Below are 54,793 nucleotides of genomic sequence, written 5' to 3'. Positions count from 1 at the left end.
ACGCCGACGCCATGCTTCTTGATGGCGTTGGCCGAATCGATGGTCACCTGGTCGTTGGTGGCGTCGCGGTGTTCAACGCTGAGGTCGTAATATTCAAGCTTGAGGTCGAGATAGGGGTGGATCAGCTTGTCCTTGATGAACTGCCAGATGATGCGGGTCATCTCGTCGCCGTCGAGTTCGACGACTGGGTTCGCCACCTTGATCTTCGCCATGGAAAGAATGCCTCATTGTTGGGGATCGGAACGGCCTTGCCCGCATGGCTTCGGCCGGGGATGCGGCCCGTATATCAAAGCATTTTTGGCCGCGCAAACGGCGATCCGCATGGCCTGGCTCGACTACGGCCATCCGCCTCTCTTTGTGAAAGCTTCATTTTCGCGGCCGGATATGGCAGGGGACGCTGAAATGCCGCAAACAGCAGTTCATTGACATCATGCAAGCCAGCAACGACATCCCTCCTGCCGCAGGCCCGGCGATCATCCTCGTCGAGCCACAGCTCGGCGAGAATATCGGCATGGTCGCGCGCGCCATGGCGAACTTTGGCCTTGCCGAACTGCGCCTCGTCAATCCGCGCGACGGCTGGCCAAGCGAGAAGGCGCGCGCTGCCGCGAGCCGCGCCGACCATGTCATCGATGCCGTTACGGTCTTTGACGATCTGGCCTCGGCGGTTGCCGACCTGAACTTCGTCTTCGCCACCACGGCGCGCGCACGCGATAATTTCAAGCCGGTGCGCGGACCGGTCGAGGCGGGCAGGGCGCTGAGAGCGCGCCAGCAAGCCGGGCAGCGCACCGGCATCCTGTTCGGCCGCGAGCGGTTCGGACTCTACAATGACGAGGTCGGCCTCGCCGACGAGATCGTCACCTTCCCGGTCGATCCCGCCTTCTCTTCGCTCAACATCGCCCAGGCGGCCTTGCTGATGTCCTATGAATGGATGAAGTCGGGTTTGGAAGATGAGACGAAAACCAATTTTTCCAGCCCTGACATGATGCCGGCGACCAAGGAACAGTTGCACGGCCTGTTCGCGTATCTGGAAGGCGCGCTCGAAGCGCGCGGCTATTTCCGCCCGGCGCCGAAGAAGCCGAAGATGATCGACAATCTGCGCGCGGTGCTGACGCGCGCCGGCTTCGCCGAGCCGGAGCTCAAGGTGCTGCGCGGCATAATATCATCGCTGGACAGATTCTCACCGGCCATGCCGCGCGGCGACGGATCGCCGGGCGACGATCCGAGACGGCTTCCGGCAGCCGCAGCACGCGCCGCCAAGGCGAAAGACAACGACTAGGTTTAGCCTGGAGTAACCGAATGTTATTTGGTGGGGTCCATCATTTCAGAATGATGGACTATCGGATGTGCGACCATCTTCCTGCCGTGGTCCCAGCCTTCTCTCTGAGTCCCGGCCCTTTCTCGCAATCCCACTCTTTTCTCGTAGTCCAAGTCCTTTCTCCTAAACAATGACAATGACCGATCCCTCAAGCGCCCGCCCGATCCTGATGTTCGATTCCGGCCTCGGCGGCCTGACGGTGTTGCGCGAAGCGCGCGTGCTGATGCCCGACCGTCGCTTCGTCTATGTCGCCGACGACGCGGCTTTCCCTTATGGCGCTTGGGAGGAACCGGCACTGAGGGCGCATATATTGGAGCTGTTCGGCAAGCTGCTCGACCGTTTTTCGCCGGCCATTTCGGTCATCGCCTGCAACACCGCCTCGACGCTGGTCATTGATGCGCTGCGCGAAAGATTTCCCGGCCATCCTTTCGTCGGCACGGTGCCGGCGATCAAGCCAGCGGCTGAACGCACGCGCTCCGGGCTTGTTTCGGTGCTGGCGACGCCCGGCACCGTCAAGCGTCAGTATACGCGCGACCTGATCAGCAAATGGGCCCAGAAATGCCATGTCCGCCTGGTTGGCAGCGACAGCCTGGCGGGACTGGCCGAGGTCTATATGCGTGAGGGCTTTGTTGACGAAGAGGCCGTGCGCACCGAGATTGCCCCGTGCTTCGTCGAACACGACCAGCTCAGGACCGACATTGTCGTGCTTGCCTGCACCCATTATCCCTTTCTGGCCAACCGCATGCGCAAGACGGCACCTTGGCCGGTCGATTGGCTCGATCCTGCCGAAGCGATCGCGCGACGGGCGCTCTCGCTGCTCGTTGACACCGAGGGCAAGAATCGCGGCGAGGCGCTGCCGGAAGGCGCCGATCTTGCTGTCTTCACCTCAAAGAGAGTTGATTTTCCAACTCGCCGCCTGATGCAGGGATTTGGGCTGGCGATTTCCTGATATTTAGGAACATCATCCCGACCGATACGTTTTCTCCTATTGGCAACAGGAGAAACGATCATGCCAGCCACATCAAAGGCCCAGCAGAAAGCCGCCGGCGCGGCATTGTCCGCCAAGCGTGGCGAGACCAAGAAGAGCGAGCTCAAAGGCGCTTCGAAGGGAATGTATAAATCCATGAGCGAAAATCAGCTCGAGGAGTTCGCCGAGACCAAGCGCAAAGGCCTGCCGGAGAAGAAATCGAAACACTAGCCGCTCGTCCGGACCAGGCAGGGAGGTCGGTTCCCGTTCCATGGTTTGATAGCCGCGGCACTTGGGCCGCATCCCCCTGCCATCACCGACGCCAGCCGCAAGCTTGACACCGGTTAAATCTCCGTTTAATCAGCCCACCAACACCGGGCCGCAACGCCCGGTGGTTTCTTTATGTGCGCAAGACGTTTGGGAAGCTCTCTATTTTCCCGGGGTCTTGTAAATGACGTGTCCCGTGGGTTTTCCGCCGCGTTGCGTGGGAAAACCCTGTCAGGTCTCGAAAACGGGGGCCAGAGGAGGGCGCGTTTCCTTCACCCGGACCATGAGGTTCCGGGTGTATTGTTTTGAAAGGGAATGCGATGAGCAAGCGCGAATCCGCGAAATACAAGATCGACCGCCGTCTCGGCGAAAACATCTGGGGTCGCCCGAAGTCACCGGTCAACAAGCGCGAATACGGTCCCGGCCAGCACGGCCAGCGCCGCAAGGGCAAGCTTTCCGATTTCGGCCTGCAGCTGCGTGCCAAGCAGAAGCTGAAGGGTCACTACGGCGACGTTTCGGAAAAGCAGTTCCGCAAGGTCTATGAAGAGGCGGACCGCCGCAAGGGCGACACCTCGGAGAACCTGATCGGCCTGCTCGAATCGCGTCTCGACGCGGTCGTCTACCGCGCCAAGTTCGTGCCGACGATTTTTGCCGCCCGCCAGTTCGTCAATCACGGCCACATCAATGTCAACGGCAAGCGCGTCAACATCGGCTCGTACCGCTGCAAGCCGGGCGACGTCATCGAAGTCCGTGAAAAGTCGAAGCAGCTGGTGATCGTTCTGGAATCGGTAGGCTTGGCCGAGCGCGACGTGCCTGACTACATCGAGGTCGATCACAATAAGATGACCGCGACCTTTGGGCGTATCCCCGGCCTTTCGGATGTTCCCTTCGCCGTGCAGATGGAACCGAACCTGGTCGTCGAATTCTATTCGCGCTGATCGATTTCTTCGTCTGCGACAGCATCGAAGGCCGCCCTCGAGGCGGCCTTTTCTTTTGGGCATCCGAAAATCGATTTCGATTTTCGGGCCGATGCGCTAATCCGGGCAGCAACAAGGACCTTTGGGGCCGACGCGCCATGAACATGCTGCCAGAAACACTCGAACCGATCGCCGATGCCGCAGGCGGCTTTCATCCGCTGTTTGCCGATGTGCCGTCCTCCGTCGAGTTCAACAAGCTGCGCAAGCGGCTGCTGCGTCTCGCCCGTCAGGCGATCGACGATTTTTCGATGGTGAGGCCTGGCGATCGTTGGCTGGTTGCCTTGTCGGGCGGCAAGGACTCCTACGGCCTGCTCGCTTTGCTGCTCGACCTCAAATGGCGCGGGCTGCTGCCGGTCGAGCTGTTGGCCTGCAATCTAGACCAGGGCCAGCCCAATTTCCCCAAACACATATTACCCGACTATCTCAACAAATACGCCATCCCGCACCGCATCGAATATCAGGACACTTATTCGGTGGTCACCGACAAGCTGCCCCAGGGCAGCACCTACTGTTCGCTGTGCTCGCGGCTCAGGCGCGGCCATCTCTACCGCATCGCGCGGGAGGAAGGTTGCTCGGCGCTGGTGCTCGGCCACCATCGCGAGGACATTCTCGAAACCTTCTTCATGAACCTGTTCCATGGCGGGCGGCTTGCCGCCATGCCGCCAAAACTGCTCAACGACGACGGCGACGTCATGGTGCTAAGGCCGCTTGCCTATTGTGCCGAGGCCGATCTCGAAAAATTCGCCGGCGCCATGAAATTCCCGATCATCCCGTGCGATCTGTGCGGCAGCCAGGATGGCTTGCAGCGCAATGCGATGAAGGCGATGCTCGACGACCTGGAAAAGCGCATGCCCGGCCGCAAGGACACGATGATCCACGCCATGACCAATGTGCGGCCCTCGCATCTGCTCGACAGAAAGCTGTTCGATTTCGCCGCTCTCAACGAGACCCTCACCACAAGGCAAGCCGATGACATTTGACGACACCGCGATCGACTGGCTTGCCAACCTTCTGTCCGACGCTGCCATAGCCGAGATCATGCCGCGCTTTCGCCGGCTGGATGAGGGCGAGGTCCGCCAGAAAACCTCGGCAGCCGACCTGGTGACGGAGGCCGACGTGAACGCCGAGCGGCTCATCACCGTCAGGCTGCGTGAGCGCTACCCCCAGGCGATGATCGTGGGCGAAGAGGCCTGTTCCGACGATCCGGCGCTGCTCCAGGGCCTCGGCGAAGCCGATCTCGCCTTCGTCATCGATCCGGTCGACGGCACCTTCAACTTCGCCTCCGGCGTGCCGCTATTCGGCGTCATGCTCGGTGTCGTGGTGAGGGGCGAGACAGTAGCCGGCATCATTCACGATCCCGTCGGCAAGGACTGGCTGATCGGTGCCAAGGGTGCTGGCAGCCACATACGGCATGCGCATGGCAGCATAGAGAAGGTGCATGTCGTCAAGCCTGTGCCGATCTCGGCAATGACCGGTGCGGTCTCCTGGCAGTATCTACCCGAGCCGGAACGATCCCGGCTAGCGCGTAACCAGACGAAGTGCCTGTCGCAGTTCGGCTATCGCTGTGCGGCTCACGAATACCGCCTGCTTGCGAGCGGTCACGCCCACTTCGTCGTCTACAACAAGCTGATGCCGTGGGATCATCTGGCCGGTGTGCTGATCCATGCCGAGGCCGGTGGTTATGCGGCGCGTTTCGACGGCAGCGCCTATCTGCCTTCGCATGTCGGAGGTGGCCTTCTTGTCGCGCCGGACGAGGAAAGCTGGCGCGAACTGCGCCGCGAGCTCTGGGCGGAGTAGGCTTGCCGGGGATCAATCTGGTTGAATTCATCCCGCCTAAACCGGCGGGTTCTGCGGCCGGAAGAATTTGCCGCGTTCGGCGATCAGCACCATCACCAACGCGCCAAGCGACACGCTGCAGAATCCGGCGGCCAAGGGCGTCACCGTGCCGTTGAAGGCTTGACCGATCAGCGTGCCGAGCAGGCCGCCGAGGAAGGTCTGCATGAAACCCAGAATGGACGATGCGGTGCCAGCCAGTTGGCCGAGCGGCTCCATGGCGAGTGCGTTGAAATTCGCGCCAAGTGCGCCGAACGGGACCATCGCGCAAGCAAAGAAGGCGATGAAAAGCCAGAGCGGCATCTTCATTTGGATGGAAACAACCAGCCAGGCGAGGCTGATGGCCAGAAACAAGAGCAGTGCGCTCTGCGACAGACGGCGCATGCCGATGCGGCCGACAAGGCGCGAATTCAGATAGTTCGAAAAGGCGAGCACGCCGGCTATCCCTGCGAAAATCACCGGGAACATCTCGCCGACGCCAAAGACGCCGACGTAGATCTGCTGGGCCGAATTGATGAAGCCGAACATCGCGCCGAACGCAAAGGTGCTGGCGAAGGCGTAGCAAAGTGCCATGCGATTGGTCAACACGATGCGGAAGCCGCCAATGATGGATTCGGCAGTTAGCGGCCTGCGGTGTTCGGGATGCAGCGTTTCGGGTAGCCGCAGCAGTGCCCACGCCGACACGATCAGCGCCCCTGCCGCCATGGTGATGAAGATCACGTGCCAGGTCGCGAACAGCATGATGAATTGGCCGATGCCGGGCGCCACCACCGGAATTGCCATGAACACCATGAAGATCAGCGACATGACTTCGGCCATCCGCCGGCCGTCGAACGTGTCGCGCACGATCGAGACGGCGATGACGCGTGTGGCCGCGGCGCCGATACCTTGCACAACCCTGCACAGGATAAGAGTAGCGAATGTCGGCGCGATTGCCGCCGCAGCCGCTGCCGCGACATAGATCACCAGTCCGACGACGAGTGGAGCACGGCGTCCAAATCGGTCCGAGATCGGCCCGAAGAAGAGCTGTCCGCCGCCAAAGCCCAGAATGTAGGCCGCAATCACGTATTGGCGATGGTTTTCATTCTCCACGCCCAGCGAGGCGCCGATTTGCTGCAGCGCCGGGAGCATGATGTCGATGGCCAGCGAGTTGAGCGCCATCAATGCCGCGCACAGCGCGATGAATTCCCAGCGCGGAATAGGCAAGGTGCTTGCCTGTTGCGGCGCTTGTGCATGCTGATCCACGGCAAAGTCCGATCTTCAAACGAAAAAGCGCCGGTGCGCCGGCGCCTTCATTCGTCTTGTGCCCCGACACCGGGGGGTAATTAGTCTGCCGAGATGGGGGCTGGCCCGGCGTTTAGCGCAAGTTTCCGAAAGTCGGGAATCGACTTTCGGAAGGATCATGCACAACAGAATTCAGGCTGCGCCTTTGACGCTCACGCCCTTTTCGACGAGGAACGTCTGCAGTTCGCCTGCCTGGAACATCTCGCGGATGATGTCGCAGCCGCCAACGAACTCACCCTTGACGTAGAGTTGAGGGATGGTCGGCCAGTTGGAGTATTCCTTGATACCTTGCCGCAGCTCGGCCGAGGTCAGCACGTCCACGCCCTTGTAGTCGGCGCCGATGTAGTCGAGGATCTGCACGACCTGACCGGAAAAACCGCATTGCGGGAAACCGGGCGTGCCCTTCATGAAGAGAACGACTTCGTTGCCCTTCACCTCGCTGTCGATGTAGTCGTTAATACCGCTCATAGAGAATCCTTTCATGCCCGCGGGAGTCAGGCTCGAAACATACCCTTCAAATAAACCCATAGGTTGCCTGAAACAAGACGTTTGCCGCATCGTCACGCAAATGGCGCAAAGGATGGCCTGATATTGGGCCAAGAGCATCGGGCAGCTATTTTCCCAAGGAAGCGATGAGAAGGCGATATAGCGCGGCGTTCCTGATTGGTGTTCTGCTCATTGTGCTTGCCTCTATCTGGTGGCGCAGGCCATCGGAACACCCGCCTGTCGTTATCGGCTACGAGCTGCCCGGGCCATGCCGCGATCTTAGCTTTGAGACAGTTCCATACATCGTCTGCGAGATCGATCTTCGCGCCTATGACACCGGCGTCTTGCACGCCGGCGACGACGGCAAAGCCTTCGGCTCGCTGGAAAAGTTCGACAAGGCGATGTCGGGCGAGGGCAGGCCGGTGCTGCTCGCCATGAACGCTGGCATGTATCATGAGGACCTGACGCCGGTCGGCCTTCTTATTGAGGATGGCCAGGAGAAGGCGCCGCTCAACCTCGCTGACGGCGAAGGCAATTTCTTCTTGAAGCCGAATGGCGTGTTCCTGGTCCGCAACGACGGCAAGGCGGCGATCATGGAAACGAACGCCTATGCCGCCGCGAAGCCGGATGTGGCGTTCGCCACGCAATCCGGACCGATGCTGGTAATCGACGGCCGGCCTCATCCTCGCTTCGAGGCGAACGGCACGTCGCGTTACATTCGTAACGGCGTTGGCGTGCGTGACGAAAACACGATCGTGCTGGCGATCTCACGCTCGCAAGTCAGTCTCGGCAGCTTTGCACGCATGTTCCGTGATGCGCTGCATTGTCCCAACGCGCTTTTCTTCGACGGAGTGGTTTCGGCGCTGTCGAATGGCGAGAGGATGATCGTCGGTGGAAACTACCCGGCAGGGCCGATCATTGCCGTCTCGGCGAAAAGGTGACGAGGGCGGAACTCAGTCCGGCACGCTGGTCTGCAACGCGAGCGCGTGTAGCACGCCGCCCATATTGCCCTTCAGCGCGTTATAGACCATCTGATGCTGCTGGACGCGGCTTTTTCCGCGAAAGCTTTCGGCCACCACCTCGGCCGCATAGTGGTCGCCGTCGCCGGCCAGGTCGCGGATTGTCACCTTGGCGTCCGGAATGCCTTCCTTGATCAGCCGTTCGATGTCGTGCGCGTCCATTGCCATAGGTGCTACCTTATTCCCGTTCCCATGAAGCGAGGAAACCAGGATTCGTGGGCTGCGGTCAATTCGCTGACCGGTATCGCACGCGCCTCGCCGAGTTTCAATTCGCCGCCGCCCGTCGAGCCGATCCACGGCGCAAAGATGCCGAGCTTGCTTTGCTGTTCGCGAATAGTATCCCATTCGTCACTCTGCGGATCGACCGACAGCGTCAAGAGATAGCGGCCCTGATCCTCGCCGAACCAGACCGGGATCGGATCGGTCCCGACCAGGCCGGGGACGGTCGCGCCGATGCCGGATGCCATCGCCATCTCGGCCAGCGCGACAGCGATGCCGCCGTCGGAAACATCATGCGCTGATGTAACGACGCCGGAGGCGATCAGGGCGCGCACATGGTCGCCGACGCGCTTTTCATGGTCGAGATCGACCGGCGGCGGCGGGCCGTCGGTGCGGCCGTGAATGTCGCGCATATAGGCCGACTGGGCGAGATGTGTTCCCCACTTGGACGGCGCGCCGACCAGCAGGATCATCTGGCCCTCGGCGGCAAAGCCGATCCGCGTCATCTTCGACCAGTCGTCGATCAGTCCGACGCCGCCGATGGTCGGGGTCGGCAAGATGCCTTGCCCGTTGGTTTCGTTGTAGAGCGAGACATTGCCGGAGACGATCGGAAAGCCGAGCGTACGGCAGGCTTCGCCGATCCCTTTCACGGCGCCAACCAACTGGCCCATGATCTCTGGCCGTTCCGGATTGCCGAAATTGAGGTTGTCGGTGGCCGCGAGCGGCAGTGCGCCGGTGGCGGTGAGGTTGCGCCAGCATTCAGCCACCGCCTGCTTGCCGCCCTCATAGGGGTCGGCCTCGCAATAGCGCGGCGTCACGTCGGAAGAGAAGGCGAGCGCCTTGGTCGGATGGCCTTCGACGCGCACCACGCCGGCATCGCCGCCCGGAAGCTGCAGCGAATTGCCCTGGATCAGCGTGTCGTACTGTTCCCATACCCAGCGGCGCGAGGAAAGGTCGGGTCCGCCAAGCAGTTTCAGCAGTGCCTCGGCGACATCCGCCTGTGGTGCGTCGCCAGCCGCCAGCGGCGCCGGCTTCTTCGGCTCGACCCACGGGCGGTCATATTCCGGCGCCTTGTCGCCAAGATCCTTGATCGGCAGATCGGCGACCTCATCGCCCTGGTGCAGCACGCGAAAGCGCAGATCGTCGGTGGTCTTGCCGACAATGGCGAAATCGAGGCCCCATTTGTGGAAGATCGCCTCGGCTTCCTTTTCTTTTTCGGGGCGCAGCACCATCAGCATGCGCTCCTGGCTCTCCGACAGCATCATCTCATAGGCGCTCATGCGCTCCTCGCGCACCGGCACCTTGTCGAGGTCGAGCTCTATACCGAGATCGCCCTTGGCGCCCATCTCGACCGCGGAACAGGTGAGACCGGCCGCGCCCATGTCCTGGATGGCGATGACCGCGCCTGACGCCATCAGTTCGAGGCAGGCTTCGAGCAGGCATTTTTCGGTGAACGGGTCGCCGACCTGAACGGTGGGCCGTTTCTCGTCGATCTTGTCGTCGAACTCGGCCGAGGCCATGGTCGCGCCGCCGACACCGTCGCGACCGGTCTTGGCGCCGAGATAGACGACCGGCAGGCCGACGCCCTTGGCTTCCGACAGGAAGATCGCATCGGTCTTGGCGAGCCCCGCCGCGAACGCATTGACCAGGATGTTGCCATTGTAGCGCGCGTCGAAATTGACCTCACCGCCGACCGTCGGCACACCGAAGGAATTGCCGTAGCCGCCAACGCCGGAAACGACGCCGGCAACGAGGTGTTTGGTCTTGGGATGGTCCGGCGCACCGAACCGCAGGGCGTTCATCGCCGCGATCGGCCGTGCGCCCATGGTGAAGACATCGCGCAGGATGCCGCCGACCCCGGTCGCAGCTCCCTGATAGGGTTCGATATAGGAGGGGTGATTATGGCTCTCCATCTTGAAGACGACGCAGTCGCCGTCGCCGATGTCGACCACGCCGGCATTCTCGCCCGGACCCTGGATGACCCGCGGACCTGATGTCGGCAGTGTGCGCAGCCACTTCTTCGAGGATTTATAGGAGCAGTGTTCGTTCCACATCGCCGAGAAGATACCGAGTTCGGTATAGCTCGGTTCACGCCCGACCAGGTCGAGGATGCGCTGATATTCGTCGGGCTTCAGCCCGTGCGCGGCGATGAGGTCCGGAGTGATCGGCACGGAATTGGAAATGGTCATGGGCGGCAATTTGTGTCCTGGGGATCGAGTCCCGTCTTATCGCAAGCTTTGCCGCCGATACACCCATCAAGCGACGAAAAACGATGGAAAGCCACAAGGCAGCAAGTAGCGAAAGATCGCCACTCGACCCGCCGGTTTCAAGTCGGTTCAGGAGAAACTGTCGTAGCCGGCACGGCCTTCGTCCAGAAGCCGCCTGATTACCGCCAGACCATGCGCTAAGTCCTCTCGCCGTTCCGGCTGTGACACGCCAAAGCGGACGCCATGGAAAACCTGTTCGGAGCGCCCTGCCTTGAACTCGTCCTCATCGTCGATCAGTACGCCATGCTCGAGGCAGGCTTGCTTGAAGGTGCCGGAAAGCCATGGATCGGGCAAAGTGAGCCAAACGAAGGGCACGGTATCCAACGCCTTGATATCGAAGCCGTCGAGTGTCTCGCGCACGATCGCTATGCGCGCGCTGATTTCGGCAATGCTGCGTTTGCGCATCTCGCTGGCCTGGCCGGACAACACCAGCCTGCTGCCTACCTCTGCCAGCAGGAAGGGGAGGCCACCGGTCATCATCTTGTGGGCGACCCTGATGCGGTGGCGATAGGCCGGCGGGCAGGCTAGCCAGCCGCTACGAACACCCGCGGCGACCGATTTCGACAGGCCGCCGGCAACGATTGTCCGTTCCGGCGCATATTCGGCGAGCAACGGTGTTGGGTCGTCTGTCATACCACCATAGAGATCATCCTCAATCAGGACGACATTGTATTGACGGGCGACGCGCGCGATGGCCTCGCGGCGCGTTGCCGACAGCGTCACCAGCGTCGGGTTCTTGGCCGTCGGCATCAGAAACATTATTTTCGGATGTTTTTGCGCGCAGACGCGCTCGAAATCCTCGGGATCGATGCCTCCGTCGTCCGCCGCCACCAGTGCGGTCCGGCGCCCGATCAGGCCGGCGCTGCGGGAAATCTGCGAGTAGGTGAGGTGCTCGAAGACGACATAGTCGCCGGGAGTGGTGAGCCCTGCAATTGCTGCCATCACCGCGGCATGGGTGCCGAGCGTCGGAACGATGGTATCCGGGGCCGGGCGATAGGAATTGCGCGACAGCCAGCTTCTGCCGGCCTCAAACCAGCGGTCCGGGAAATCGCGCGTGTAGCTTGAAATCTCGTGCGGATAGTCCTGCGTTGTGCGCGAAAGCACATCGGCGACAATGGCGCCCTGGCCAGTGTCGGGCGCGGCCGTGCTGTCGAGGCGCAGTTTGTCGCGAGGCGCATCGAAGTAGTAGCGCGTGCCTTGCTCGACGGGTTCCAGGAAATCCGGCTTCGCGACATCCGGGCGCTGCGTCAGGACATAGGTTCCGCGCCCGACTTCGCCGCTGACCAGTCCACGCTCGCGCAACAATTGGTAGGCCCGGCCGACTGTGCCGACCGTCGTGCCGATATCATATGCCAGATCGCGCTGCGGCGGCAGTTTTGTCCCTGCATCGATCACGCCCTGATCGATGTCCGTTTCAATGGAATCCGCCAGCCGCTGATAGAGCGGGCCGGTGCCTGTGGTGAGATCTGGAAGCCAACTTGTCATGGTGACAATTTTCTATATTGCGCCGGAATATGAGTCAATACATATCAGTATTCGGCGATAAAGGGTACAATCACGGATATTGGCGGAAAGACAATGGGTACAATCGATACAACTCACTATGCAGAAGCTGAGTTACGGATGGCGCGGCCATTAGGCCGGAGGACCTATGTCAATCGTCTCGTCCGCGTGGCCAGATCGCTTTTCAGGTGGATCGACGCCATGGTCGATCGTCGCCGCAGCCGGCTGATATTGCTGGAGATGACTGACGATCAGCTCAAGGATATCGGCGTCTCGCGCTGCGATGCCCACCGTGAGGGTCTGCGGCCGTTCTGGGACTGAAAGAAACCTCAGGAAGCCCTTTTCGCACCTGGATGGACGCCAGGGCTCCTGATCCGTGAGATGCCGTGGTCGGCAAGCACCGCAATGATGCACAGCACCAGAAAAAGACCGGTGATGCCGAGCGCCGAAACGGCGACGCTGGCCGCGCCGTTCTTGGCGACGTTGAGGAACGGGTAGGGCACTTCGCCCGATATCGGCGCCCGCGCCAATACATAGGCCAAATAAGCGACCGGATAGATCATCCACAAGGAGATGTCGCGCCACCGTGTCGAGCCGTCGGCGCCTGCCACAAGCCACCACAGCACGAACAGCACCGGTGTTACATAGTGCAGCAGGACGTCGCAGAGCAGGAACAGGCCCTGCGGCTGCCAAAGCTGCGCCAGGACCATCGCATAGATGATGAAGACCAGGGTTATGGCAACCGCAACGCCCGCCCGCATCCGCGGCCCGGCAAAGGCCGGAAACCAGGCGTAGCCAGCGGGTGACAGCAGCGAAATATGCACGAGCACCGCGCCGATATTGGTCAGGATGGTGAAGAAGCTGAAGTAGAAGACCAGCGAGCCAACGAAACTGCGGCCCGCTTCCATCGACGCCGGAACGGTGATGCAGATTTGCAGGACAAGCCCGGCCAGACCTATGACCAGACCCGCTATCTGCAGGAAGCGACCCATGGCGCTACGCCGCGGCACCGCAAGCCGGATTGCCAGTCTGCCAGCGGGCAATGTCCGAGCCGATGCGTGCACCGAGCGGCTCGTCCATCAGCGGACCGTAGACGTCGATGCGACGTGAATTGCCTTGTGCCTGCACGACCAGCAACGGCTTTCCGCCATAGTGTTTGACCGGGACCAGCAGGAAGCGCGGCGTGCCGGTGAACGAATTCAGCTCATTGGCCATCTGATAAGGCTTGAAGGCAGCATCCTTGCTGGCGATCCAGCATTTATGGGCGGCGATCGCCACCTGTTCCATTGCAAGCAGCGACGCGCTCTTGCCCGAGGGCGCCGGCGCGCTCTTCGGCTTCGATTGGCAGGAGGCGAGCGCAAGGCCGGCGGCGGCGATGAGAGCGAGGCGGGCGATCGTCTGTCTCAGGCTCATGCGGCGCCTATTTCGAGTTCGCGAAAAAGGATGAATGCTGGGGATATCAAGCGGCAATGCCGAGGGCACTTTCGAACAGCGCCCGGCCGTCGCTACCGCCATGTGCTGCTTCGATCAGGTTCTCGGGATGCGGCATCAGGCCGAGCACATTGCCCTGGCCGTTGATGATGCCGGCAATGTCGTTGATCGAGCCGTTGGGATTGGTGCCTTCGGCATAGCGGAACACGACCTGGCCTTCGCCTTCGAGCCTGCGGAGCGTCTCGGCGTCGGCAAAATAATTGCCGTCGTGATGCGCCACCGGCGAGCGGATGATCTGGCCCGGCTGATAGCGGCGGGTGAACATCGTGTTCGCATTGGCGATCTGCAGCTTGACCTGCCGGCAGACGAATTTCAGCGACGTGTTGCGCATCAAGGCGCCCGGCAAAAGGCCGGCCTCGACCAGGATCTGGAACCCGTTGCAGACGCCGATGACCATGACACCCTTGGCCGCCTTTTCGGCGACCGCCCGCATGACAGGCATACGCGCGGCAATGGCGCCGCAGCGCAGATAGTCGCCGAAGGAAAAGCCGCCGGGGATGGTGATCAGGTCGACATCGGGGATTTCGGTGTCGGTCTGCCAGACCGTGACCGGCGCCTTGCCGGAAATCTTGGTCAGCGCCGCAATCATGTCGCGGTCACGGTTGAGGCCGGGGAGGAGGACGACGGCTGATTTCACCTCAGGCGATCTCCACCGCGTAATTCTCAATCACCGTATTCGCCAGAAGTTTGTCGCACATGGCTTTGAGATCTGCTTCGGCCTTCGCCTTGTTGCTCTCGGCAAGCTCGACGTCGAAGACCTTGCCCTGCCGCACCTGGCCGACGCCGTTAAAGCCCATCCCGGACAGCGCATGTTCGATCGCCTTTCCTTGCGGGTCGAGCACGCCGTTCTTGAGGGTTACGGTAATGCGGGCCTTGATCACGCTGGACATGCTCCTGTTCGAAGTGTTGAGCGGCAAAAATCTCAGTGCGGCTTGCCTTTGACGCCATCGGTCGAGGCGACGAGCACTGGTCCGGCGGGACGCGGCGGTTCGTTCTCGTTCATGATGCCGAGGCGGCGGGCGACTTCCTGATAGGCTTCGACCAATCCCCCCATGTCGCGGCGGAAACGGTCCTTGTCGAGCTTGTCCTGCGTCGCCACGTCCCACAGACGGCAGGAGTCCGGCGAGATCTCATCGGCAACGACGATGCGCATCATGTCGCCCTCGAATAGCCGGCCGCACTCGATCTTGAAGTCGACGAGCTGGATGCCAACACCCATGAACAGACCGGAGAGAAAGTCGTTGACGCGGATGGCCAGAGCCATGACGTCGTCGATCTCCTGCGGGCTCGCCCAGCCGAAAGCGGTGATGTGCTCTTCAGACACCATCGGGTCATCGAGCGCGTCGGCCTTGTAATAGAATTCGATGATCGAGCGCGGCAGGACGGTGCCTTCCTCGATGCCGAGGCGCTTGGCCAGCGAACCGGCGGCGACGTTGCGCACGACAACCTCAAGCGGGATGATCTCGACTTCCTTGATCAGCTGCTCGCGCATGTTGAGCCGGCGGATGAAATGGGTCGGAATGCCCATCCGGTTGAGATGGTTGAAGATGTGCTCGGAAATGCGGTTGTTGAGCACGCCCTTGCCATCGACGATTTCGTGCTTCTTCTTGTTGAAAGCGGTCGCGTCGTCCTTGAAGAACTGGATCAGCGTCCCCGGCTCAGGTCCCTCATAGAGGATCTTGGCCTTGCCTTCATAAATGCGGCGGCGATTTTTCATCTGATTTTTCTCTGGATTTCCGGACAGGCGGCAAGCGACCAGTTCCTGTCCGTCCGCCTAAATTAGTGCGGCAACGGTAGGGGTTCAATGCCGGTGTCTATCCCAATCGCACTGTTTGCTCAATCGGCAAATCCTTTCAATCAACCGCTTTCCGGAATGAAATGCCGCAGCGCAGCAAGTGATGTAGCATATTGACCGGTCCGCAGCCTTTTGGTTTGTGCAGCGGAAACACATATTCACATCAACGAATCGGATTTGATCGGAGGGACGCAATGATCGATATGAAGGACCGCGAAGAGGGCTTCGAGCGCAAATTCGCATTCGATGAGGAACTTCGGTTCAAGGCTTCGGCGCGCCGCAACAAGGCACTCGGCATGTGGGCTGCCGAAAAGCTGGGTAAATCCGGTGCTGATGCCGAAGCCTATGCCAAGCAGGTGGTTGTCGCCGACATCGAGGAAGCCGGCGATCACGACGTTTTCCGCAAGATCCGCAAGGATTTCGACGAAGCCGGGGTCGACCAGTCGGACCATCAGATTCGCCGCACCATGGACGATCTGATGGCGCAGGCGATTGAACAGATCAAGAACACATGATCTCTCTCTGAGCCAGATCGACCTGCCTGGACCAATCGACCGCTCGGCCTATCCGGGCGGTTTTTCTTTGCCTTTGCCGCCGTTTCCGGCTGAAACTGCCCTGACACCCTCTTTCGTATCGTGCGTTCCGAAAACCGGTTCCGGGCCGATGCGAGGCAAGTAGAGAGCAAAGGAAGGCACTTATGTCCCTGAAGTCACGCCTGGCGGCGGATGAAACGTTATGCACCGCATGGTCCGGCGTGCCGGATGCCTTGACGGTGGAAATCCTCGCTAGACAGGGCTTCGATGCCGTTACGCTCGATATGCAGCATGGCGGACATCACGAGGACAGCGTGCTGCGCGGCCTTGGGCCGGTGCTGGCCGCCAACAAACCGGCGCTGGTGCGCATTCCGGTCGGTCGCTTCGACATGGCCAGCCGCGCGCTCGATTTCGGCGCCGAGGCGGTGATTGCGCCGATGGTGAATTCGGTGGCGGACGCCAGGCTGTTTGCCGCGGCCATGAAGTACCCGCCGCTCGGCGAGCGTTCCTGGGGTCCAACCTATGCCTTTCCACGTCATAGCAAGGGGGACTATGCCGACTGGCTGCGCGACAGCAACGATCGCACCATGGCCTTCGCCATGGTCGAGACGCGCGCCGCCCTCGATGCGCTCGACGGCATCCTCGACACGCCCGGTATTGATGGCATCTTCCTCGGCCCATCGGATTTCTCTATTGCCTGGTCGAACGGCGCCACCGTCAACTCGACGCTCGAAAGCATGATGGAAACCGTCGCTTCGATCGCCGAGCGGACACGCAAGGCCGGCAAGCACGCCGCAATCTACGTCGTCGAGCCGGCCATCGCCGGCCGTGTGGTGTCTATGGGCTATCGGCTGCTGGCCATGGGCTCCGAGCACGCGCTGATCGGTCTGGGGGCAAAGACCCTGCTGAAGAGCGTCAAGGACTCGATCGAGTCCTAAAGGTCCGTCAGGAATTTCGCAAAAGTCATCGATCCTTCGGGCCATGGGCCGAAGCCGGAATCGGCATTGAGATGGCCGGCATCGCCGGCATCGATGAACAGCGAGCCCCAAGCTCCGGCAATGTCCTCGGCGACATCGAACGCGCAGAACGGGTCGTTGCGGCTGGCGATCACCACAGAGGGGAATGCCAGCGGCTCGCGCGGGTAGGGACCGAAGGTCATCAGGTGCCTGGGTTTTATCTTGGGATTGGCGACGTCGGGTGGCGCAACGAAGAAGGCTCCGGCCACCGGGCGTTGGAATTGCGGCATGGCCTGAACCGCCGTCGCAACGCCGAGCGAATGCGCGACGATGACGACCGGCCGCTCGGCCTCGTTGACCGCTTTCGCCACGCTCGCCGTCCAGTCTTCGCGCACCGGCTTCGACCATTCTGCCTGCTCGACGCGGCGCGCCGTCGACAATTTCGATTGCCAGCGGCTCTGCCAATGGTCGGGTCCGGAATTGGTGTAACCCGGCACGATGAGAATATCTGCATCCCTGACTTTCATGGCGCGCATGTAGCGAGCGGCACGGTTTCGTGCAACCGCGATAATCGGTGCAATTGCTCACAATTGTGAACACCATGTTCGCATCTTGCCATCTTGTGTGAACGATCGCGATCGATGATCTGTCGGTAGGAAAAGAAACAGCCGTGTAAGGACACCAGGATTTTGGAACTGACACGACGTATAATGGTCGGTGGCGCCGGGCTCCTGGCTTTGGGGATCTCGCCGAAGGCTGCCCAAACGGAGAATTTGATGAGCGAACTGCCTTTTGCCGCCACCACCCCGGTCAGCGTTTCCCGCGTCGGGTTGCGCGCGCGGGATGCGGAAAGCCTCGCTGCCTATTATCGCAACGTCGTCGGCCTGCGGGAACTGAGCCGCGCCGGTGGCACGATCACGCTGGGCGCCGCCAACCGCCCCTTGCTTGACATCGAGGCGGATGCGGCGGCCAAGCCCGATGATCCGCGCACCGCCGGCCTCTTTCATACCGCCTTCCTGCTGCCAAGCCGGGCCGATCTCGGCCGTTGGGTCAATCATGCCATCGCCGACAAGATCGGCATCGAGGGCGCTTCCGACCACCTGGTCAGCGAGGCGCTTTACCTGACCGATCCTGAAGGCAACGGCATCGAGATCTATGCCGACCGCCCGCGTGGAGACTGGAAGTGGAATGGCGACAAGATAGCGATGGCAACCGAACGGCTGAACATCCCCTCTGTCGTTGCCGAAGTGCCAACCGGCGATGCCGGCTGGCAGGGCATGCCGGACAACAGCATCATCGGTCACGTCCATCTGCGCGTCGGCAGGCCGGAAGATGCCGAAGCCTGGTGGCACCAAGAGTTCGGCTTCGACACGGTGGCGAAATATGGCAGCGCGGCGGTGTTCCTGTCGTCAGGCGAATATCACCACCATATCGGGGCCAATGCGTGGCAGAGTGCTGGTGCCGGCCGTCGCGACGCTTCTCGGTCTGGCCTCGCATGGGTCGAAATGCGCTCTGACAATGTGACTGATGCGACGACCCGCGAAGACCCATGGGGAACGGTGATCAGAACCGTTCCCGGCAAGGCGTAAACGCTTTCGAAAGCCGCTTAGAGCCGGGCTTTTTCCAACAGCCGGCCGAGCATGAGCAGGCCCGCCGGCCAAAGGCCGAGGCGGGTCTCGTTTCCCATATGGCCGAGATCGCCGGCATCGGCGAGGTCCGCGCCCCAGGCTGCGGCGAAGGCCGTAGCCTGGTCGAAGCTGACACGCGGATCGGTGCGGCTGGCCACCACCAGGGTCGGAAACGGCAAGGGCTTCAGTGGCATCGGCGCGAAAGGGCGAACCAAGTCGAAGGACGGATCAGGGTCCTCGACATTGGTTGCGGCAACCAGCAACGCGCCTGCAACCTTGTTGAGCTGGCTTTCGCTGGCGCCGGCCGCCCACTTCACCGCCGTCGCCACCGCCAGTGAATGCGCAAGCAGCACCACGCGCCGAGGTGCCGCGGCAATCGCGGTGTCCACCCGGCCAATCCAATCCTCGGGGTTCGGCCTGTCCCATTCGGCCTGCAGCACGCGGCTGGAATTGGGGAATGCCCGGCACCAATGCGACATCCAGTGATCCGGCCCGGAATTACCGCGCCCCGGCAGGGCAAGAAAATCGAATTCTCCGGCGGCCGAAATCATCACGCCTCCCCGAACACGCGCCTGAAAATCGTGTCGACATGCTTGGTGTGATAGCCAAGGTCGAATTTTTCACGGATCTCGGCCTCGGGCAAGGCTGACGTGACCTCCTTGTCAGCCAAAAGTTCATCAAGGAAATCAGCGCCTTGCTCCCACACCTTCATGGCGTTTCGCTGCACCAGCCGGTAGGCGTCCTCACGGCTAACGCCCGCCTGGGTCAGCGCCAGAAGAACACGTTGCGAATGCACGAGGCCGCGGAACTTGTTCATATTCTTTAGCATGTTGTCGGGATAGACGAGCAGTTTGTCGATGACACTGGTCAGCCGCGACAGCGCGAAATCAAGCGTCACGGTCGCGTCCGGCCCAATCATGCGCTCGACCGACGAATGCGAAATGTCGCGCTCGTGCCAGAGCGCCACGTTCTCCATCGCCGGCAGCGCGAACGAACGCACCATGCGCGCAAGCCCGGTGAGATTTTCGGTCAGCACCGGGTTGCGCTTGTGCGGCATCGCCGACGAGCCCTTTTGTCCGGGCGAAAAATACTCTTCCGCCTCCAGCACCTCGGTGCGCTGCAGATGACGGATTTCCGTCGCCAGTCGCTCGATTGACGAGGCGATGACGCCGAGCGTGGCGAAGAACATCGCGTGGCGATCGCGCGGGATCACCTGCGTCGACACCGGCTCCGGCTTCAATCCGAGTTTCTTGGCCACATGCTCTTCGACATAGGGATCGATGTTGGCGAAGGTGCCGACAGCACCTGATATGGCACACGTCGCAATATCCTCACGCGCGTGGACCAGCCGTTCGCGGCAGCGTGAGAATTCGGCATAGGCCTGCGCCAGCTTCACGCCGAAAGTGGTCGGCTCGGCATGGATGCCGTGGCTGCGGCCGATGGTGACGGTGTCCTTGTGTTCGAAGGCGCGGCGCTTGAGCGCCGCCAGCAGGCCATCGATGTCGGCCAGAAGGATATCGCTGGCGCGAGTGAGTTGCACGGCAAAGCAGGTGTCGAGAACGTCCGAGGACGTCATGCCCTGATGGATGAAGCGGGCATCCGGCCCGACGAATTCGCCGAGATGGGTGAGGAAGGCGATGACGTCGTGCTTGGTGACGCGCTCGATCTCGTCGATGGCGTCGACGTCGAACTTCGCGGCCCCGCCTTTTTCCCAGATGGTCTTGGCGGCCTCCTTTGGGATCACGCTGAGCTCGGCCAGTGCGTCGCAAGCGTAAGCCTCGATCTCGAACCAGATGCGGAACCGGGTTTCGGGCGACCAGATGGCAACCATTTCCGGCCGGGAGTAGCGAGGGATCATCGGTCAGTCCTGACTTGCGAGGGCGTTCGCCCGCGTCCTAACAGAGGCAGACGGAATGCTCAACGCTGCTGGCGCGCAAACCAGATGCTGGCGAGAGCGAGCGCGATGAAACCAAGCGGAAAATAAAGCCGGATGCCCAGAACGATGAATTGATAGAACGCCGTTGCCACGGTGTGCACGAACTGGACTGACCAGGCGACGGTCAGCGCGGGTTCATGCCATTGGGCATAGTAGGAACGATAGTGCAGTGCAAACAGCCCGCCGGTGAGGCCGATCGTAGTAGCAAGAAGGCAGACAAAAGCGGCCGCCAAGGCAACTTGCCAATGCCGTCCGAGCGAGACGAGCCGCGCAAGGAACAGGCCAACCGGAAAGGCGAGCGCGCCGCCGGCGGCATAGAGCAACGAGACGAAGCGGATCTTTGCCGGGGTCTCCCAGTCGTCGAACAGCAGATTGAGAAGCGCGCTGGCACCCATTGCCGTGGCCCACAGCAGGGCGCCGCAAACCACGGCGCCTGGCGATGGCAAGGCCTTGCGGATTCGATCCCGAACGCGATTGCGTATGACGGGGAGCAGCGTCACAGCCGGCCGGTCACCGCGATCCAGCGATAGTCGGGCCCCTCGAAGCCGTGCTGGCGCACCGCGATCAGCACGGCATAGGCGCTGAGGCCTTGCAACGAGAATGTCTGCACCGCGCCGATCCGATAGCCGTTCGGGCAGCCTCTGCTTTTGGGGATCGACTTGTCCTCATGCAGAAGCGCAGTCTTGCCGCCGTCTTTCGCCTCGATGCGCAGCAGGCGAAAGCCGTTGATCTCGCCCAGGCTCTGGCAGCTTTCGGTATCGTTCATGCCGATCTCGTCGAGCCGGAATTCGAGCGGATCATCGACCGGCGAAAAGATCGGCCGCGGGTTGACCACCATGCGGAACGGATCGGCCGAAAGTTCGGTCACCGGGTTGAAGCCGGCAGTGATGCCGCGGTTGGCCGCAAGTTCGGCCTGCTTGACAATGGCTTCGCCTTTTTGCCGGGCCTCAAGACGCGCTGCCTCAAGCGTTGCGTTCTCGTCGTCAAGCCGCACTCTGATCGGCGTTCCCTTGAGGAAACTGTCGTCGGCCGTGTTGATGTAATAGCGATTGGCATAGGGAAATCCCGACCCGTCCTGAATGCCATATTCCTCGAAGGCGAAGACGCCGCCATCTCCCGTGAAGCCGAGGATTTCAAGCTCGGCGACATCGCCGGCATTGGCGGCGAACGACATTGCGAACTGGGCAAGTAGGGAAACGGCAAACAGGACAAGGAATCGCATGGTGTTACTCCCGGCAGCCAAGGTCGATTCAATCACTATCACGACGCGGTCAAAACGTCGTGCGACGTGAAACGCAAAGCCGATGCATCCAATCGTGCCCTCATTTGTTATTGTCGGCAGCTTCAAATGGAGAACTCACAATGACCGATGCAGCCAGCATTCGCGAACATATGGAAGTGATCGGCGCCGACGGCGTCCATGTCGGCACCGTCGACAGGGTTGAGGGACAGCGAATCAAGCTGACCAAGCGCGACAGCGGCGAGGGCGCTCACAAGGGTCATCACCATTTCATTCCCCTTAGTCTCGTTGCCGAGATCGAAGGGCAGAAGGTTCGGCTGTCGGCAAATTCGGATGTCGCGGTCACCTTCGAGGAAGAAAAATCCGACCCCACCTGATCAGGGACCAGTCGAGCACGTTGTGGCGATCAGCGCGATGACCAGACCGGAAACAGGTCGCCATCGGCAGGCGTCGCGGCGAAGACGCCGCGGCTGATGGCGCGCGCCATGGTGGCGCCGGCTGCTGCATAGAGATCGATGGCATCGTTAGGCGCAAGTTCGATGCCGCTCTTGCCGGTTGCCAGCGCGAAGACCAGATCCCCGTCGGCCGGCGTGTGCGTCGGCCAAATGGCGCGGACGAAGCCGTCATGCGCAGATATCGCCAGGCGTTTGGCGGCGGACTTGGTGAGAACGGCGTCCGTGGCGATCACGGCGATGGTGGTGTTGCCGCCGACCTCCGTTCGACGCCCGACCTGCCTGTCGCGGAACTTCAGCAGGATTCTCTTAGCGTGCTCCGGCATCGGCGAAGGATAGCCAAGCCCGCCGAACTCGTCGCCGATTTCGAAGGGCGCCGCCCAGAAGTGCCTGCTACGGGCGATCGTCACTGAACCAGTCGGGTTGACGGCGGCCAGCGCGCCGATGGTGACGCCGCTGTCGAGCACCGTCGAGGCCGATCCGAGGCCGCCCTTGAGACCGGAACTCAATGCACCGGTGCCGGCGCCGATCGTGCCCATCGCAAAGTCGATGCCGACTGCCTGGGCCGCCTCATAGCCGAGGTCGCGGTAGGGCGGATAGCGGCCCCAATTCTTGTCGCCACCATTGCGCAGGTCGAACAGGATCGCCGCTGGCACAATCGGTACGCGAAAGCCGCCGACCTCCACGCCGATGCCCTTTTCGCGCAGCGCCGCCTGCACGCCGGAGGCGGCATCGAGGCCGAAGGCCGAGCCGCCCGAAAGCACCACGGCATGGATCGCCTCGATCGAATTGTGCGGCTCGAGCAGGTCGGTCTCGCGGGTGCCGGGCGCGCCGCCAAGGATCTGCACACCGGCCACCGTCGGTTCGTCGCAGACGACGGTGGTCACCCCGGATTTCAGCCTGACATCGGAAGCGTTACCGACACGCAGGCCAGCGACATCGGTGATGAGATTGCGCGGCCCTGTGCGAAACATCATTTGGTCTCCGCCGGCACGAAATGCGCGCCGTTGAAACGGAAGACCCGATAGAGGTTCTCGGTCAAGTCGCCCTTGCCGTCAAAGCGGATCGGCCCGATCGCGGTGCTGAAGTCCTGCGCGGTGAGCGCATCGGCCACGGGCTTGCCGGAGGTTTCCGCCAGGGCCAAGGCCGCCTTGGCGATCTCGACCGCCGCATAGGCTGGCAGCGTGTAGCCTTCCGGCACGATCTCTCGGACGGCAAAGGCGTCCAGCACCTTGGGGGCGGCGATATCGGCCCATTCGGGCGGCGCGATCATCAGTGTGCCCTGGGCATAAGGCACCTCGCCGGGCAGTGTGCGCAGTGTTTCGCCTCCGGCAAAAATGATGCCGGCATCGAGTTGGCCGGCGTCGCGGCCCATGATGGCGACATCGCTGCCGTCGCCGCCGGCGAAGACATGCGTTGCGCCGGCTTTCTTCAGCCGCCCGATCAATCCGATCTGGTTGTCGAGCTGCGGCCGGAATGTGTCGACGAACACCGGTTTCAGCGCTGCCTCTTCGGCTGCCGCCCGAAGCGTCTCGGCGATTTCGCGACCGTAGATCGTGCCGTCGTCGATGATGGCGAACAGTTCGTTCTGCCATTGGCGCGTGAGGATGGAGGCAACGGCGTTGCGCTCGTCGTCGCCACGCGGCCCGAGACGAAAGACTGGCCAGCCGGTCTTGGCGCGCCGGTCGGTCAGGCTTTCGGTACGCACGCCGACGGTGATGACCGGTATGCTGGCGTCCTTCAGGATCGGCAGCGCCGCCTCGATCGCCTCGGTGCAAAGAAAGCCCACGACCACGCTGACCTTCGCCGCGACGAGTTCCCTGGCTGCGGCAGCCCCGCCATCGGCCGTGCAGCCGTCGTCGACCATCTTGAGCTGAGCGCCGTTCGCCTCTGCCGCCAGGCCGGCGCCGGCCTCGATTTGCTTGCCGAGGATCGCCGACGGCCCGGACAATGGTGCTGCAATGCCGATCAGCAGCGTCTCAGCGTTCGCACCACTGGCAAGAAACAGCCAGGCCAGCACCGCTATTGTCGTTGTCCTGGATCGCATGCGGGCGAAGAATTCCTCCGCGCCGGTCGCGTGTTTGCCGGCGCCACTTCCTGCCAAGACCTAAAGGCTGGCTAGCCTCCACGCAACACGCGAAATTCAGGATGCATGTCAGCCACTTCGCTTGTGGCATGCAATATGCCGCCATATATAACGGTTGGGTTCACCTCGCTTCAAACCAATGGAAATCGCCGGTGCTGAAGAAGAACGACATAGGGCCGCAGGCCTATCGCGACGCGATGAGCCATTTTGCCGGCCACGTCCATGTGGTCACCACCGATGGTTCCGCCGGCAGGCGCGGTGCGACTGTTATTGCGGCCTGTTCGGTCTCGGACACGCCGCCGACCATTCTGGTTTGTCTCAATCGCGAAAATCCCAAGAATGAGCGGTTCGTGAAAAACGGCAAGTTCGCGTTGAACACGCTGGCTTCGCATCAGGAGGCGCTGTCGGTCGGCTTTTCCGGCCTCACCGGCCTGCCGGTCGAGGAACGTTTTGCGCTGGGCGAGTGGGATGTGATCTCGACCGGCGCGCCGACGCTGAAGGGCGCGCTTGCCGTGTTCGACTGCGAACTGACCGACACCAAGGATCTGGCCACCCACCGTGTGCTTTTTGGCAAGGTGACAGGCCTGCGCATCGGCGATAATTTGCGGCCGCTGATCTATCACGACCGCGGCTACCACGTTCTGTGACGGGTATGGTTGCACCCACGGAGAAAGAATGACCGAGTTGAAACCGCGCCCCGCGCCGCGGACGATCGACGACACGCTCGAACTCCTGACCGGTGCGGACTATGTAGCGGACCGGTCTTTGGCGACCGTGCTGTTCCTGTCGCTGCGCATGAAGCGGCCGCTGTTCCTCGAGGGCGAGGCCGGCGTCGGCAAGACCGAGATCGCCAAGGTGCTGGCGCAGGCGCTCGGCCGCCGGCTGATCCGCCTGCAATGCTATGAAGGGCTCGATGTCTCGTCCGCCGTCTACGAGTGGAATTACGCCGCTCAGATGATCGAGATCCGCATGGAGGAGGCGGCTGGCAAGGTCGACCGCTCCGACATGGAGCGCAACGTGTTTTCCGAAAAATACCTGATCCGCCGCCCGGTGCTCGACGCGCTGACGGGCAAGGCGGGCGCTGCCCCGGTCTTCCTGATCGACGAACTCGACCGCACCGACGAGGCCTTCGAGGCATTCCTGCTCGAAATCCTGTCGGACTTCCAGGTGACGGTGCCCGAACTCGGCACGATCAAGGCCGAGGAGCCGCCGATCGTCATCATCACCACCAACCGCACCCGCGAGATCCACGACGCGCTGAAGCGGCGCTGCCTCTATCACTGGGTCGATTATCCCAATGCCGAGCGCGAGCTAGAGATTGTGCGCAGGAAGGTGCCGCAGGCCAACAGCCGGCTGTCGGCAGAGGTGGTTTTGTTCATCCAGAAGCTGCGCCAGATCGAGCTGTTCAAGGTACCGGGCGTCGCCGAGACCATCGACTGGGCCGGCGCGCTGACCGAACTCGACAAGGTGGCGCTCGATCCGGAAACCGTTTCCGACACGATCGGCGTGCTGCTGAAATACCAGGACGACATTGCCCGTATCGGGCAGGGCGAAGGCCGGCGCATCCTCAACGAGGTGAAGGCCGAGCTTTCGGCGGCGGAGTAGGGCGATGGCAACGCCGAGTCTCGAACCGAAAGAGGCCATGCCGGACGGGCGGATCGCCGACAACATCGTCTATTTTGCCCGCACCTTGCGCAAGGCAGGCATGCGGGTCGGCCCGGCCTCAGTCAAGGATGCGATCGAGGCGGTGCTGGCCGCCGGCATCGGTTCGCGCGACGATTTCTACTGGACGCTGCACGCCGTGCTGGTGTCACGGCACGAGGATCACCCCACCTTCGACGAGACGTTCCGGCTGTTCTGGAAATCGCACGAGCTGATCGAAAAGATGCTGGCGATGTTTTCGCCGATAGCGCCTGACATCAGGGAAAAACAGAAGCCGCGCGCCGCCGAAAACAGAGTCAGCCAGGCAATGTTCGAGGGCCACCAGAAGAACCAGCCGGCGCAGGAAATCCCCGAGATCGAGGTCGACGCGCGCTTCACATTTTCCGGCAACGAGGTGCTGAGGGGCAAGGATTTTGCCCAGATGAACGCCGCAGAGATGACCGACGCCAAGAAGGCGATCCGCGAGTTGCGGCTGCCCTTCGACATGGTCAGGACACGGCGTTTCAAATCCAATGCGCATGGCCGCCGCATCGATCCGCGCGCCATGATGCGTTCGGCCGCGCGCACTGGCGGCGAATTAATCCTGCCGAAATTCCGGTCACCGCGCGAGGTTCATCCGCCACTGGTCGTGCTTGCCGATATTTCCGGTTCGATGAGCCAGTACACGCGCATCTTTCTGCATTTCCTGCACGCGCTGACCGAAAAGCGCCGGCGCGTGCATGCCTTCGTCTTCGGCACCAGGCTGACAAATCTGACGCGGCAGATGCGTCATCGCGATCCCGACGCGGCACTCGCCGATTGTTCAGCGGCGGTAAAGGACTGGTCGGGCGGCACCCGGATCGGCGATACGCTGGCTGAATTCAACCGGTTGTGGTCGCGGCGCGTGCTGGGGCAGGGCGCTGTCGTTCTCGTGATCACCGACGGGCTGGAGCGCGACGACGTCGCCGGCCTGTCGGAGGAAATGGAGCGCCTGCACAAGTCCTGCCGGCGGCTGATCTGGCTGAACCCGCTGCTGCGCTTCGACGGCTTCGAGCCGCGCGCGCGCGGCGTCAAGGCGATGCTGCCGCATGTCGACGAGTTCCGATCGGTGCACAATCTCGATGCGCTCGCCGATCTCTGCGCGTCGCTGGATAAGAATTCGGCGCGGTCCGTCGATCCACGCAGATGGATTGAGGGTGGCGCGAGAAGCGCTGCATAGCCATATGTTTTCTCCGGGAGAAACAGTGATGGAAAACGGTATTTATCTGGATGAGGCGCGCGATCCGCTGATCATTGCCGAAGGCTGGATGAAGGACGGCAAGGATGTCGCCATTGCCACCGTGGTCGAAACCTGGGGCTCGGCGCCGCGCCCGGTCGGCAGCCATCTTGTCATCGACGCGGAAGGCAATTTCCATGGCTCCGTCTCTGGCGGCTGCGTCGAAGGCGCGGTGGTCACCGAGGCGGTCGACGTTATCGACTCCGGCAAGGCGAAGATGCTGGAGTTCGGCGTCGCGGACGAGACCGCCTGGCAGGTCGGCCTGTCCTGCGGCGGTCGCATCAAGGTCTATGTCGAGCGGTTGGGTTAGGCCGGGCGCGATGGATCCTTATGCGCTGAAGACGCTGAACGCCGAACGCCGCGCCCGCCGCGCGGCGATCCTGGTCACCGATCTCGGCGATGGCCGCGACCGCATCGTGCGCGAGGGCGACCAGGTCGCCGGTGAATTGGGCGCTGCGATCGCCAAGGCGTTTCGCACAGGCAATTCCGGCTCGGTCGAGGCGGAAGGGCGAACCTTCTTCCTAAATGCGTATCTGCCGCAGCCACGCCTGTTGGTGATCGGCGCCGTTCATATCAGCCAGGCGCTGGCGCCGATGGCGAAGATCGCCGGTTATCCCGTCGAGATCGTCGATCCGCGCACGGCCTTCGCCACATCAGACCGCTTTCCCGATGTGGCGCTGCATGCCGAATGGCCGGAGGATGTCCTGAAACGCCAGCCGCTCGACAGCTATACGGCGTTGGCAGCTGTCACCCATGACCCGAAGATTGATGATTTCGCGCTGAAGGCGGCGCTCGACGCCAACTGCTTCTATGTTGGGGCGCTCGGCAGCCGCAAAACCCATGCCAAACGTGTCGAGCGCCTGCTGGCGTTGGGCGCGACCGCCGACCAGATCGCCCGCATCCACGCCCCGATCGGCTTGGACATCGGCGCAGCGAGCCCGGCCGAGATCGCCGTCGCGGTGCTGGCGCAGGCGATCCACGCCTTTCGTTCGCGTGGCCTCGAAGCCAAGGATGCGGTGGCGTGAAATTTGGGCCCGTTCCGATCGACACGGCCGAGGGTGCGGTGCTGGCGCATGCCACCACCGCCGGAGAACGGCGTTTCCGCAAGGCACATCGGTTAAGTGCCGCCGACGTGTCTTTGCTCAGGGCAGCAGGGATTTCGGAGGTCGTCGCGGCCGTTCTTGCTCCCGACGATTTGAGCGAGGACGCTGCCGCTGAAAGGATCGCCGAAAGCATGGTCCATCGCAACATCGAGGCCAAACCCGCTGCGACCGGCCGGGTCAACCTGCACGCCGAGGCGGCCGGCATATTCACCGTCGATGCGGCGATGATCGACGCCATCAACGCCGTCGATCCGACAATCACCATCGCCACCTTGGCGCAGCACGCGCCGGTCGAGAAGGGCCAGATGGTCGCGACGGTGAAGATCATTCCCTTTGCCGTTGCCTCGGTCTTGGTCGATGCCGTGACAAAAATCTGCGCCGGCGGTGAGATCATTGCGGTCAATGCCTATCAGCCGGTGCGTGTCGGCGTCATCCAGACGGTTCTGCCCGGCATCAAGCCGAGCGTGCTCGACAAGACGTTGCGTGTCACCGAGGCCCGTCTGGCGCGCTCCGGCGGGCGGCTGACGGCGGAGCGCCGCACGCCACACGAAGTTGGTCCGGTTGCGGAAGCTGCGGCCTCGCTGGCGCGCGACAACGACATGGTGGTGATCTTCGGCGCTTCGGCGATGAGCGATTTCGGCGACGTCGTCCCGGCGGCGATCGAGAAAGCCGGCGGCACCGTCATCCGCGCCGGCATGCCGGTCGACCCCGGCAATCTGCTGGTGCTCGGCACACTTGGCGGCAAGCGCGTCATCGGTGCGCCTGGCTGCGCCCGCAGCCCCAAGGAGAACGGCTTCGACTGGGTTCTCGACCGGCTGATCGCCGGTCTCGACGTGACGGCGAAGGACATTGCCGGCATGGGTGTTGGCGGTCTGTTGATGGAGATCCCGACGCGGCCGCAGCCGCGCGAGCCACTGCCGGCCAGGGCCGAGTTGAAGGTCGATATCGTGCTGCTGGCCGCCGGCCGCTCCAGCCGCATGGGCGGGCCGAACAAGCTGCTGGCGCTATTCGACGGTAAGCCGCTGGTGCGCCGCACCGCCGAGCGCGCTCTCGGCTCGAAAGCCTCTGCTACAATCGTCGTCACCGGCCATCAGCGTGAGCGGGTGCGGACGGTATTGTCTGGCCTCGACGTGACTTTCGCCGACAATCCGGATTTCACTGAGGGCCTGTCTTCATCGCTGAAGGCCGGCATAGCGCGGGTCAGCGGCGACGCCGCAGGCGCCATGATCGTTCTCGGCGACATGCCCGGCGTCGCGTCAGCCGATCTCGACAGGCTGATCGATACATTCCGCAAGTCCGAGGGCCGATCAGTCGTGCGCGCTTCGCATGAGGGAAAGCGAGGCAACCCAGTGCTGCTGCCGCGCTCGCTGTTTGCGGCGATCGCTCATCTCGAAGGCGATACCGGCGCGCGCCATCTCGTCGAGGCCGAGGGGCTCGATGTCGTCGACGTCGAGATCGGCAAGGCGGCGTCCATCGATGTCGACACCCGCGAGGCGCTCGAAGGCGCCGGCGGCGTGCTGCAGGATTGACAAACCGAAGCCGAAAAACGATGCCTTTTGGCATGGCTTTCCGTTTACCCCTTCTGACCTCGATATTTCTTTTGTTTTCGTGGTTGGCGTATGGCCAAACATTGTCGCTAAAGCCTTTCAAGGACGATCTGTTCGCCTATCCGGCCACGCTCTCGTCCGAGAACAACGGCGCCCACACGGTCATCGACTATCGTGAGCTGCGCGATATCAACGCCCGCGACGAGGTGCCGGAGCGCCGCGCGCACGCACAGTATGTCGACATCAGTGTGCGCAAGATGCAGCAGGATCTGTCGCTTAAGACCGATGCCGGCAGTATCCGCCACGTCGCCGTCGGCCGCACGCAAGGTGCTGCCATCATCGTGCTCTACCTGCACGGGCAGGGCGGCAGCCGCAAGCAGGGCGTCGACGACTTCACCTTCGGTGGCAATTTCAACCGCATCAAGAACCTGATGGCCGGCAATAGCGGCCTCTATCTCTCTCCGGATTTCTCCGATTTCGGCGACACGGGTGCTGCTCAAATCACCGCGCTGATCGGCCATTATGCCGAACAGTCACCGAATGCGAAAATCTTCGTCGCCTGCGGCTCGATGGGCGGCGCGTTGTGCTGGAAGCTAGCCGCCCACAATGACATGGGCGGCCGCATCGATGGGCTGCTGCTGCTCGGTTCGCTGTGGGATGAGAGTTTTTTCTCCAGCCCCGCCTTCAAGCGCCGTGTTCCGGTCTTCTTCGGCCAGGGCAGCAAGGACCCGGTGTTCCCAGTCGAGAAACAGGAAGCCTTCTTCCGTTCGATCCTGGCCAGATCGAAGAGCTATCCGACGCGCTTTGTCCGCTTCGAGACCGGCACGCACGGCACACCGATCCGCATGACCGACTGGCGCGCCACGCTCAACTGGATGCTGTCGAAGGCGCCTTAAGGCGCGGTGTTGTAGTCCACCACCGTCTGCGGGTTGATCTCGCCGTCATAAGAGGCATCGACATCGTATTGCACCAGCGAGAAATTGCCGTGGCGGAACAGATAGGTGCCGGCTGACGATGCGTCGCCGACACCGCGCCACTTGTTGTGAGACGAGATCGTCTTGGTGGCGTCGTCATATTCGGAATTGACCAGCTGGTCGTCGGTCTGGAAGCCGATGACGTTGATCGCCTCGACCTTGCCTTCGCTATTGTTGTTCTCATAGTGAATATCGAGTTCCGGCGAGGCGAACTGCAGCTGCCGGACACCTGAGACGTCGTCGTAGACATAGTAGACGGCACTCTCATTATAGGCAGCCATCGAGCAGAAGAAGCGGAACAGCCGCGTTTCGCGTTCGGGCGCGTCGGCCTCGGCGCCCGCATCCTTGTAACGGAGCGAGTAGGCGTCCGGCTCTCCCAAAGGCTCGCCGCCAGGCATCTCCTTGTCGCATTGTTCGCCATAGGTAGCCGCAAACACCTTCTTGGCCTGCTCCAGCGCCGCATCCTTCTTCGGCGGCGGTGGTCCGTCGCCGCAGCTTTCCGGCACGGCGTTCTCGAAATCGGCCTTGGACGGTTTCAGTGCGCCCTTGTCGATGAAGATCGGGCGGAACGGCGGTTCCTGGATCGAGGCATTGACCTGGCGCAACGTGTAGCAGCCGGAGAAGACATTTTCGCTGCCGTCCTTGGCTGTCGCCCGGATGGCGACGGGAACATTGTAATAGATGCTGCCGGCTGCGCCGTCTTCCGACACGCCGCCTGTTTTGACATCGACCCTTGCGGTGCCGTCATAGCCCTTGACGAACGCATCGAAATCATTAGCCGGCTTGGTGTCGCCGAAATAGTCCCAGGCCCGCGCAAATTCTTGCCGGTTGATGGCGCTGTAGAGCGAGCGGATGACCGCTTCGGCGTCCGACCTGTCGTCGACATAGGGCGCTTCGGCGGCGAGCACTGGTTGGCCTGTCAAGGCAAGGGAGAAAAAAGCGGTCGCTGCGAAAAGGGCGCTTCTCATAGGGAATCTCCACCTGATGGGAAATCCTATCATACCGATTGCGGCGACGTGGTGACGCTTGAAGAATCGCTTGGGGAAGCGCTAGGTCCCGCCGTCGGCGTTCCTGCCGGATAGGAGATTCACGTGACCATATCGATGTACGAAGCGTCTGTGCCGGTGTTTTCGGCTAGGCTGAAGGCGCTATCCAACGCGCTGAGCGTCGCCGAGCAGAATGCGCTCGACCGGAAGATCGATCCGCAGGTGTTTTTGACGTCGCGGCTGGCGCCGGACATGTACGCGCTGACCAGACAGGTGCAGATCGCCACCGACCACGCCAAAGGCGCGCCATCGCGGCTTGCCGGCCGCGAGGTGCCGAAATACGAGGATAACGAGGCGAGCTTTGCCGATCTCCAGGCGCGCATCGCTAAGACCATCGACCTTCTGGCGACATTCTCCGCTGCCGAATTCGATGGCTCCGATGACCGAATGATCGAGCTGAAGCTTGGCCAACGCGAATTCTCGATGGCCGGCATGCAATATCTGCTGCATCTCGCCATGCCCAACTTCTATTTCCACCTGACCACCGCCTACGACATCCTGCGCCACAATGGCGTGCCGCTGAGCAAAGCGATTTTCATGGGATCGCGTTGAAGAATGGCGAGGAGATATCCCGGCTGAGCCGGGATATCCTACGACCTGACTAGCGTAGCGACATTTCGCGGGCGACGCGCGGGAAGTCGGCTGGTTTGATGCCGATGTCGGCACGGTCGGCATTGCTCATCGAATGAAGCAGCGCCAGGGCCGCGCGGTAGCGCAGACGTTCCTGCGGACGCGGTCGGGCGAACATTTCAGTGAGGAAACCCATGATTCAAGCCCCTGGTTGGTCCTCCCCGAGTCGCAATATAGGCAAATCATGACAATTGTGCAGTGCAGCATTTGCATGGCAGCCATGCTGCGCAGGCTTTTTTGATCACAATCGACCGACCGGTGAAACTTCCGGCGCGGGCCGACCGTATAGCTGAACGCCGGCACAGAGCCGGTTTTTCCTCGCCGTTCCTGGCGAAATTCCGGACTGCATGAAAATGCAGTCCGGCTTTTATTAGGTGCCGCCTAGCCGTTGGCTAGATCTCACGGAAAGTCGCCGGCGATTGGCGACGGGCTTGGAGACAGCCCACGCCTTCCTGTATGCTACGGCTTCCTCCCCGCGCAGCCGCGCAAAAAGTTTCCCGCCGGAGAAAGTTCCATGCACAAACGCCGCCTCGGTCGGACCGATCTTCTTGTTTCCCAGATTTGCTTGGGATCGATGACCTGGGGCCAGCAGAACACCGAAACGGACGGCCACGCCCAGATGGATCTGGCCTTTTCGCGCGGCGTCAACTTCATCGACACCGCGGAACTCTACCCGATTCCGCCCAAGGCCGAGACGCAAGGCTGGACCGAGAGGATCATCGGCAGCTGGATGAAAGCGAAGGGCAACCGCGATCAGGTCATCCTCGCCTCGAAAGTGGTTGGCCGCACCGCCAACACGTGGTTTCGCGGCAACCGCCCGTCGAAGCTGGTGCGCGCCGATATTTTCGACGCCGTCGAAAAATCGCTGACCAGGCTCAACACCGATTATCTCGATCTCTATCAGATCCATTGGCCGGAGCGCGCCGTGCCGTGGGGCGCCAATCCGAACCGCGTCGGTGCCGTAGCGCTGCGGGCCGATTCCGTCGGCGCACCGGCCAGCGAGACGCCGATCACCGAGACGCTCGCCGTCTTCGACGAATTGGTGAAGGCGGGAAAAATCCGCCATTTCGGCCTATCGAACGAGAGTTCCTGGGGTGTCATGCGGTTCATCGCCGAAGCCGACAAAGGCGCCGGCCCGCGCCTGGTGTCGCTGCAGAACGCCTATAATTTCGTCAACCGCGGCTTCGAGGTGAATCTTGCCGAGGTCTGCGAGCGCGAACAGGTTTCCCTGCTCGCCTATTCGCCACTGGCGCAAGGCTACCTGACCGGAAAGTACGACCATGGCGCTCGGCCGCAAGGCTCGCGTTCCCAGCTTTTCAACCGCGGCCAGCGCTACGAGACACCCAACGCTGCGGAAGCACAGCTTAAGTACAACGAGCTGGCGCGCTCTTTCGGCATGGAACCGGCATTGTTTGCCAACGCCTATGTCACGAGCCGGCCCTTCGTCACCTCGAGCATCATCGGTGCGACGACCATTTCGCAGCTCGAAATGGCGCTGTCTTCCGCCGATGTCGTCTGGACCGAGGACATGCAGAAGGGCGTCGATGCAATCCACCAGCGTGTCGGTAACCCGTGTCCCTGAGCAGACTTCCGGCGCTGTAAATGTGACTATCAATTACAATAGGGGGAGAAAAAGTGAATTTTCCGATCGATGCCGTGCGTGAAAAATTTCCAGCTCTTTCGCTGACCGACAAGGGCCGTCGCCGTATCTATCTCGACAACCCTGCCGGCACGCAGGTGCCGCAGGCGGTCGCCGACGCGGTGTCACGCTGCCTGCTGACCACAAACGCCAATCTCGGCGGCTTCTTCGAAACCACGATCGCAGCGCAACAGGTTGTCGATGACGCCCATGCGGCGATGGCCGATTTCCTCGGTGCTGCGAGCCCGCAAGAAATCGTCATCGGCGCCAACATGACGACGCTGACCTATCACATGTCGCGCACGCTCGGGCGTGCGATGAAACCCAGCGACGAGATCATCCTCACCCGCATGGACCACGAGGGTAACGTATCGCCGTGGCTGCAACTGGCCGAAGACCTTGGCCTTGTTGTGCGCTGGCTGGCTTTCGACGAGCAGAGCTGGCAGGTCGAGGAAGCGGAGCTTGCTACGCTGCTCACCGACAGGACGCGGCTTGTCGCCTTGAACTACGCCAGCAATCTGACCGGCTCGATCAACCGGGTGAAGGCGCTGACCGGCATTGCCAAGCAGGCCGGCGCGTTGGTCTATGTCGACGCCGTGCAGTTCGCGCCGCACGGCCTGATCGACGTCAGGGATCTCGGCTGTGATTTCCTGATCTGCTCGGCCTATAAATTCTTCGGCCCGCATATGGGAATATTGTGGGGCAGCCTGGATGTCATCGATGCCCTGAAACCGTACAAATGCCGCTGTTCGTCCAATGCTCTGCCGGAGCGGTTCGAACTCGGCACGCCGCAGATCGAGCTGATGGCCGGGCTGACGGCAGCGGTCGACTATTTTGCGGAGCTAGGCGCGGCGGCAGGCGAGGGCGGTTCGCGCCGCGCCAGGATCACCAAGGCGTTCGAAATATCAATCGCTTATGAGAACCCGCTGGCGCAGAGATTGATCGACGGACTGTCTGACATTTCAGGCCTGACCGTCCACGGCATCACCGATCCGGCGCGTGTCGGGGAGCGCGTGCCGACGGTTTCTTTCACCGTCGACGGCATCGTGCCTGAAACGATCGTGCGGCAGATGAATGCGGACAACATCTTCCTGTGGTCGGGCCACAACTATGCCTGGGAGATTGTCCACCAGCTCGGCATTCCTGCCGAGCAGGGCGTCGTGCGCATCGGCATCGCCCATTACAACACGGCGGCCGAAATCGACGAGACGCTGGAGAGTGTGCACCGCGTCATCGCCATGCTGCGACAGCAGCGATCCTGACGCGACATCTGGCGGATATCACCGCTTCCTGCCGCCGCCGAACCCGGTGAGGAATGCGGTGAGATTGTCGCCGAGTTCGTCGCAGAGATAGCCGCCTTCCTGCACGATCACCGTCGGCAGGCCGAGCCCGGCGATGGCCTCGCCGATGCGCGAGAATCCTGGTGTCGTGACCGACAGTCCGCCGAACGGATCGCCCTCGAAGGCGTCGAGGCCGAGCGCCACGACTAGCGCTTCCGGCGCAAAGGCGCGAATGCGTTGGAAACCTACGTCCAATGCTTCGAGAAACGCCGCATCTTCGGATTTGCGCGCCAGCGGCAGATTGAGATTGTAGCCGAGGCCCGGACCCTCGCCGCGTTCGTCGGCATGACCCCAGAAGAACGGGTAAAACCGCACCGGATCGGCATGCAGGGAGACGGTGAGCACGTCCGGCCGCGCATAGAAAATGCCTTGTGTGCCGTTGCCGTGATGCAGGTCGACGTCGAGGATCGCCACCCGCGCTGCACTCTTGCGGAGCGTCTGGGCCGCGACCGCCGAATTGTTGATGAAGCAGAAGCCGCCGGCGACATCGACAAATGCATGGTGGCCGGGCGGGCGGCACAGCGCATAGGCAGCCGGTGCGCCCGCCATCACGGCCTCGGCGGCCTCGACCGCGCTCCAGGCGCTCCACAGCGCGCTCTGCCAGGTCTCGCCAGAGATCGGGCAAGCGGTGTCGGCCATGTGGTAGCCGGCCTGGCCGACCGCCGAGGCCGGATAGGAGCCGTTCCGCGCGATCGGGTGGATGTTGGGGATCACTTCCGCCGAAGCGCCCTCGATGTGCTGCCAACGCGCGAAGATGTGCTCGAGAAAATCGAGATATTCCGGCGTATGCACCGCCGCAACCGGACCGAGCCCGTGATCTCTCGGCCGTTCGATCGTGCAGCCGGCTGCCTTGGCGCCGGCGAGCAGCCGTTCGACGCGTTCCGGTTTTTCCGGATTGGGCTTTTGGGCTCCGCTGGAGAGGAACGCCTTGGGATCGTGGCGCTTCTGTTCTTCGGCATAGAAGGCTTTCATCTTGGATCCTCATCGTCCGGCGCATCGGCGAAGGCAAAGAACGCGTCGCCGACGATTTTCTGCACCTGCTCGTAGCTCGACCAGGCAATGCCCAGCCTTTCGTAAAAGGCCTTGGCGGTCTCATTGTCGGTATCGACGGACAGTCTGAGGTAGACGCCGCCGTCCTTCCGGCATTCTCGCGCGGCTCGGCGCAGCAGACGCTCACCGATCCTGCGGCCGCGAAACCGGTCCTCGACATAGAGGTCCTGCACATAGACGCCGGGCCGCCCCATCCAGGTCGAGAAGATCGGGAAATGCAGGCAGAGGCCGGCGAATTCGCCGCCGACTTCGGCGATCAGCGTCGAAAAGGCAGGGTTTTCGCCAAAGCCATAGGCGCGAAGGTCTTTGGCCGTAGAAGTGATTTCCTCCGGCGCGCCGATATGGGCGCCAAGCCGCAGGATTGCGGCATGGATGGTTTCGACATCCTCGACGGTTCCGGGCCGGATCAGAATGTCTTTGGAGGCTGGATTGGCAATTGTCACGACAAGCGAGGCGGTAAGAGAGGCGGTAAGAGGGAAGTGAAAGCAACCATCTCAGAACGCTACCCTATCGCCCCCCTTGAGCGCCAGCATCTCGCGCGCCTCAGTGGGCGTGGCGACATCCAGCGATAGCCCATCAAGCACGCTGCGGATGCGGTGCACCTGGTCGGCGTTGGATTTTGCCAACTGGCGGCCGTCGTAGAGGCTATCCTCCAGCCCGACGCGGACATTGCCGCCCATCGCTGCCGCAATCGAGATCATCGGCATCTGGTGGCGTCCGGCGGCGAGCACCGAAAACTGGTAGCTGTCACCGAACAGTTTGTCGGCGATGCGCTTCATATGCACCAGATTGTCGGGATCGGCGCCGATACCGCCCAGTATGCCGAACACGAACTGGATGAACAGAGGTCCCGACACCAGCCCCCGGTCGCGAAAATGCGCCAGCGAATAGAGGTGGCCGACATCGTAGCATTCGAATTCGAAGCGTGTGCCGCAGCCCTTTCCAAGTCTTTCGAGCACGGTCTCCATGTCGGCAAAAGTGTTCTTGAAGATCGTGTCGCGTGTCGCTTCCAGAAGCTTCGGCTCCCACTCGTGCTGCCACTCTCTTGGCCGGTCGAGCATCGGGAACAGCGCGAAATTCATCGAGCCCATGTTGAGCGAGCACATTTCGGGCTCGGCCCTGAGCGGGGCTGCCAGTCGCTGGTCGAGCGTCATCAGCGAGGAGCCGCCAGTGGTGATGTTGATCACCGCATCGGTCGCCTGCTTGATACGCGGCAGGAACTGCATGAACACGTCAGGATCGGCCGTCGGCCGCCCATCCCTGGGGTCGCGGGCGTGAAGATGCAGGATCGAGGCACCGGCTTCGGCAGCGGCGATCGCGTCTGCTGCGATCTGGTCCGGCGTTACCGGCAGATGCGGCGACATCGACGGCGTATGCACTGATCCGGTGACAGCGCAGGTGATGATGACTTTTCGCGGCGCCATTTTTCAGCCTTCGACCGGCAGATCGAGCTCGCCGGCCAGAACCTGCAGCGAGTCACCGATGATGGCGACGATCTCGCCGATCTGCTCTCGGGTGACGATCATCGGCGGCGCCACCATGAAGTTGTCGCCGTCGACACCACCCTTGACCTTTCGGCCATAGATGATCAGGCCGCGCTCATAGGCGAGGTCGAGCAGTCGCTGGGTGGCCTTCTTCGCCGGTGCGATCGGCCTCAGCGTATCGGGGTCGGCGACCATCTCGGCACCTAGGAGCAGGCCCTTGCCGCGCACGTCGGCAATGAACGGAAACCGCTTGGCCAATCGCTTCAGCTCATCCATCAAAAGATCGCCCATGTCAGCCGCATTGGCGATCAGGCCGAGGCGGTCCATTTCGCCAAGCACGGCGAGCCCGGCGGCGCAGGCGAGCGGATTGCCGGCATAGGTGTGGCCATGCTGGAAGCCGCCGGAAGCGAGCAGCGGCTGTACCAGCCGCATCGGCGCCGCCAGTGCGCCGAGCGGCGCGTAGCCCGAGCCCAGTCCCTTCGACAGCGCGACGATATCGGGTTTGCAGTTCCAATGGTCGCCGCCGAGGAATTTCCCGGTACGGCCCGCACCACTCATCACTTCGTCATGGATGAGCAGGATGCCGTAGCGGTCGCAGATTTCGCGGATACGCGGGTAGTAGCTGTCCGGCGCCACCAGCGCCGCGGTGGCAGCGCCGCCGATCGGCTCCATGATGAAGGCGAGCACGCTCTCCGGTCCCTCGGCGAGGATCTTCTCCTCCAGCATGTCGGCGTAGCGAATGCCGCGCTGTTCCATCGAGAGATTATCGCGGTCGCGCCATGCGGCCGGTGCCGGCACGGTCGGCATGACCTGCATCATTGGTGTGAAAGTTTCGGCCAGCGCGTCGTCGCCGGTGACCGACAGCGAACCAAGCGTGCCGCCATGATAGGAGGGAAAGCGGCTGATAACTTTCCAGCGCTTGGGCTGGCCTGTCGCCACGGCCCACTGCCGGGCAAGCTTGATGCAGGATTCCGTCGCTTCCGAGCCGCCCGAGACAAAAAAGATGCGGTCCATCCCTTCGGGGAGTTTGGTAGCCAATAGCCGCGCGAACTCCTCGGCCGGCTCGTTTTCGAAATGCAGCCGGTAGGCGAAGGTGGCGCGGTCCATCTGCCGCTTCATCGCGTCGAGCACGTTGCGGTTGGAATGACCGATATTGGCGACCATCGGTCCGCTCGATCCGTCGATGAAGCGGCGGCCGTCCTGCGTCCAGATGTAAATGCCTTCGGCGCGATCAACCAGCGGCCGGCGCAGGCTGGACAAATAGAACAGATGCGACGGCGGGCGCGTTTCGGTGTCCGGGGCAGGGCTCTGGGATTTCAGCATGTCAGGACTTTCCAAGATAGCGGTCGAGAACATTTTTGGTGACGCGCTCGACCATCGCGTCCTGCTTTAGCAGGCCGGCGACCCATTCGCAGCTTCCGGCGTGGAACACCTCGCCCTTGCCGCGCGGGAAATTGACGATCATGCCGTTGCTGTGCTTGACCTTGTCGAGATTGGCGTCACTCGCCTCGCCGAACAGCATCTCGGCGGAAAAACGGCCGTCGGCATCGCCGAGAAACTGGTCCTCGAACGCAATGTCGGCACTCTCCTCGACCTGGCTGGCCATGCCGACGGCGAGAATTTGCAGCCCATCGGGTGCGCCGCTGTCTGATGTGGGGTAGGGCAGGCCGCCGCGGATCTCGTGATCGAGCCCGTCGACCTCATAGCCATAGACATGGCTGTCGGCGCCGAGCAGGTCGCCGTAATAGATGCCAGTGCCGGCGAACGCCCAGTGCTCCGGCCGGTAGACGGGAAAGCCGCGCACGCCGCGCGGTGCGCAGCCGCCCCAGCCGGCGTAGAGGCCCTTAGTTGCATTGAGCCCGAAGGTCATGGCACCCGGCCGGCCGATTTCAGGTGCTTCCCAGGAATTGGTGGCGCGGGTCACGTCGCCGCCTCGATAGACCGGATCCTCGGCGCGGGCGCGGTATTTGTAGCAAACTTGACGACGACCTTCGTCCTCCAGCCTGGTCTGCCACATGAAATTGCCGGCGAAGCGCGCCGCATGGCCGCCGCGCTCGACATAGGCGTCGACAGCGTCGCGCATCTCCCAGGTCCAGTATTCGTCATGGCCGACGAAGACGACGCAATCATAGCCGTCGAGGATTTCGGGCGAGAAATGCAATTCGTGCTGGCTGGCGAGATCGACGGCATAGCTGGCACGCTCGGCAAAGCGAAAGAAGTGGCTGTCATAGCTTGCCCAGCCGGACGAGGCATATTTCTTCGAATGGCCGGTGGCGAAGGCCCATTCCATATGCGGATAGCGCGGCACGGTCTTGGGCGGCACGGCGACCTCGAGCGGCACACGCGGCGCCTCCTTCGGCAGAACGACAAAGCCGCGGCACCATGGCCGCTGCGTCGACACCTCAGGAGCATACTGGTCGCGGTTCGGGCCGGTGATGCCCTGATAGTGGTTCGAGCCGCCCCAAGTGTTGTAGGAAAGCCATGTGCCCGTGGCTGCAACCTGCAGCACACGACCGCGTTTCTTGCCGGGCTGCGGACTGACGATGAAAATATGATGGTAGCGGATCGGCTTGCCGTCGCGGCCGTCCGCCGCCAGCGTGACGCGGTAGGCTCCGGACGGCCAGTCGTCGCCGACGCGGAATTCAAACGACGCATCCCAGCCGCAGCCCACGACCGAGCATTGATCGGGTGTATCCTGCCATCGCGCCGCGATCCCAGTTTTCTCGAACATTTTCGTTTCAGTGCCGCCGTCGCGGGTGATCGCCATGCTGAAGCTCGGGGCCGTCGAGCTGACATGCAGCGCCACCATCTCGCCCCGACGGTATGAAAAACGGTCGCTGTAGCACCAGATCTCGCCGCGTTCGCCATCCATCCCTGGCCATTCGTAATAATGGCCGCGCACCGCTTGCCGGCGCTGATGGGGCGTCAGACCGAAATCGGGGAATTTGTCGATCGTGCTGTTCATGGCCTGGCTCACGCAGAAAGATACTTTTTCAGGAACGCGCGGGTCCGCTCTTTTTGCGGAGCGCGGAACATTTCGGACGGCGGACCTTCCTCCACCACCACGCCGCCGTCCATGAACAGCACGCGGTCGGCCACTTCGCCGGCGAAGCGCATCTCGTGCGTGACGATCAGCATGGTCATGTGTTCGGCGGCGAGCTGTTTCATCACCGCGTTGACCTCGTCGACGAGTTCCGGGTCGAGCGCCGAGGTCGCCTCGTCGAACAGCATCACTTTGGGCTGCATGGCGAGCGCGCGCGCAATGGCCACGCGCTGCTTCTGGCCTCCAGAAAGCCTGGAGGGATAAGCGTCGATCTTGTCGGCCAGCCCGACTTTGGACAGCAGGCCATGCGCAAGCGTGTGCGCTTCGCTCTTCGTCATGCTTTTCAGGATCACTGGTCCCATGGCGATATTGTCGAGGACGGTCAGATGCGGGAACAGGTTGAAGTGCTGAAACACCATGCCCATCTGCTGACGCACCTTGTTGATGTGCCGCTCGAAGGCGTGACCGTGCAATGGCTGGTTGACCTTAACGCCGTCGAGCCAGACTTCACCGCTGTCCAGCGTCTCCAGATGGTTGATGGAGCGCAGCAGCGTGCTCTTGCCCGAGCCGCTCGGTCCGATGACCGCCACGATCTGCCCGCGATCGACCGACAGGTCTATGCCCTTGAGGACCTCCGTTGGGCCGAATGATTTCCGGGCGCCGCGAACCTCCACCATTGGCCGCTGCGTGCTCATCGAGAGACCTCCACATGCCGTTCGAACCGGCGCAAACCCGCTTCGAGCACGAGGTTCAGGATGTAATAGAGTGCGGCCGCCGTGATGTAGAATTCAAACGGCCGAAACGTTTCACTTATCGCCAGTTGAGCCGAATGAACCAGTTCCGCGATGCCGATGACCGAAACGATGGAGGATTCCTTCAGCAGCGCGATCATGTTGCCGCCGATCGGCGGCGCAGTGTTACGGATGGCTTGCGGTATCACGACATAGCGCAGCGTTTGCCACCTGCCGAAACCGATGCTGCGCGCGCCTTCGGTCTGGCCGATATCGACTGCTACGATGCCGGCGCGGACGACATCGGCATTGTAGGCCGCAAAATGCAGGCCAAGTCCGACAATGCCCGCGCCAAGGGCGGGGATGTCGATGCCGATCTGAACCAGGCCGAAATAGATCAGGAACAGTTGGAGCAGGAGTGGCGTGCCCATGAACACCCACATCAGGAAACGCATGGGATAGGCGACAATCGCAGGCGCATAGAGCACGGCGACCGCAAACACGATGCCGCAGATGAAGCTGAGAGCTCCCGCCGATACCGTCAGCAGGACCGTCCACCACACGCCCATCGCCAAGATGTCGGCATATGGCAGGACGACGCTGAAATCCAAGCCTTGCATCGTGCTCTCCGGTCAGGCGATTGCGAAGCGCTTGTCGAGCAGATCGACGACCCGGGCAACGGCGTAGACCATGGCCATGTAAAGCAGGGCCGCGATGCCGAAGATCTCGAACGGCTTATAAGTGGAGCCGATGAAGCGCTGCGCCGTGTAGGTCAATTCCACGACCGAGATGGTGGACACCAGAGCCGACCCCTTCAAAAGCGCCACCGTGTTGACGCCGAGCGGTCGTATCATCAGCCGCGCGGCTTGCGGCAACACGACCTTGCGCAGCGTCTGGAAGCGGCTGAAGCCTATTGTGCGTGCAGCCTCTATCTGGCCCCGGTCGACAGCAACCAGCGCACCGCGGATCGATTCCGCCATATAGGCGCCTATGTTGAGGCCGAGGCCGATGACGCCGGCTGTAAAGGGCTCAAGATTGATGCCTATCTGTGGACCACCGAAATAAAGCACGAAAAGCTGGATCAGGCAGGGCGTGCCGCGAAACAGGCTGACATAAAGCGTGCCGATTGCCCGCAGCGGAGCTTGCCTCGACATTTTGGCGGCCGCAGCCAGTGCCGCGACCACCAGGCCCAGAACCAGGGCCAGCGCCGTAATCTCGATCGTCACAAAGGCGGCTTCCACGAAGAACGGGAAGACACGCTGTATCAGGGAGAAATCCATCCCGGGAGACTTCCAGACAGCCTTGGCTGGTCAGGGATCAGCGGATGTCGCTGCCGACCCATTCCATCGAGATCTTCTCGTAGGTGCCGTCCGCCATCATGTCATCCAGCGCCTTCTGCATGGCAGCCTTCAGCTCCGGATTGTCCTTGCGAATGGCGATCCCGATGGCGACGCTGCCGCCTTCAATACCAGGCGTATCGAGCTTGCGGATCTTCGCGCCCGTTTGCTTGACGGCGACCATGACCGGAATGTTGTCGACGACAATGGCGTCGACGCGGCCCGCCTTCAGCTCCAGCATCAGTTCCGGCAGTCCCTTATAGGTGCGGAGCTCCCAGCCGCCCTTTTCGCGCGCCCACTTCTCATGCGTCTCGCCGAGCGTGACGCCAAGGGTCTTTCCCTTCAGGTCGTCCAGGCTCTGCACCTTGGAATCCTCGTTCACGAAAACCGCGCGGCCGGCGTGGTAGTAAGGGCCGACGAAGTCAACCACCTTCTCGCGCTCTGGCGTGATCGTCATGGAGCCGACGACGGTGTCGTATTTGTTGGCGAGCAGGCCGGCGATGATGCCGTCCCAGGCTGTCGTGACGATGGTGCCGTTGACGGCCATGCGCTCGGCGATCGCCTTGCCGATGGAGGCATCGAAGCCGACCACCTCGTTCTGGTCGTTGACGAAGTTGAAGGGCGGATACTGACCGCTCATGGAAATCTTCAGCTCGCCCGCCGCCTTGATCTTCTCCAGGTCGTCGGCCCTGGCCGAAACGGCTGTGAGGGCCAAGGCAAGCAGCAAGGCCGTGACCGCGATGCCGGAAAATAGTCTGTTCATCTGGTTTTCTTGTCCTCTGGATGGAGTGCAAAGTCTTGTTCTTGGGACGCACGGCGGTGCCTTCCGGATTTCATGATTGCCTTTGCGGCAGCATTGCGCAAATAGATAATGGGAATAGAGAGCATAGATATCGGGAATGGATTCGCCGCGCTCCGAAAGGCTGGTCTGGGATCTGGACTGGAACCTTCTTCGAACTTTCGTGGTGATCGCGGAAGTGAAGAGCATCACCCGTGCGGCCGAACGGCTCAACCTGAAACAGCCGAGCGTCAGCAATGCCTTGCGCCGGCTGGAGGATCGCGTTGGACGCCGGCTGATCGAGCGCGATGCCACGCGTTTCGAGCTTACCGAGGTTGGACGCCTGCTCTACGAGCAGAGCATCGAGGTGTTTGGCACCATTTCGCAATTGCCGCTGCTGATGCGGGGTGTCAGCGATGATGTCACCGGTCACGTCAACATCGCGATGGCCAGCCACGTCGTCTCGCCGCTGTTCGACCGCGCGCTATCCCAATTCCACAGCAGCTATCCGCGCGCCAGCCTCACCATCACAGTCGCGGCGAGCACCGAAGTGACCAAGCAGGTGCGAGAGCGCCGCGCTTCTTTCGGTGTCTGTCTGGTCAGCCAGCGCGATCCGGCGCTCGAATACACTATGGTCTATCGCGAGTTCTTCGGCTTCTTCTGCGGGCCGCACCACAGGCTCTATGGGCGAGCCGGCCTGACGCTGGCCGATCTCAGGGGCGAGCCTTCCGTATCGTTCCAGACGGACCATATTTCGGATGCATTGCGGCCGGTTGCGCTGCTGCGCAGTGAGGCCAAGCTCGACGCCGAAGTTGTCGGTGTGTCTTCGAGCCTGGAGGAGGTGCGGCGGATGATCGTTGCTGGGCTTGGCATCGGGCCGCTGCCGCTGCATGTTGCGCGGCGAGACGTGGCCGATGGATTGCTGTGGTGGCTGCCGCCCTATCAGGCGCCGCCCGCCATTGACATCTTCCTGCTGGTGAACCCCGACAACACATTGAACCGCGCCGAAAAAGCGCTGCTCTCGGGGCTGCAGGCGCTGATCGCCGCGACGCCGCTCGAGGATCGCATCTACAATGGTTGAAGGCGCTCTTGGCGCTTATCGCCAGACGGACTATCAAGGGTGGCCTTTTCCGCTACGGGAGCCGACATGCTGAGAGTGCAAAAGGTCAGGGTTGACGACATCTACGTGCCGACCGCGCGCAAGAAGACGCTGCATCCCGAGACCGTCCGGCATCTTGCCGAGGACATTCTGGAAAACGGCATGAAGACGCCGATCCAGGTGCGCCATGACGGCAAGCGCCATATCCTGGTCGAAGGCCTGCACCGGCTGGAAGCGGCGAAATGGCTCGGCGAGACCGATATCGACGCCTATCTGGTGCAAGCCAAGCGCCACTAAACTCTCATTCCGCGGGAATCGACCTGGCGAAGTTTTTCGCGAGACCGGTGTCGGGCTGCGCGTTGCCCGCTCGTCCTTGAGACGGAACCAGAATTCAAGCCAACTTTTTTGCAAGCAGTGAGGAGACATCATGACCACCAAGCTCGACATCGCCCCCAGCTCCGACCGTGAACTGGTTCTCGCCCGCATCATCGATGCGCCGCGCGAGAACGTCTATCGCTGCTGGACCGAGCCGAAGCTCGTGACGCAATGGTTCGCGCCAAAGCCGTGGACGACGCCGCGCGCCGAAATGGACGTGCGTACCGGCGGCTCCAGCCTCGTCGTCATGGCGGGACCCGACGGCAATGAATTTCCGAACCCCGGCATCTTCCTCGAAGTCGTGCCGGGCAGGAAGATCGTTCTCACCGACGCCTATACGAAGGCGTGGGAGCCGTCGGAAAAGCCGTTCATGACGGTCGTGCTGACCTTCGAGGATGAGGGCGAGGGCAAGACCCGTTACATCGCCCGGGTCGCGCATTGGTCCGTCGCCGACCGCGAACAGCATGAGAAGATGGGCTTTCACGAGGGCTGGGGCCAGTGCGCCGACCAGCTCGAAGAACTCGCCAAACGGCTTTGATATCAGCGGGACGCAAGGAGACCGACATGTCCAGATCGATGTTTTTCGCCATTTTCGCCTCGGCCGCAGCGCTCTTCGCCGCGCCGGCCCCCACCATGGCCGAGGAGGCAAAGCCCGCCATGACCGCTGAAACGAAAGCAATGCCGCACCCGGCGAAATCCGGCCTGCTGCCGATCAACGGCCTGAACTACTATTACGCCGTCTACGGCAAGGGCGAGCCGCTGCTTCTGCTGCATGGTGGTCTCGGCACGACCGACATGTTTGCGCCGATCCTGCCGAAGCTTGCCGAAAACCGCACCGTCATCGGCGTCGACCTGCACGGCCACGGCCGCACCGCGCTCGGCGACCGGTCATTGAGCCTGGAGGCGATGGGCGACGACATGGCGGCGATCGTCAAGGCGCTCGGCTACGAACAGGTCGACGTCATGGGTTATTCGCTGGGCGGCGGTGTCGCCTTCCGCATGGCCGTCCAGCATCCCGAGGCCGTGCGCCGGCTGGTCCTGGTTTCGACCGGCTATGCTGCCGACGGTTTTTATCCCGAGATGCGCGGCCAGCAGGCGCAGGTCGGCGCGGCGATGGCCGACATGATGAAGGACACGCCGATGTACAAATCCTACGCCGCGGTAGCACCGCACCCGCAGGATTTTCCGAAGCTGCTCGATCAGCTCGGCGCCTATATGCGCAAGGACTACGATTATTCCGCCGACGTGCCGAAGCTGAAGATGCCGGTGATGCTGGCTTTCGGCGACGGCGACATGTACCGGCCCGAGCACGAGATCAAGTTCTATCAGTTGCTCGGCGGCGGGTTGAAGGACGCCGGCTGGATGCGCGAGAACCTGTCGCAGAACCGGCTGGCCATCCTGCCGAACCGCACCCATTACGATGTGTTCTTTGCGCCGGAATTGACAGCCGCCGCACTGCCCTTCCTCAATGGCGAGACCAAGGTGAAGACCTGGGACGAGATCGTCAGCGAAACGAACTGACCGCCTGACAATCGCCTGCCGGCCGTCTTCCGCAAGACGGCCGGCAACGCTTGTTACGCGCCTCACCGCGCCGCAAGTTCCGCCGGCCACATCACGCCAACAGATGGCGCCATCAAAGCATTTCAATTGACGCTCCGGTGCCGGCAGCTACCTTGGCGCCAATCCTGGGAATGAGGGACGCAAACATGGCTAGGTATCAGGGTGGCTGCCTGTGCGGCGCGGTGCGCTACCGTACTGATGCCGCGCCAATCAACGAGCGCGTCTGCCATTGCAGGCTTTGCCAGAAGGCGCTGGGCGCGGCCTTCAACGCCCGCGTGCTGTTCCGCATCGACGACGTGACGACAGAAGGGCCGGTGGCGTTGGTGCATTCCTCGCCCGATCTCAAGCGCGGCTTCTGCCCGGCCTGCGGCACGACGCTGTTTTCCCGACGCGACTCCGCCGGCATCATCGGCATCACCTCCGGCTCGCTCGACGACCCTTCGGTATTCAAGCCGCAGATGCATATGTGGACCGCCTCGAAGCAGCCCTGGGTACAGCTCGACGACGGACTGCCGCAATATGAAGGCGCGCCGCCGCCCGCCTAACCTTTTCCCACAACGGGAGAGGCAAAGGTGCGTGCCCAATTTTTTTCATCCGGGACACGAGATAGCCGGCAAAGCGTCATTGGCGAGCCATCATTGCCACCTATCTATTGGTTGCGGGTCGGCGGTCGAGGAGGCGACGGATGAACGATAAAATCAACACCCTGGATGAGCTTTTGAGCGATCCGATGGTCAAGCTCGTGATGGAGCGTGACCGCGTGCAGCCGGCTGAGCTTCGCACGCTACTTGAAGAAAAGGTTCGCCGGGCGGAGGATGATACGCCGGTCAATCCCGATCGCTTTGTGCCGCCAGCTCACATGGTGGCCAAGACCTGCCAAAAACTATGGCTGTGCAGCTAGGCAGCGGTGCCTGACAAGGTCAGCGGCCCTTCGCGCTGTTCAGCCAGCGCTTCGATGAGCAGGCGCTAACAATTTGATTCAAACTTTGTTGGTAATTTCTCGTTAGTAATCTGGACTGGTTTGTCCGGCGGCGTTGTCTTGCCATCGGTCTGTTGTGTTTTGCGTACAGGTCCAGATGCGGTTATCAGGCGTCGTCATCTTCTCGATCGCAGCGCTGTGCCTTGCCGGCTGCACCTCGACGTCCGGCGTCGACGCGCTGCAAGTGCCGTCCAGCGAGACGACCAGCTCGGTTATGCGGCCGCCCGCGCCGGTGGCCTCGGTCGATGCGGCCGATGCCGCACCCGCCTTCGCTGAGGAAGAGGCGATGGACCAAGCCGTGGCGATGGCCCCTCCAGAGCCTGTGGAAAGCATCGAACCACCCGCCGAGCCGATTGCCCTGGTGGCGCCGCCGAAGCGGATCGCACGCGCGACACCGATCCTCGCCGAGCCGGTCCAGCGCTATCGTTTTCGTGACGCCAAGCCGATCAATTTCGGCAAGGCCTCGCCCAGGCACCTCGCCGTTCACGGCGTCGATGTCTCGCGCTGGCAGGGCAATGTGAACTGGGACAAGCTGCGCGCGCAGGGTGCGAACTTCGCCTATATCAAGGCGACGGACGGCGGCGATCACCTCGACCCAATGTTCATGAAGAACTGGCGCAATGCCGACGCCGCCGGCCTCAAGCGCGGCGCATACCATTTCTTCTACTGGTGCCGTACGGCAGGCGAGCAGGCCGACTGGTTCATCCGCAACGTGCCGAGGGTCGAGGGTGCGCTGCCGCCGGTGATCGATGTCGAGTGGAACGGTGAATCCAGCTGCAAGCGGCGGCCGTCGCGGCAAAAGGTGCTGGAGAAGATGCAGGTCTTTATGGACAAGCTGGAGCGCCACTACGGCCAGCGGCCCATCATCTACACCGCGCCCGATTTCTACCGCGACAATCTCAGAGGCGCTTTCCCAGACTATCCGTTCTGGCTGCGGGCGGTGGCACAGCACCCGTCAAAGGTCTATCCCGGCCGCAAATGGGTGTTCTGGCAGTATTCCGGCTCCGGGCTGTCGCACGGGGTGAGGGGCCGCATCGACCTCAACGTCTTCCATGGTGACGAGAGAGCCTGGCGGAACTGGGTAGGCGGGCGGCAGATGGTAGCCGAGGCGGAGTAGGGGCCGGCTGGGGAGCATCCTGCCGCTCGCGCCTGCGGCACTGATCGCGGCCGCAGAAGCCACCGTTTGCAGGCATTGGCGTGAATATTGAGGAACCCTGACCGACTGTCGCGGAATTGTCATGGATCCGTCATCGCATTGAAATGTCGCTCCTCCAAAGCAGGTGGCTTCCATTCGAACAGGAGACGCCACCCCGTGCCCCGCCATTCCGCGCTTTTCGTCCTGACGGCAGCGCTTGCTGCCTCCGTTTCGCTGCCGGCCCATGCCGACATGATGTTCAACCGGGTGGCGAGCTTCGCGGTCGCCGGAAACCTCCCAGCGGACGTCGAGAAGACCACGCCGACTTCGTCCGAAATCATCGCGGCTAGCGCAGACGGCATGACGCTGGTCTATTCCGACAGCCCGCTCGGTGCCGTCGGCTTCGTCGACATCGCCGATCCCAAGTCGCCCAAGGCCGGCGGCATCGTCAAGATCGATGGCGAGCCGACCTCGGTCGTTGTCCTCGGCGGCAAGGTGCTGGCCGGCGTCAACACATCGGAGAGCAAGGCCAAGCCTTCGGGCAACCTCACCGTCATCAATCTTGCCTCCAAGGCGATCGAAAGCACCTGCGACCTCGGCGGCCAGCCGGACTCGCTGGCGCTGAGCAAGGACGGCAAGTTCCTCGCCATCGCCATCGAGAACGAGCGCGACGAGGAGGTGAACGACGGAGAAATACCGCAGATGCCGGCGGGCGACCTCAAGATTTTCGCGCTTGCCGAAGGCCAGCCCGATTGCGCGACGATGAAGACCGTGAACCTGTCGGGCATTGCCGAAGTCGCGGGGGACGATCCCGAGCCGGAATTCGTCGCCTTCAACGAGGCCGGCGAGATAGCGGTCACGCTGCAGGAAAACAATCACATCGCCATCGTCAATGCCGAAACCGGCGCGATCGTCACGCACTTCTCCGCGGGTTCCGTCACACTGGACAAGATCGACACCAAGAAGAACGGCGCCTTTTCCTTCGACGGCAAAATGGAAAACGTCGCGCGCGAACCCGACGCCGTGAAATGGCTCGACAATGACCGTTTCGTCGTCGCCAACGAAGGCGACTACAAGGGCGGCTCGCGCGGCTTCACGATCTTCAGCAAGAAGGGTGAGGTTCTCTACGAATCCGGCCCGTCCTTCGAGTATGAGGTCGCCAATGCCGGTCATTATCCCGACGCCCGCAACAAGAAGGGCATCGAGCCGGAAGGTGTCGAGACCAGCACGTTCGGCGAAGACAGGTTGATTTTCGTCGCTTCGGAGCGCGGGTCCGTTATCGGCGTCTACAAGGACACGGGTGCCGAGCCTCAGTTTGTCCAGCTCCTGCCATCCGGCATCGGCCCGGAAGGCCTGGTCGCGATCCCGTCGCGCAATCTCCTGGTCACCGCCAACGAGACCGACCTGGTCGAGGACGGGCTCGCCCGTTCGCATGTGATGATCTACGAGCGCTTCGAGGGTCCCGCCACTTACCCGATGATCACGGCAAAGCTTACGGCAGACGGCACGCCGCTCGGCTGGGGTGCGCTTTCGGCGCTCGCGGCCGGCGACGCCGCCGGCAAGCTCTTCGCTGCCTCGGACTCGTTCTACGCCAACGCGCCCTCGATCTTCGAGATCGATGCCACGCAGACGCCGGCGCTGATCACCGGCAAGACCATCGTCACGCGTGGCGGCCATCCTGCACAGAAGCTCGACATTGAAGGCCTTGTCGCCGACGGTGAAGGCGGCTTCTGGCTCGCCAATGAAGGCGATCCGGCAAAGCTCGTCCCGCACGCCATCCTGCGCGTCGACGACAAGGGCGAGATCAAGCAGGAAATCGGCTTCCCGATGGAATTGCTCGCCCGCCAGACCCGCTTCGGTCTCGAAGGCATCACCACCATCGGCGAAGGCGACGACCTGACGCTGGTAATGGCAGTGCAACGTGAATGGGCCGACGATCCGAAGGGCCAGGTCAAGCTTTTGGCCTACAAGCCGAAGGCCAAGGAATGGTCGGCGGTGCGCTACCCGCTCGAAGCCACCGAAGCCGGGTGGATGGGCCTGTCGGAGATCACCGCGCATGAAGGCAAGCTCTACATCCTCGAACGCGACAACCAGATCGGCGACCTGGCCAAGGTGAAGCGCGTCTATTCCGTGGCGCTCGATGCCTTCAAACCGGCGAAGCTCGACGGCGAACTACCGTTGGTGGAAAAGACGCTGGTGCGCGACATCATCGGCGACCTGAAATCAGCCACCAACGGCTATGTCGTCGACAAGGTCGAAGGTTTCACCATCGACAAGAACGGCGATATTTTCGTCGCCACCGACAATGACGGCGTCGATGATTCCTCCGGCGAAACGCTGTTTTTACGCCTGGGCAACATCAGCGCCGTGAACTGAACCCCAAAGGGAGGGTCGATCCGCAAAGCGGGTCGACCGCTCCGGCAGCGCGGCGCCTTCCTGGACTACCATTCTGGCTGCGCGCCGTGGCGCAGCACCGTCAAGGGTCTATCCCGGCCACAAATGACTGTTCTGGCAATATTCCGGCTCCGGCCTGCCGCACGGTGTGAGAGGCCACATAGAGGTTTGCCCTTCTCCCACGAGGAAAGAAGGGCTCGTCGTTACGATCCTAACTCGCCGGTGGATGTGGAGGAGTCGGTGGAGTTCGCCGATCTTTCGCGGGCGCGCGCAATTCTTCCTCGACGCTCAAGATAACTTCTTCGATCCGGAGTGCGAGGTTGTGTCCAATAGCCACGTATCGAGCATCCTCAACTGACCAGAAAAGCTGGGAGTCGAGCAGTGACAACACGACAAGATTATCTATCTCCGGATAGCTTTGTTTGATCAAAGAGAGAGTTCCGATCGTCAATCTCGTTGAGAGAGGAGGCTTCTTTGTGTTCCAGAGGTGAACCGCACATCTTTTGCCGTCTATCACTGTCCCAAAATCCGCCGTGAAGCCGAGTTTGAAGACATCGTTCGGGCTGGTGTAAATGTGGCTCTTAACCTCAAAAAGTTTTGCGGGATGAGAAGCACGCCAATTCAAGAGGGTTGCGAGGCCCGCTTGGACGGAAGTTCGTTCTGGCAGTTTTGTTATGCGACCTACGGATTCGAGCACACTCTCTATGCTCTCGCCCTTCGCGAGCAATCGACTAGCGTGAAGGCGTAGTGAGCGATGAAAGTCATAGGGAGCATCGCTCGGAGAGAGCCTTTTTCGCAGCTCAGTGCGCTGAGGCTTCGTATTGAGAGAGATCAATTTTAGATAAGCTGAGGTTCCAAATTTAGGCATTTTCTATGTCCTATGTTGCCTCAGCTACCTCGACTCTAAGTCCCGACTCCCCATATGATAACCTTGCTACAGGAGAGGTCGTCAGGTCTCTTCGTCCCGCGTTGGCTTCGGCTTATTCGCGGCATCCAAGGCCGGCCCGGGAAGGTCGGCCTTGGTGTTTTCAGAGGATGTCACATAAAGACATCCTTATACGCTGTACCCTTTTTGTTCCTCTTGCTATTTCGGCCCGATCTTGCGACCGGGCCGACCATGTTACGTTTTAACGTTTCAGATTTTCCTCAACTACATCCGCTCGTAGCCCCGCACGTATCGCACTTCTCACAAGTCCCGTTCCGCACCATGGTGAAATTCTGGCACTCGGAGCAGGAATTGCCGGTGTAGCCCTGGAGCAGCGATTTGGCGCGGCGGTCGGCGGCGAGCTTTTTCGCCTCGGCTGCTTCGTTGGCTGCGGCGTCGGTGAACAGCGCCGCGGTAGCATCTGAAGCGGCACCGGCCGCCTCCTCGAAGGCGATGTCCTCGATCAGCTCCTTTGCCCGCTCCTCGTAATCGCGCTTGTAGGCGGTGGCTTCCTCGCTGGCCGGCTTCAGCGCCAGCACGTTGGAGCCGGAGAACGCCGTCGGCGCGGAGCGGGCACTGGGCGAGCCCGAACCGGCAAAGCCCTTCGGATCGTTGCCGCTCACCCTCGACACCAGTTTCACCGGCGAGGCGCCGCGGGTCAGGCCCTTGGAGACGGCGTCGGTCTTGCCTTCGCTGATGCCGCGGCCAAGAGCTGTGTTGGAAAAATCCGACTGGTCGACATGGGCGAGGTCGTTGCGGCCGAGATAGGAGATGGCGAGCTCGCGGAACACATAGTCGAGGATCGACGTCGCGCTCTTGATGGCGTCGTTGCCCTGCACCATGCCGGCTGGCTCGAATTTGGTGAAGGTGAAGGCGTGGACATATTCGTCGAGCGGCACGCCATATTGCAGGCCGAGCGAGATGGCGATGGCGAAATTGTTGAGAAGGCCGCGCAAGGTCGCGCCCTCCTTGTTCATGTCGATGAAGATCTCGCCGAGACGGCCATCGTCATATTCGCCGGTGCGCAGGAAGATGGTGTTGCCGCCGATCTTGGCCTTCTGCGTGTAGCCTTTGCGGCGGCCGGGCAGCTTTTCCTGCTCGCGCGACACCCGCTCGATGATGCGCTCGACGATCCGCTCGGTGATCTGTGCCGCGCGTGCCGCCGCCGGCGCCGCGATCAGCTGCTCGACGGCATCGTCCTCGTCGTCATCGACGTCGGCAAGCAGCGAGGCGTTGAGCGGCTGGGAGAGCTTCGAGCCGTCGCGATAGAGCGCGTTGGCCTTCAGCGCCAGCTTCCACGACAGCATGTAGGCGCCCTTGGCGTCTTCCACCGTCGCGTCGTTCGGCATGTTGATGGTCTTGGAAATGGCGCCGGAGATGAAGGGCTGGGCCGCCGCCATCATCTGGATGTGGCTGTTGATCGACAGCGAGCGCTTGCCGATCTTGCCGCACGGGCTGGCGCAGTCGAACACGGGCAAATGCTCGGCCTTCAGGAACGGCGCGCCTTCCAGCGTCATCGCACCGCAAACATGGATGTTGGCGGCCTCGATGTCCTTCTTCGAGAAGCCAAGCGCCGGCAGCATCTCGAACGAAAAATCGTTGAGCTGCTCGTCGGTGAAGCCAAAAGTCTCCTTCACCCAGTCCGCACCCAGCGTCCACTGGTTGAAGACGAACTTGATGTCGAAGGCCGATTTCAATGCCGCGTTAAGTGCCGCGATCTTGTCGTCGGTAAAACCCTTGGCCTTGAGCGAGCCGGGGTTGACGGCGGGCGCCTGGTTGAGATTGCCGTGGCCGACCGCATAAGCTTCGATCTCGGCGATCTGGCTTTCCGAATAGCCAAGCGTGCGCAACGCTTCAGGGACGGCACGGTTGATGATCTTGAAATAGCCGCCGCCGGCCAGCTTCTTGAACTTCACCAGCGCGAAGTCGGGCTCGATGCCGGTGGTGTCGCAATCCATCACCAGGCCGATCGTGCCGGTCGGCGCGATCACGGTCGCCTGCGCATTGCGGTAGCCATGCTCTTCGCCGAGCTCGATGGCGCGGTCCCAGGCAGCCTTGGCATGGGCGGCAAGCTCCGGCTGCTTCAGGTCGGAGGCGACCAGCGGCACCGGATTGACGGCGAGCTTCTCGTAGCCATCCCTGTCGCCATAGGCAGCACGGCGATGGTTGCGCATGACACGCAGCATGTTCTGCGCATTGCGGTCGTAGTCGGGGAAGGCGCCGAGCTCGGCGGCCATTTCGGCCGAGGTGGCATAGGCCGTGCCGGTCATGATCGCGGTGAGCGCTGCGCAGATGGCGCGGCCCTCGTCGGAATCATAGGGAATGCCCGAGGTCATCAGCAGGCCGCCGATATTGGCGTAGCCGAGGCCGAGCGTGCGGTATTCGTAGGAGAGCTTGGCGATCTCCTTCGACGGGAACTGCGCCATCATGACGGAAATTTCCAGCACCATGGT

At 62.1% G+C, this 54,793-nt stretch carries 61 protein-coding genes and 1 pseudogene (2 of these 62 running past the window's edge); 31 read left to right on the top strand and 31 right to left on the bottom strand.

What is annotated here, in order from left to right; genetic code table 11:
* Window positions 1-212, bottom strand: partial view of an NADP-dependent isocitrate dehydrogenase gene (locus ABID19_RS24035; protein WP_354493404.1) — the 5' portion only. The gene continues 1,000 nt to the left of window position 1, outside the view; 212 of the gene's 1,212 nt are visible here — the first part of the coding sequence; it begins with the start codon at window positions 210-212; its stop codon lies off the left edge, out of view.
* A 218-nt stretch (window positions 213-430) separates the two neighbouring features.
* Between ABID19_RS24035 and ABID19_RS24030 the strand changes: the two genes are divergently transcribed.
* The 6 genes from ABID19_RS24030 to ABID19_RS24005 all read left to right on the top strand — a co-directional run bounded on the left by ABID19_RS24030 (window position 431) and on the right by ABID19_RS24005 (window position 5,323).
* Window positions 431-1,276, top strand: a complete 846-nt coding sequence (locus ABID19_RS24030) for an RNA methyltransferase (RefSeq protein ID WP_354493403.1) — start codon at window positions 431-433, stop codon at window positions 1,274-1,276.
* Window positions 1,277-1,451: 175 nt separating this feature from the next.
* Window positions 1,452-2,264: a glutamate racemase gene (gene murI / locus ABID19_RS24025; RefSeq protein WP_354493402.1), complete on the top strand. Its 813-nt coding sequence runs from the start codon at window positions 1,452-1,454 to the stop codon at window positions 2,262-2,264.
* A gap of 60 nt (window positions 2,265-2,324) precedes the next feature.
* Window positions 2,325-2,513, top strand: coding sequence for a DUF3008 family protein (locus tag ABID19_RS24020; protein ID WP_354493401.1), 189 nt, complete (start codon window positions 2,325-2,327; stop codon window positions 2,511-2,513).
* A gap of 356 nt (window positions 2,514-2,869) precedes the next feature.
* Window positions 2,870-3,487: a 30S ribosomal protein S4 gene (gene rpsD / locus ABID19_RS24015; protein ID WP_029353615.1), complete on the top strand. Its 618-nt coding sequence runs from the start codon at window positions 2,870-2,872 to the stop codon at window positions 3,485-3,487.
* Between the two features lie 137 nt (window positions 3,488-3,624).
* Entirely contained in the window at window positions 3,625-4,506 is an 882-nt protein-coding gene (gene ttcA / locus ABID19_RS24010) for a tRNA 2-thiocytidine(32) synthetase TtcA (RefSeq protein ID WP_354493400.1), read from the top strand.
* Window positions 4,496-5,323: an inositol monophosphatase family protein gene (locus ABID19_RS24005; RefSeq protein WP_354493399.1), complete on the top strand. Its 828-nt coding sequence runs from the start codon at window positions 4,496-4,498 to the stop codon at window positions 5,321-5,323. The genes ttcA and ABID19_RS24005 overlap by 11 nt, the downstream gene beginning before the upstream one ends.
* 36 nt (window positions 5,324-5,359) lie before the next feature.
* On the opposite strand, the gene ABID19_RS24000 is transcribed toward ABID19_RS24005, so the two are convergent.
* Window positions 5,360-6,604 carry a multidrug effflux MFS transporter gene (locus ABID19_RS24000; protein WP_354493398.1) on the bottom strand — a complete coding sequence of 415 codons (1,245 nt, stop codon included), beginning with the start codon at window positions 6,602-6,604 and terminating at the stop codon, window positions 5,360-5,362.
* A 171-nt stretch (window positions 6,605-6,775) separates the two neighbouring features.
* A complete protein-coding gene (grxD, locus tag ABID19_RS23995) occupies window positions 6,776-7,111 on the bottom strand; it encodes a Grx4 family monothiol glutaredoxin (protein WP_145715131.1) in 336 nt (111 codons plus the stop codon).
* 164 nt (window positions 7,112-7,275) lie between these two features.
* Here grxD and ABID19_RS23990 point away from each other — a divergent pair, with 164 nt between their 5' ends.
* Window positions 7,276-8,070, top strand: a complete 795-nt coding sequence (locus ABID19_RS23990) for a phosphodiester glycosidase family protein (protein ID WP_354493397.1) — start codon at window positions 7,276-7,278, stop codon at window positions 8,068-8,070.
* Between the two features lie 12 nt (window positions 8,071-8,082).
* Here the strand turns inward: ABID19_RS23990 and ABID19_RS23985 are convergent, their stop codons facing one another.
* The 3 genes from ABID19_RS23985 to ABID19_RS23975 all read right to left on the bottom strand — a co-directional run bounded on the left by ABID19_RS23985 (window position 8,083) and on the right by ABID19_RS23975 (window position 12,119).
* Entirely contained in the window at window positions 8,083-8,316 is a 234-nt protein-coding gene (locus ABID19_RS23985) for a BolA family transcriptional regulator (RefSeq protein ID WP_354493396.1), read from the bottom strand.
* A 5-nt stretch (window positions 8,317-8,321) separates the two neighbouring features.
* Entirely contained in the window at window positions 8,322-10,556 is a 2,235-nt protein-coding gene (gene purL, locus ABID19_RS23980) for a phosphoribosylformylglycinamidine synthase subunit PurL (protein ID WP_354493395.1), read from the bottom strand.
* A gap of 147 nt (window positions 10,557-10,703) precedes the next feature.
* A complete protein-coding gene (locus ABID19_RS23975) occupies window positions 10,704-12,119 on the bottom strand; it encodes an aminotransferase-like domain-containing protein (RefSeq protein ID WP_354493394.1) in 1,416 nt (471 codons plus the stop codon).
* 93 nt (window positions 12,120-12,212) lie between these two features.
* Between ABID19_RS23975 and ABID19_RS23970 the strand changes: the two genes are divergently transcribed.
* A complete protein-coding gene (locus ABID19_RS23970) occupies window positions 12,213-12,458 on the top strand; it encodes a DUF1127 domain-containing protein (protein ID WP_354493393.1) in 246 nt (81 codons plus the stop codon).
* Window positions 12,459-12,466: 8 nt separating this feature from the next.
* Here the strand turns inward: ABID19_RS23970 and ABID19_RS23965 are convergent, their stop codons facing one another.
* From ABID19_RS23965 to purC, 5 genes are read right to left on the bottom strand one after another with little or no spacing between them, the layout of a single operon-like run.
* Entirely contained in the window at window positions 12,467-13,129 is a 663-nt protein-coding gene (locus ABID19_RS23965; protein WP_354493392.1) for a Pr6Pr family membrane protein, read from the bottom strand.
* Window positions 13,130-13,133: 4 nt separating this feature from the next.
* Entirely contained in the window at window positions 13,134-13,550 is a 417-nt protein-coding gene (locus tag ABID19_RS23960; RefSeq protein WP_354493391.1) for a hypothetical protein, read from the bottom strand.
* A gap of 46 nt (window positions 13,551-13,596) precedes the next feature.
* A complete protein-coding gene (gene purQ, locus ABID19_RS23955) occupies window positions 13,597-14,265 on the bottom strand; it encodes a phosphoribosylformylglycinamidine synthase subunit PurQ (RefSeq protein ID WP_354493390.1) in 669 nt (222 codons plus the stop codon).
* 1 nt (window position 14,266) lies between these two features.
* Window positions 14,267-14,509 (bottom strand): phosphoribosylformylglycinamidine synthase subunit PurS, encoded by a 243-nt coding sequence (gene purS / locus ABID19_RS23950; protein WP_354493499.1) that lies wholly within the window; start codon window positions 14,507-14,509, stop codon window positions 14,267-14,269.
* Window positions 14,510-14,550: 41 nt separating this feature from the next.
* Complete coding sequence (gene purC / locus ABID19_RS23945; protein WP_023674725.1) at window positions 14,551-15,345, bottom strand: phosphoribosylaminoimidazolesuccinocarboxamide synthase; 795 nt, start codon at window positions 15,343-15,345, stop codon at window positions 14,551-14,553.
* Between the two features lie 272 nt (window positions 15,346-15,617).
* Here purC and ABID19_RS23940 point away from each other — a divergent pair, with 272 nt between their 5' ends.
* Together ABID19_RS23940 and ABID19_RS23935 are read left to right on the top strand one after the other, a co-directional pair.
* The gene (locus tag ABID19_RS23940; protein WP_352934822.1) at window positions 15,618-15,938 is read left to right on the top strand and encodes a DUF1476 domain-containing protein; all 321 of its coding nucleotides are present in this window, start codon (window positions 15,618-15,620) and stop codon (window positions 15,936-15,938) included.
* A gap of 182 nt (window positions 15,939-16,120) precedes the next feature.
* Window positions 16,121-16,894: an HpcH/HpaI aldolase family protein gene (locus tag ABID19_RS23935; RefSeq protein ID WP_354493389.1), complete on the top strand. Its 774-nt coding sequence runs from the start codon at window positions 16,121-16,123 to the stop codon at window positions 16,892-16,894.
* On the opposite strand, the gene ABID19_RS23930 is transcribed toward ABID19_RS23935, so the two are convergent.
* Window positions 16,891-17,439, bottom strand: coding sequence for an RBBP9/YdeN family alpha/beta hydrolase (locus tag ABID19_RS23930; protein ID WP_354493498.1), 549 nt, complete (start codon window positions 17,437-17,439; stop codon window positions 16,891-16,893). The genes ABID19_RS23935 and ABID19_RS23930 overlap by 4 nt on opposite strands.
* A 249-nt stretch (window positions 17,440-17,688) precedes the next feature.
* Between ABID19_RS23930 and ABID19_RS23925 the strand changes: the two genes are divergently transcribed.
* The gene (locus tag ABID19_RS23925; protein WP_354493388.1) at window positions 17,689-18,501 is read left to right on the top strand and encodes a VOC family protein; all 813 of its coding nucleotides are present in this window, start codon (window positions 17,689-17,691) and stop codon (window positions 18,499-18,501) included.
* A 17-nt stretch (window positions 18,502-18,518) separates the two neighbouring features.
* Here the strand turns inward: ABID19_RS23925 and ABID19_RS23920 are convergent, their stop codons facing one another.
* Genes ABID19_RS23920 through ABID19_RS23905 form a run of 4 tightly spaced genes read right to left on the bottom strand, consistent with a single transcriptional unit; the run spans window position 18,519 to window position 21,698 of the window.
* A complete protein-coding gene (locus tag ABID19_RS23920; protein WP_354493387.1) occupies window positions 18,519-19,091 on the bottom strand; it encodes an RBBP9/YdeN family alpha/beta hydrolase in 573 nt (190 codons plus the stop codon).
* On the bottom strand, window positions 19,091-20,398 hold the full coding sequence (purB, locus tag ABID19_RS23915) for an adenylosuccinate lyase (protein ID WP_354493386.1): 1,308 nt from the start codon (window positions 20,396-20,398) through the stop codon (window positions 19,091-19,093). Before purB ends, ABID19_RS23920 begins: the two co-directional genes overlap by 1 nt.
* Before the next feature lie 59 nt (window positions 20,399-20,457).
* A complete protein-coding gene (locus tag ABID19_RS23910) occupies window positions 20,458-20,976 on the bottom strand; it encodes a hypothetical protein (RefSeq protein WP_354493385.1) in 519 nt (172 codons plus the stop codon).
* Window positions 20,973-21,698 carry a DUF2259 domain-containing protein gene (locus ABID19_RS23905; RefSeq protein ID WP_354493384.1) on the bottom strand — a complete coding sequence of 242 codons (726 nt, stop codon included), beginning with the start codon at window positions 21,696-21,698 and terminating at the stop codon, window positions 20,973-20,975. The genes ABID19_RS23910 and ABID19_RS23905 overlap by 4 nt, the downstream gene beginning before the upstream one ends.
* Window positions 21,699-21,838: 140 nt before the next feature.
* On the opposite strand from ABID19_RS23905, the gene ABID19_RS23900 reads away from it, so the two are divergent.
* Window positions 21,839-22,093: a DUF2171 domain-containing protein gene (locus tag ABID19_RS23900; protein WP_354493383.1), complete on the top strand. Its 255-nt coding sequence runs from the start codon at window positions 21,839-21,841 to the stop codon at window positions 22,091-22,093.
* A 29-nt stretch (window positions 22,094-22,122) separates the two neighbouring features.
* Here the strand turns inward: ABID19_RS23900 and ABID19_RS23895 are convergent, their stop codons facing one another.
* Together ABID19_RS23895 and ABID19_RS23890 are read right to left on the bottom strand one after the other, a co-directional pair.
* The gene (locus ABID19_RS23895) at window positions 22,123-23,142 is read right to left on the bottom strand and encodes a P1 family peptidase (protein WP_354493497.1); all 1,020 of its coding nucleotides are present in this window, start codon (window positions 23,140-23,142) and stop codon (window positions 22,123-22,125) included.
* Window positions 23,142-24,215, bottom strand: a complete 1,074-nt coding sequence (locus ABID19_RS23890; protein WP_354493382.1) for a branched-chain amino acid ABC transporter substrate-binding protein — start codon at window positions 24,213-24,215, stop codon at window positions 23,142-23,144. The genes ABID19_RS23895 and ABID19_RS23890 overlap by 1 nt, the downstream gene beginning before the upstream one ends.
* Window positions 24,216-24,406: 191 nt before the next feature.
* Here ABID19_RS23890 and ABID19_RS23885 point away from each other — a divergent pair, with 191 nt between their 5' ends.
* Genes ABID19_RS23885 through ABID19_RS23855 form a run of 7 tightly spaced genes read left to right on the top strand, consistent with a single transcriptional unit; the run spans window position 24,407 to window position 30,717 of the window.
* Window positions 24,407-24,901 carry a flavin reductase gene (locus tag ABID19_RS23885; protein WP_352934795.1) on the top strand — a complete coding sequence of 165 codons (495 nt, stop codon included), beginning with the start codon at window positions 24,407-24,409 and terminating at the stop codon, window positions 24,899-24,901.
* A gap of 28 nt (window positions 24,902-24,929) precedes the next feature.
* Window positions 24,930-25,859 (top strand): AAA family ATPase, encoded by a 930-nt coding sequence (locus ABID19_RS23880; RefSeq protein ID WP_354493381.1) that lies wholly within the window; start codon window positions 24,930-24,932, stop codon window positions 25,857-25,859.
* A 4-nt stretch (window positions 25,860-25,863) separates the two neighbouring features.
* Window positions 25,864-27,114 carry a vWA domain-containing protein gene (locus ABID19_RS23875; RefSeq protein WP_354493380.1) on the top strand — a complete coding sequence of 417 codons (1,251 nt, stop codon included), beginning with the start codon at window positions 25,864-25,866 and terminating at the stop codon, window positions 27,112-27,114.
* A 28-nt stretch (window positions 27,115-27,142) separates the two neighbouring features.
* On the top strand, window positions 27,143-27,481 hold the full coding sequence (locus ABID19_RS23870) for an XdhC family protein (RefSeq protein ID WP_354493379.1): 339 nt from the start codon (window positions 27,143-27,145) through the stop codon (window positions 27,479-27,481).
* A gap of 10 nt (window positions 27,482-27,491) precedes the next feature.
* Window positions 27,492-28,196 (top strand): XdhC family protein, encoded by a 705-nt coding sequence (locus ABID19_RS23865; RefSeq protein WP_354493378.1) that lies wholly within the window; start codon window positions 27,492-27,494, stop codon window positions 28,194-28,196.
* Window positions 28,193-29,803, top strand: a complete 1,611-nt coding sequence (locus ABID19_RS23860; RefSeq protein ID WP_354493377.1) for a molybdopterin-binding/glycosyltransferase family 2 protein — start codon at window positions 28,193-28,195, stop codon at window positions 29,801-29,803. Before ABID19_RS23865 ends, ABID19_RS23860 begins: the two co-directional genes overlap by 4 nt.
* A 32-nt stretch (window positions 29,804-29,835) precedes the next feature.
* Window positions 29,836-30,717, top strand: a complete 882-nt coding sequence (locus ABID19_RS23855; protein WP_354493376.1) for an alpha/beta hydrolase — start codon at window positions 29,836-29,838, stop codon at window positions 30,715-30,717.
* On the opposite strand, the gene ABID19_RS23850 is transcribed toward ABID19_RS23855, so the two are convergent.
* Complete coding sequence (locus tag ABID19_RS23850) at window positions 30,714-31,763, bottom strand: DUF1176 domain-containing protein (protein ID WP_354493375.1); 1,050 nt, start codon at window positions 31,761-31,763, stop codon at window positions 30,714-30,716. The genes ABID19_RS23855 and ABID19_RS23850 overlap by 4 nt on opposite strands.
* A 123-nt stretch (window positions 31,764-31,886) precedes the next feature.
* On the opposite strand from ABID19_RS23850, the gene ABID19_RS23845 reads away from it, so the two are divergent.
* Entirely contained in the window at window positions 31,887-32,393 is a 507-nt protein-coding gene (locus tag ABID19_RS23845) for a DUF1993 domain-containing protein (RefSeq protein ID WP_354493374.1), read from the top strand.
* 49 nt (window positions 32,394-32,442) lie between these two features.
* On the opposite strand, the gene ABID19_RS23840 is transcribed toward ABID19_RS23845, so the two are convergent.
* Window positions 32,443-32,607 (bottom strand): hypothetical protein, encoded by a 165-nt coding sequence (locus tag ABID19_RS23840; RefSeq protein ID WP_352934771.1) that lies wholly within the window; start codon window positions 32,605-32,607, stop codon window positions 32,443-32,445.
* A 378-nt stretch (window positions 32,608-32,985) separates the two neighbouring features.
* Here ABID19_RS23840 and ABID19_RS23835 point away from each other — a divergent pair, with 378 nt between their 5' ends.
* Both ABID19_RS23835 and ABID19_RS23830 read left to right on the top strand, forming a co-directional pair.
* Window positions 32,986-34,053, top strand: a complete 1,068-nt coding sequence (locus ABID19_RS23835) for an aldo/keto reductase (protein ID WP_354493373.1) — start codon at window positions 32,986-32,988, stop codon at window positions 34,051-34,053.
* A 53-nt stretch (window positions 34,054-34,106) separates the two neighbouring features.
* Window positions 34,107-35,372, top strand: a complete 1,266-nt coding sequence (locus ABID19_RS23830; RefSeq protein ID WP_354493372.1) for a cysteine desulfurase-like protein — start codon at window positions 34,107-34,109, stop codon at window positions 35,370-35,372.
* 18 nt (window positions 35,373-35,390) lie between these two features.
* On the opposite strand, the gene ABID19_RS23825 is transcribed toward ABID19_RS23830, so the two are convergent.
* The 9 genes from ABID19_RS23825 to ABID19_RS23785 are packed head-to-tail and all read right to left on the bottom strand — an operon-like array spanning window position 35,391 to window position 43,858.
* On the bottom strand, window positions 35,391-36,422 hold the full coding sequence (locus tag ABID19_RS23825) for a histone deacetylase family protein (RefSeq protein WP_354493371.1): 1,032 nt from the start codon (window positions 36,420-36,422) through the stop codon (window positions 35,391-35,393).
* Window positions 36,419-36,943: a GNAT family N-acetyltransferase gene (locus ABID19_RS23820; protein ID WP_435528768.1), complete on the bottom strand. Its 525-nt coding sequence runs from the start codon at window positions 36,941-36,943 to the stop codon at window positions 36,419-36,421. The genes ABID19_RS23825 and ABID19_RS23820 overlap by 4 nt, the downstream gene beginning before the upstream one ends.
* 51 nt (window positions 36,944-36,994) lie before the next feature.
* Window positions 36,995-37,924, bottom strand: coding sequence for a beta-keto acid cleavage family enzyme (locus ABID19_RS23815; RefSeq protein WP_354493370.1), 930 nt, complete (start codon window positions 37,922-37,924; stop codon window positions 36,995-36,997).
* A gap of 3 nt (window positions 37,925-37,927) precedes the next feature.
* Window positions 37,928-39,307, bottom strand: a complete 1,380-nt coding sequence (locus tag ABID19_RS23810; protein WP_354493369.1) for an aminotransferase family protein — start codon at window positions 39,305-39,307, stop codon at window positions 37,928-37,930.
* Between the two features lies 1 nt (window position 39,308).
* Window positions 39,309-40,949, bottom strand: coding sequence for a N,N-dimethylformamidase beta subunit family domain-containing protein (locus ABID19_RS23805; RefSeq protein WP_354493368.1), 1,641 nt, complete (start codon window positions 40,947-40,949; stop codon window positions 39,309-39,311).
* 8 nt (window positions 40,950-40,957) lie between these two features.
* Entirely contained in the window at window positions 40,958-41,722 is a 765-nt protein-coding gene (locus ABID19_RS23800) for an amino acid ABC transporter ATP-binding protein (RefSeq protein WP_354493367.1), read from the bottom strand.
* Window positions 41,719-42,378 (bottom strand): amino acid ABC transporter permease, encoded by a 660-nt coding sequence (locus ABID19_RS23795; RefSeq protein ID WP_354493366.1) that lies wholly within the window; start codon window positions 42,376-42,378, stop codon window positions 41,719-41,721. Before ABID19_RS23795 ends, ABID19_RS23800 begins: the two co-directional genes overlap by 4 nt.
* A gap of 12 nt (window positions 42,379-42,390) precedes the next feature.
* A complete protein-coding gene (locus ABID19_RS23790; protein WP_354493365.1) occupies window positions 42,391-43,038 on the bottom strand; it encodes an amino acid ABC transporter permease in 648 nt (215 codons plus the stop codon).
* Window positions 43,039-43,075: 37 nt separating this feature from the next.
* Window positions 43,076-43,858, bottom strand: coding sequence for an ABC transporter substrate-binding protein (locus ABID19_RS23785; protein WP_354493364.1), 783 nt, complete (start codon window positions 43,856-43,858; stop codon window positions 43,076-43,078).
* A 136-nt stretch (window positions 43,859-43,994) separates the two neighbouring features.
* Here ABID19_RS23785 and ABID19_RS23780 point away from each other — a divergent pair, with 136 nt between their 5' ends.
* From ABID19_RS23780 to ABID19_RS34355, 9 genes and pseudogenes are all read left to right on the top strand, one after another.
* Window positions 43,995-44,954: a LysR family transcriptional regulator gene (locus tag ABID19_RS23780; RefSeq protein ID WP_354493363.1), complete on the top strand. Its 960-nt coding sequence runs from the start codon at window positions 43,995-43,997 to the stop codon at window positions 44,952-44,954.
* A gap of 66 nt (window positions 44,955-45,020) precedes the next feature.
* The gene (locus tag ABID19_RS23775) at window positions 45,021-45,269 is read left to right on the top strand and encodes a ParB N-terminal domain-containing protein (RefSeq protein ID WP_095489540.1); all 249 of its coding nucleotides are present in this window, start codon (window positions 45,021-45,023) and stop codon (window positions 45,267-45,269) included.
* A gap of 130 nt (window positions 45,270-45,399) precedes the next feature.
* Window positions 45,400-45,885: an SRPBCC family protein gene (locus ABID19_RS23770; protein WP_354493362.1), complete on the top strand. Its 486-nt coding sequence runs from the start codon at window positions 45,400-45,402 to the stop codon at window positions 45,883-45,885.
* A gap of 26 nt (window positions 45,886-45,911) precedes the next feature.
* Window positions 45,912-46,868 (top strand): alpha/beta fold hydrolase, encoded by a 957-nt coding sequence (locus tag ABID19_RS23765; RefSeq protein ID WP_354493361.1) that lies wholly within the window; start codon window positions 45,912-45,914, stop codon window positions 46,866-46,868.
* 185 nt (window positions 46,869-47,053) lie between these two features.
* Window positions 47,054-47,452 carry a GFA family protein gene (locus tag ABID19_RS23760; RefSeq protein ID WP_354493360.1) on the top strand — a complete coding sequence of 133 codons (399 nt, stop codon included), beginning with the start codon at window positions 47,054-47,056 and terminating at the stop codon, window positions 47,450-47,452.
* A gap of 140 nt (window positions 47,453-47,592) precedes the next feature.
* Complete coding sequence (locus tag ABID19_RS23755; protein WP_354493359.1) at window positions 47,593-47,808, top strand: hypothetical protein; 216 nt, start codon at window positions 47,593-47,595, stop codon at window positions 47,806-47,808.
* 175 nt (window positions 47,809-47,983) lie between these two features.
* A complete protein-coding gene (locus ABID19_RS23750; protein WP_354493358.1) occupies window positions 47,984-49,003 on the top strand; it encodes a glycoside hydrolase family 25 protein in 1,020 nt (339 codons plus the stop codon).
* A 195-nt stretch (window positions 49,004-49,198) separates the two neighbouring features.
* Window positions 49,199-51,397 (top strand): esterase-like activity of phytase family protein, encoded by a 2,199-nt coding sequence (locus ABID19_RS23745; RefSeq protein WP_354493357.1) that lies wholly within the window; start codon window positions 49,199-49,201, stop codon window positions 51,395-51,397.
* Between the two features lie 48 nt (window positions 51,398-51,445).
* A pseudogene (locus tag ABID19_RS34355) lies at window positions 51,446-51,584 on the top strand (GH25 family lysozyme); the annotation flags it as partial.
* A gap of 42 nt (window positions 51,585-51,626) precedes the next feature.
* On the opposite strand, the gene ABID19_RS23735 reads toward ABID19_RS34355, so the two are convergent.
* Window positions 51,627-52,283: a hypothetical protein gene (locus ABID19_RS23735; protein ID WP_354493356.1), complete on the bottom strand. Its 657-nt coding sequence runs from the start codon at window positions 52,281-52,283 to the stop codon at window positions 51,627-51,629.
* 278 nt (window positions 52,284-52,561) lie between these two features.
* Window positions 52,562-54,793 carry the 3' portion of a vitamin B12-dependent ribonucleotide reductase gene (locus tag ABID19_RS23730; protein WP_354493355.1) on the bottom strand. It continues 1,548 nt past the right edge of the window, so only the last 2,232 of its 3,780 coding nucleotides appear in the window; its start codon lies off the right edge, out of view; its stop codon occupies window positions 52,562-52,564.

Origin of the sequence: Mesorhizobium robiniae (assembly GCF_040545535.1) — a bacterium.
Taxonomy (GTDB): Bacteria; Pseudomonadota; Alphaproteobacteria; order Rhizobiales; family Rhizobiaceae; genus Mesorhizobium; species Mesorhizobium robiniae.
The sequence above is the reverse complement of the archived record's forward strand: the minus strand, read 5'-3'. Positions and strand labels throughout refer to the sequence as shown.

Bases quoted from the DNA above. Each gene is read 5' to 3' on its own strand.
- ABID19_RS24030 (WP_354493403.1), top strand. From the start codon at position 431: ATGCAAGCCAGCAACGACATCCCTCCTGCCGCAGGCCCGGCGATCATC.
- murI (WP_354493402.1), top strand. From the start codon at position 1,452: ATGACCGATCCCTCAAGCGCCCGCCCGATCCTGATGTTCGATTCCGGC.
- ABID19_RS24020 (WP_354493401.1), top strand. From the start codon at position 2,325: ATGCCAGCCACATCAAAGGCCCAGCAGAAAGCCGCCGGCGCGGCATTG.
- rpsD (WP_029353615.1), top strand. From the start codon at position 2,870: ATGAGCAAGCGCGAATCCGCGAAATACAAGATCGACCGCCGTCTCGGC.
- ttcA (WP_354493400.1), top strand. From the start codon at position 3,625: ATGAACATGCTGCCAGAAACACTCGAACCGATCGCCGATGCCGCAGGC.
- ABID19_RS24005 (WP_354493399.1), top strand. From the start codon at position 4,496: ATGACATTTGACGACACCGCGATCGACTGGCTTGCCAACCTTCTGTCC.
- grxD (WP_145715131.1), bottom strand. From the start codon at position 7,111: ATGAGCGGTATTAACGACTACATCGACAGCGAGGTGAAGGGCAACGAA.
- ABID19_RS23990 (WP_354493397.1), top strand. From the start codon at position 7,276: ATGAGAAGGCGATATAGCGCGGCGTTCCTGATTGGTGTTCTGCTCATT.
- ABID19_RS23985 (WP_354493396.1), bottom strand. From the start codon at position 8,316: ATGGCAATGGACGCGCACGACATCGAACGGCTGATCAAGGAAGGCATT.
- purL (WP_354493395.1), bottom strand. From the start codon at position 10,556: ATGACCATTTCCAATTCCGTGCCGATCACTCCGGACCTCATCGCCGCG.
- ABID19_RS23975 (WP_354493394.1), bottom strand. From the start codon at position 12,119: ATGACAAGTTGGCTTCCAGATCTCACCACAGGCACCGGCCCGCTCTAT.
- ABID19_RS23970 (WP_354493393.1), top strand. From the start codon at position 12,213: ATGGGTACAATCGATACAACTCACTATGCAGAAGCTGAGTTACGGATG.
- ABID19_RS23965 (WP_354493392.1), bottom strand. From the start codon at position 13,129: ATGGGTCGCTTCCTGCAGATAGCGGGTCTGGTCATAGGTCTGGCCGGG.
- ABID19_RS23960 (WP_354493391.1), bottom strand. From the start codon at position 13,550: ATGAGCCTGAGACAGACGATCGCCCGCCTCGCTCTCATCGCCGCCGCC.
- purC (WP_023674725.1), bottom strand. From the start codon at position 15,345: ATGAAAAATCGCCGCCGCATTTATGAAGGCAAGGCCAAGATCCTCTAT.
- ABID19_RS23940 (WP_352934822.1), top strand. From the start codon at position 15,618: ATGATCGATATGAAGGACCGCGAAGAGGGCTTCGAGCGCAAATTCGCA.
- ABID19_RS23935 (WP_354493389.1), top strand. From the start codon at position 16,121: ATGTCCCTGAAGTCACGCCTGGCGGCGGATGAAACGTTATGCACCGCA.
- ABID19_RS23930 (WP_354493498.1), bottom strand. From the start codon at position 17,439: ATGAAAGTCAGGGATGCAGATATTCTCATCGTGCCGGGTTACACCAAT.
- ABID19_RS23925 (WP_354493388.1), top strand. From the start codon at position 17,689: ATGAGCGAACTGCCTTTTGCCGCCACCACCCCGGTCAGCGTTTCCCGC.
- ABID19_RS23920 (WP_354493387.1), bottom strand. From the start codon at position 19,091: ATGATTTCGGCCGCCGGAGAATTCGATTTTCTTGCCCTGCCGGGGCGC.
- purB (WP_354493386.1), bottom strand. From the start codon at position 20,398: ATGATCCCTCGCTACTCCCGGCCGGAAATGGTTGCCATCTGGTCGCCC.
- ABID19_RS23905 (WP_354493384.1), bottom strand. From the start codon at position 21,698: ATGCGATTCCTTGTCCTGTTTGCCGTTTCCCTACTTGCCCAGTTCGCA.
- ABID19_RS23900 (WP_354493383.1), top strand. From the start codon at position 21,839: ATGACCGATGCAGCCAGCATTCGCGAACATATGGAAGTGATCGGCGCC.
- ABID19_RS23895 (WP_354493497.1), bottom strand. From the start codon at position 23,142: ATGTTTCGCACAGGGCCGCGCAATCTCATCACCGATGTCGCTGGCCTG.
- ABID19_RS23890 (WP_354493382.1), bottom strand. From the start codon at position 24,215: ATGCGATCCAGGACAACGACAATAGCGGTGCTGGCCTGGCTGTTTCTT.
- ABID19_RS23880 (WP_354493381.1), top strand. From the start codon at position 24,930: ATGACCGAGTTGAAACCGCGCCCCGCGCCGCGGACGATCGACGACACG.
- ABID19_RS23875 (WP_354493380.1), top strand. From the start codon at position 25,864: ATGGCAACGCCGAGTCTCGAACCGAAAGAGGCCATGCCGGACGGGCGG.
- ABID19_RS23870 (WP_354493379.1), top strand. From the start codon at position 27,143: ATGGAAAACGGTATTTATCTGGATGAGGCGCGCGATCCGCTGATCATT.
- ABID19_RS23865 (WP_354493378.1), top strand. From the start codon at position 27,492: ATGGATCCTTATGCGCTGAAGACGCTGAACGCCGAACGCCGCGCCCGC.
- ABID19_RS23855 (WP_354493376.1), top strand. From the start codon at position 29,836: ATGGCTTTCCGTTTACCCCTTCTGACCTCGATATTTCTTTTGTTTTCG.
- ABID19_RS23850 (WP_354493375.1), bottom strand. From the start codon at position 31,763: ATGAGAAGCGCCCTTTTCGCAGCGACCGCTTTTTTCTCCCTTGCCTTG.
- ABID19_RS23840 (WP_352934771.1), bottom strand. From the start codon at position 32,607: ATGGGTTTCCTCACTGAAATGTTCGCCCGACCGCGTCCGCAGGAACGT.
- ABID19_RS23835 (WP_354493373.1), top strand. From the start codon at position 32,986: ATGCACAAACGCCGCCTCGGTCGGACCGATCTTCTTGTTTCCCAGATT.
- ABID19_RS23825 (WP_354493371.1), bottom strand. From the start codon at position 36,422: ATGAAAGCCTTCTATGCCGAAGAACAGAAGCGCCACGATCCCAAGGCG.
- ABID19_RS23815 (WP_354493370.1), bottom strand. From the start codon at position 37,924: ATGGCGCCGCGAAAAGTCATCATCACCTGCGCTGTCACCGGATCAGTG.
- ABID19_RS23810 (WP_354493369.1), bottom strand. From the start codon at position 39,307: ATGCTGAAATCCCAGAGCCCTGCCCCGGACACCGAAACGCGCCCGCCG.
- ABID19_RS23805 (WP_354493368.1), bottom strand. From the start codon at position 40,949: ATGAACAGCACGATCGACAAATTCCCCGATTTCGGTCTGACGCCCCAT.
- ABID19_RS23800 (WP_354493367.1), bottom strand. From the start codon at position 41,722: ATGAGCACGCAGCGGCCAATGGTGGAGGTTCGCGGCGCCCGGAAATCA.
- ABID19_RS23795 (WP_354493366.1), bottom strand. From the start codon at position 42,378: ATGCAAGGCTTGGATTTCAGCGTCGTCCTGCCATATGCCGACATCTTG.
- ABID19_RS23790 (WP_354493365.1), bottom strand. From the start codon at position 43,038: ATGGATTTCTCCCTGATACAGCGTGTCTTCCCGTTCTTCGTGGAAGCC.
- ABID19_RS23785 (WP_354493364.1), bottom strand. From the start codon at position 43,858: ATGAACAGACTATTTTCCGGCATCGCGGTCACGGCCTTGCTGCTTGCC.
- ABID19_RS23780 (WP_354493363.1), top strand. From the start codon at position 43,995: ATGGATTCGCCGCGCTCCGAAAGGCTGGTCTGGGATCTGGACTGGAAC.
- ABID19_RS23775 (WP_095489540.1), top strand. From the start codon at position 45,021: ATGCTGAGAGTGCAAAAGGTCAGGGTTGACGACATCTACGTGCCGACC.
- ABID19_RS23770 (WP_354493362.1), top strand. From the start codon at position 45,400: ATGACCACCAAGCTCGACATCGCCCCCAGCTCCGACCGTGAACTGGTT.
- ABID19_RS23765 (WP_354493361.1), top strand. From the start codon at position 45,912: ATGTCCAGATCGATGTTTTTCGCCATTTTCGCCTCGGCCGCAGCGCTC.
- ABID19_RS23760 (WP_354493360.1), top strand. From the start codon at position 47,054: ATGGCTAGGTATCAGGGTGGCTGCCTGTGCGGCGCGGTGCGCTACCGT.
- ABID19_RS23755 (WP_354493359.1), top strand. From the start codon at position 47,593: ATGAACGATAAAATCAACACCCTGGATGAGCTTTTGAGCGATCCGATG.
- ABID19_RS23750 (WP_354493358.1), top strand. From the start codon at position 47,984: ATGCGGTTATCAGGCGTCGTCATCTTCTCGATCGCAGCGCTGTGCCTT.
- ABID19_RS23735 (WP_354493356.1), bottom strand. From the start codon at position 52,283: ATGCCTAAATTTGGAACCTCAGCTTATCTAAAATTGATCTCTCTCAAT.